This window comes from Robiginitalea sediminis (assembly GCF_002198115.1).
GTDB classification, from domain to species: Bacteria; Bacteroidota; Bacteroidia; order Flavobacteriales; family Flavobacteriaceae; genus Robiginitalea; species Robiginitalea sediminis.
On record NZ_NGNR01000001.1, the window covers coordinates 926,985 to 984,655 of the forward strand.

Genomic DNA, 57,671 nt, shown 5'->3' on the forward strand with positions numbered 1-57,671 from the left:
CAGCCCTGAAGATCAAGGAAGTGGCTTACGCATCGGGGTTCAATGACCCCAACTATTTCAACAGAGCCTTTAAGAAGCTGGAGGGCCAGACCCCTCAGGAGTACCGGGTAGACTAAGGCCAAATCCATCTCATCGGAGTAGGTTGGCAAAGCCTGCTCTTTTTTGTGGGATCTGCGGATGCCTTTTCTGTCTCGCCGCCTACGTTTATTAGGTCCCCTTATATGGTTTTAATGGTGTTGGTCTAGAGCCGGTAGCATGTTGGAAATAATTCCTTATCCCTGAAAATCCGCTTCAGGGGGTTCCCATAGTTCTATTTTATTTCCTTCCGGGTCGAGAATCCACCCGAATTTGCCGTAGGGATAGGTCTGCATTTCCCCTGCGATTTCAACCCCCTGCTTTTTTAATTCCTCCATAAGACCTTCCAGATCGGCCACCCGAAAATTCATCATAAAGGGTTTGGAACTGGGGTCGAAATAGTCGGTGTCCTCCCGGAACGGGCTCCATTGGGTGCGCCCGGGCGAACCATCCTTGTCTTGCCACAGAAAGGTCCATCCATATGCGTCTGTTGGGATGCCCAGGTGTTCTTTATACCAGGTCTTGATGTTGTCGGGGTCTTTGGCTTTGAAGAAAAAGCCTCCGAGGCCGGTTACGCGTTTTTTCATGATGGTTTGTTTCAGGGTTGACAGGTATTTTGGATTTGGGAGGGCGGTGGGGGCCCCTAAGAAAGACTCAGAATGGTGGTATGTATGTCACCCGTTATCGTTTCAAGGCCGATTCATAGGTTTGAATCCAGTCTGCAACGGACATTTTCTCGCAAAGTTCCCCAATCAGCTTATAGGGGATCCGATCCAGTTTCTTAAATCGGATACAGCTTTTACCCATATCCAGTTTGCCGGCGTCTGATGCGGCGTACCCGGCCTTGAAATATTCCATCAGGGCCGCATCGGCGTACAAGCCCATATGGTACAGGGCCACAAAGTTTTTTTGGGAAGCAATGCTGATAAAAGGCAACGGCAGTTTAGGGTTGCAATGGTAACCCGCCGGGTATCGCGAATGGGGAACCACATACCCGAGCATTCCATAGTTCATGGTTTCTTCGAAACCGTCCGGCAAGTGCTCCGTTATGACCTGCCTGAGTTTTTGAATGGCTGCCTTACGGTCTTCCGGGAGTTGGTCTAAGTACTCTTGTGGGGTCTTGGCGTCCGATGTCATAGGATTGGGGTTCAGGATGGCAGGTCCGAAGTCTTACGCCTCAGGATGAGGGCCGAAAGCAGGGTTATCACCACACCAATAATCAGGACCGTAACAGCCATAAGGATGAAATTCATGAGCGGACTGGCAAAGAGGGCCTTTTGCGCCTCTAGTTCTTCCTTGCGCTGCAGGAATTCGCTTTCCGGCAGGGTGGCCTGCAATTCGGAGAGGACATTCTGGTAATAGGTTTCCATAAAATCCGGGTTTAACCACACCACATAAATCACGTCGAGCAGACCGAAGGCAAGGGCGGTTATCAGGCTAATCCCCAAACCAATGCGGATGCCCTGGCCCAGGGTGAGTGCCCCGTTGTTGAACTGGTCGCGGAAATGGCGGATCCCGAAGTATACCAGGGAAAGGGCCACCACCATGGAGGCATAGCCGATTACTTCCTGGATTCCCATATCCAAGTCGTTCAGGGCAAACCAGGAAATCAGGAAGAGCACACAAATGGTAAGGGCTCCGTAGCCGCCGTATTTGAGGATGGTTTGTTTCATAATCGTCGGTTTAGGGTTTTTCCAAACTTCGCCATTTAATGGGGAGCGGAGGTCATACTAAAGTACCAATCCAACAAAAAAAAGCGACTTCAGAAGGGCGAAGCAATCAGGTTCAGGGCCCGGGCTTTGCCCACAAGCTGGGTGCGTCGCTTCACATCCAGCTTGGCCAGCAGGTTGGAAACATGCGTCTTTACCGTACTTTCCGATATAAAAAGCGCCTCCCCGATTTCCCGGTTAGACATGCCTTGGCAAACGGCAGTAAGCACCTCGAGTTCCCGGTTGCTCAGCCCCAGCTGTTCCTTCTTTCGGATATCCGGCCCAAGTGTCGGGGCCGGCTTTTTACCCGAACGGGTAAGGGCCATCCCCAGGATCAGGAACAAAGCGGCCACCCCGGCAAGGAGCCATTCGATTCGGAGCAGATGGCCCAGGTAGGCCATCCGGCTGAGCCGGAGCAGGATGAGGATCGCCAGGATCAGCGCCGAGAAGACCCAAATGGTACGCCACATGGTCTTAAGTTAAGAAAAATGCGCCTGAATTTTATCGGCCACGACCTGTGCCAGTTTTTCCTTGCTTTCCACGGTCCACCCGGCCACATGCGGGGTAAGCAGGACATTGGGGGCTTCTATGAGGTGTTTTAGGGGTGCAGGCATCTGCGAGGCGGAAAAGAGGGATTCAAAGGAGGCTTTTTCATATTCCAGCACATCCAGCCCGGCCCCCAGCACCTTGCCCGATTTCAGGGCGGCTACCAGGTCTTCGGTTCGAACGCATTTCCCCCTGGCGGTATTCAACAACCAGAAGGGCTTTTTAAAAGCCTCTATAAAGGAAGTGCAAACCATACCCATGGTCTGTGGGGTCTGGGGCACGTGCAGGCTTACAACGTCCGACTTTTGCTGGAATTCCAGGATGCCGACCTGCCGGGCGTTTTTATCGCCAACCCCTCCAACAATGTCGTAGCAGATCACCTCCACGTCGAACCCTGCCAGTTTCCGGGCAAAGGCCTTTCCCATATTACCATAGCCTATAATGCCGATGGTTTTTCCATCGAGCTCCCACCCCCGGTTTGCTTCCCTGCGCCAGAGGCCGCTGCGCACTTCGGTATCTGCGGTATGGAGTTTATTAAGCAGGGCCAGGAGCATCCCGAGGGTGTGTTCGCCAACGGCATTGCGGTTGCCTTCAGGGGCTGCCGCCAGGAAGATGCCCTTGTCCCGCGCATATTCCGTATCGATGTTTTCCAGCCCGGCCCCAACCCTGCCGATGAATTTCAGGCGGGGTGCAGCATCGAGGAACTCCCGGTCTATGGGGATCCGGCTACGGAGGATAAGCCCTTCGTATTGGTCAAGGGTGGTTAGGATGGCTTCTTTCGGGCTGGTATAGTCGTGGTGGTTTTCATACCCGAGGGCTTCCAGCCTCTGGGCTAGTACCGGGTGGTTTTCGTCCAGGTGTAGTACGGTCATGGGTCTCAGATTTCCGGATAGTGGGTTTGGGTCCGTTCACTTTGCACGTTTCCGGTATGTGCCGTGGTGAGGGGCTCAAATAACAGGAGGTGCACTTCTTCACCCCCCCGGGTCTCCGGGCAGTGTTCCACCCCTTTGGGCACCACGATTAGCTCCCCTTCCCGAACGGTTTCGGTGCGGTCCCGGAAGCGCATATACAGGGTCCCTTTCAAAACCTGGAAGAGTTCATCCTCTTCCGCGTGGGCATGCCAGAGGAAGGTTCCGCTTACCTTGGCCAGCAAGACCTGCATCTGGTTTACCGTCGCAATGCGGCGGAGGTGCCAGTGGTCCGAAAACCGCAGGAGTTTTTCTTTGGGGTTGATGGGTTTCACAAGCCGTCTTTTTGGGTTTCGGGTTGGCCGGGGGCGTCGTAACGGAAAACATCGGGGCGGGTGTAATGGCCATTGGGGTCGAAATCGAGTTTGTGGGCCACGGTCTGTTCCAGGTCCAGGGTTGCCATAAGGATACCAGCTTCCCCAAAGAGGGGCCCTTCCAGGATGTCCCCCGAGGGAGACACAATTACACTTCCGCCCGTGCTGAAATCTTCCCCGGAATCTCGCAACTGGTCCCGGTAGTGTTCCGGGTAGGTGGCAGCAGAGGTGACCTGGTTGCAGCCCAGTACAAAGCACCTGCCTTCCAGGGCGATATGCTGCATGGTAGCCGTCCACCCAGGGCGGGCGTCGGCCGTTGGCGCCAGGTAGATCTGCACCCCCTTCCGGTACATGGCCTGACGGGCCAGCGGCATATAATTTTCCCAACAGATAAGCCCCCCGATGCGGCCCAGGGGTGTCTCATACGTGAGCAGCCCCGAGGCGTCTCCCTCGGCCCAGACCAGGCGCTCGGTGCCCGTGGGTTTGATTTTCCGGTGGGACCCCAGAAAGCCGGAAGTAGGCGAGAAATACCAGAGCGAGCAATAAAGGCTCCCATGGGCTTGGTCTTTCTCCGTTACTCCGATGGCCAGGTAGAGGCCATGCTCCCGGGCTACCTTTTCCAGGAACGCCTTTTCCGGTCCCGAAGCGTCGAGGCTGTTGCGGTGGTATTCAGCATACTGTGCGCGCCCTTCCGGGGTGCGGCTCCCAATCCTGGCCCCGAAGGAGAATCCCCTCGGGTACCCGGGAATAAAAGATTCGGGAAACAGCACCAGGCGGCAACCCATAGCAGCGCAGCGGCCGCTGATTTCGGCCACTTGCTCCAGCCCGGCTTCCCTGTCGAAGAAGGCGGGGGATTCCTGTACGACGCCAACGGTTACTTTCATGGTATGGTTGCTAGTTGTTCCGGTTTGCCACGAGGGCAATAATGGGAAGGTAAATTACCCCAAAAGAAGCTAAATCCCAAGCACCAGGCGGGCAATCCAAAAGTAGATCAGGATGCCGAAGATATCGTTGCTGGTGGTAATAAAGGGACCTGTTGCAATGGCAGGGTCTATCCCCCGTTTGTGCAGGAAAAGCGGGATAAAGGTGCCCACGATCCCCGCTACCACAATGACCACGATCAGGGATATAGAAATAGCCAGGGCGGACGGGAAGCTCCCTTGCCAGGCCCAGGTAAACAGCAGCAATACCGCTGCCAGGATAAGGCCGTTCAGGGTAGCAAGGAGCATTTCCTTGACCAGGCGGTTGGCAATACTGCCCTTTAAATCGTCATTGGCAAGGCCCTGCACAATGATGGCGCTGGACTGCACCCCCACGTTTCCGGCCATAGCCGCGATAAGGGGTGTAAAAAAGAACAAAACGGCATGGCGGGAAATCAGGGCCTCAAAACCGCCCATAATAGCGGCCGCACCAACTCCGCCAATGAGCCCCAAAAAGAGCCAGGGCAGGCGTGCCCGGGTGAGCTCCCAAATACTGTCGTCCGCTTCCACGTCCTGGGAAATACCCGCTGCCAGCTGGTAATCCTTATCGGCTTCTTCCCGGATCACGTCTACAATGTCGTCGATGGTAATACGGCCTACGAGCCGTCCGATTTCGTCCACCACCGGAATGGCCTCCAAATCGTATTTGGACATAATCTTGGCTACCTCTTCGGGCTTCTCATTCACATTGACCGAATCCACTTTGGGGATATAAACGTCTTTGATGGCCGAACGCGTGGAGGCAGTAAGCAAATCCTTGAGCGACAGCCGTCCTTTGAGGCGGCCTTCGTCGTCCACCACGTAGATGGAGTGTACCCGGGTAACGTTTTCCGCCTGTTGCCGCATTTCCTTTACGCAGGTCAGGACGCTCCAGTTTTCATTTACCTTGACCAACTCCTTGGCCATAAGTCCCCCGGCGGAATTCTCGTCGTAGCGCAACAGGTCTACGATATCCTTGGCGTGTTCCCGGTCTGAGATTTCGGAAATAACTTCCTGGATGATCTCCTTGGGGAGTTCTGCCACGATATCGGCCGCATCGTCGGTGTCCAGGGCTTCCAGCTCCCCTGCGATCTCTTTGGAAGAGAGGTTTTTCAGGATGCCTTCCCGGATGTCCTCGTCTACCTCGGTAAGGACGTCGGAGGTTTTGTCGCTGTCCAGCAGCTTGATCAGGTAGGTGGCCTGTTCATTGCTGAGTTCATTGATGATCTCGGCTACATCGGCATAGTGCACCTCTTCCATCATGGAATGCAACTCGGCATTCTGACGGTTCTCGATCAGCTCCCGGATGGTCTCCAGCAGCTCGTCGGTAAGCTTAAACGGTGTCATGCGATAGATGCTTTGACAGTGCGATGAATTCGGAAACGGAAAGCTGTTCCGGGCGTCGGTCAAAGATAGCATCTTCTTTGATAAAATCGGGTAAAGCCAAGCTTTTTAAGCTGTTGCGCAGGGTTTTGCGGCGCTGGTTGAAGGCTGTCTTCACCACCAGCTTCAGGTCCCTGTAATCCCAGTCGGGGGCTGCTTCCAGGCGGTGAAGGTGCAGTACGCCCGAGGAGACCTTGGGAGGGGGGTCGAAGACATCCGGGGGAACGGTAAAACAGTATGCTGCCTTGTAGTAGGCCTGGATGAGGACCGAGAGGATCCCATAGGTTTTGGACCCCGGCCCGGCACATACCCGCTCGGCCACTTCTTTCTGGAACATCCCGCTGAATTCTGGGATCCTATCCCGGTAATCCAGCAACTTAAAGAGGATCTGGGAGGAAATATTGTAGGGGAAATTGCCGGTAATGGCAAAAGACCTGCCCTCAAAAACCTCCTGCAGATCCAGGCGCAGGAAGTCGGCCTCCAGTACCTCAAACCCCTGGTAAAGCAGCCCTCTTGACGCCTGCAGGGGCGTAAAGACATCCCGGAGGAAGCGGGCCGATTCCGCATCCAGTTCCACAGCCACAAGGTGGATGGGTTTTTCCAGCAGGAAAGCGGTCAGGACGCCGGTACCTGGTCCTATTTCCAACAGGCAGTTTGTTTCGGCGAGCTCCAGGGTATCGGCTATGCGTGCGGCTACGGACGCATCGGTGAGGAAGTGCTGGCCGAGGTGCTTTTTGGCGCGGACCCCGGTTTCCCGTTGTACGGACCCCTTGGAACCCTTGCTCTTTGCCTGTCTTTTTTTCCGTTTCATGTGCCTTTCTTCTCTGGGTTTGCGGCCAGGTAGACCCAGGCCTTCTTTCCGGAAGCCAGGGGCAGGACCTCCCGGACGTACAGGGCGGTTTCATAGGCGTCGGCCCGTTCCAGGTCTTCCGGAGAAACTTCCAGCCGCAGTCCGGGTACGCTGCAGTCCTTTTCATGGCATGGCCGGACTTCGGGGTAGCGACCTGCCACGGAAGCCTCCAGTTTTCGATACCCGGGAAGGGTATCCGGCTGTCCTGGGGCCTGGTGCCCGAATACCCAATGTCTCAGGGCGTCATCCAGCAGGGTGCCGTAGACGAACAGGAAGGGGCTGGCATGCTCCATCAGTGTTCGCTGAGGATTTCGAGTTCGGTTCGGAAGGCCAAGCACTTGTCCCCGAAACGTTCCACTCCATCGGCCCGAAGCCTCGGGGCATCCTCCTGGTAATACGCCATAAGTGCCTCACGGCTTTGGGCTTTGTACTGGACGGCAAAGGTGGTGCCGCCGGTCTCCTCGGCCACAACCACCCGGCATACCCGTGCATCGGAGAACTTCCCCGTTGCCAGCATCTCGGGAATATGGATTTCCCGGAGCCATTGCAGCCAGGCTTCCCGGATGGAGTCTTCCACATTAATGGTCACGTTGTAAATGTACATATGGGCTGGAGGGGTTTAAAGTTCTTCAAGGGTATCGCCCCGAAGGATCCGGAATTGCCTCCGGGCCAAAGGGAAATAATAACTGTCCTGGTGGGAATAAATGATCTCCCGGTAATGTTCCATAGCCTGGGCCGGGTCATCCAGGTGCTTGCGGTATACTTCGGCCAAGGCATAATGTGCGTCGTCGGCCAGGATTCCGTCCCCATAAAAGGCGATGATTTTGCGGTAGCTCATCAGGGCCTCCTGAAAGGCTCCCTTTTCCTCCAGCATCTGGCCATGGCGCAGCAGGGCCTCATCCTCAATGCGCTCCCCTTTGTGTTGGTCCAGGATGTCCTCCAGCACCTCCAGGGCTTCCTCCTTCTTGTTCTGATAGGCCAGCAGGTCTGCCCGGGCATATTTCCTGAGTGCCACCTGGGTGGAATCCTCAAAGGTGTTGTCCGAAATGGTGAGGCTCAGTTGCATGGCATCGTTGGCAATGAGCTGGGAGGTTGAATTCCGGAGCACTTTGAGTTGGGTAAGGGCCCAGTCGAAGTCGCCTTTGTAAAAACTGGTCTGGGCAACCTTGTAGCGGGCCTCCTGCCCCATGACATCATTTTTCAGCAGCTTCTGGACCTGGGAAAATAAAACCAGGGCCTCATTAAAGCGCTGTTCCAGGACCAGGATATCCCCAAGGTTCAGTTTGAGGTACCCCTGGGTGTAATTCGGCAAGGGAAGTTCCAGGCTGTTTTTTAAAAGGGCTATGGCTGTATCGGTATCGCCCAGGCGGAAGGCCAGGAATTTGGCATAAGCCACCTGAAGTTGCAGGGTGTTGGAGGCAAACCCATACTGGTCTACCAGTTCCTGGTAAGCCCTGCGGACCTTTTGTAGGTCTGCTTCAGGGTCTTTAATGAGCCCGATATCGATCAGGTGCAGGCGGGCATTTAGGGTCTGTACCGGGTCCTCACTTTCCTTAACCACATATTCGAAAGCCGCCTGGGCGGCATCCAGCGCCCCCTGGTCCTCGGCAATGCGGCCCAGGCCGGCGATGCGTTCCAGCCCCTCCAGACCTTCCCTGAGGTAAATGGCCTTTTCCTGGTTCAGGGCTGCCGCGTAGGCCCCCTGCTGGAGGAAGAGCCAACTGAGTAACTCATTCCAGAGCGTGTCCGGGTTTTGTTGCGCCCGCCTCAGCAGTACCCGCCTCAGCAAGACGTTGTTCTGGGCCTCGGGGTCGGTGGAGATAAACGCCTCCCAAACGCGCAACACGTTCGGCTTGGCGGAAGGGCGGATGGAAAGCAGGTCGGCATAGGCTTCGAACATGGCTTCCACCTGCCCCTGCTCCCCATAGATGCGCGCAATCTGGAAATTGAAGTCCAGTTCCGGGTTTCGTTCCATGGCGGCTCTGTAGGCCTGCAGGGCATAATCCAACAGGGAATACCGCTGGAATTTATTCCCGATCCCATATCCCAGGCTGGGGTTTTCATCGATGGTTTCCAGGGCCCGCGCATACCACTGTTCAGCCCTTTCGGGTTCCCCTTTCAGGAGGTAGGTATAGCCCAGGTCAATAAACAGGGTGGGGTAGGCCTGGCCTGCCTCCAGGGTGGTTTCCAAATACCCAATCGCCTTTTCGAACTGCTCCAGCTGTTGGTAGCACTGGATCATGCGTTCGGTGTAATCCGTTCGCCTGGGGTTTTCCGAAACCAGTTTTTCGTAAAAGACCAGGGCTTTGTCGAAATCCCCGTCTTCGAAGTACTGCTTGGCCAAAAAGTCTTCCTGCCCCCAAAGGAGCGGGCAGGCCAGCAGGAAGAGGCATGTTACGAGGGTTTTCACAGCAGTGCTTTTCACAAAGATACGAAGTTGCTGCGCCCGTTTGGCCTGTGGTGGCGGCCTATTTAGGAATCGATCCGGTCGAACCCGGTATAGGGGACCAGTACCTCCGGGATGCGGATGCCTGTTTCGTCCTGGTAGTTTTCCAGGATGCCGGCCAATACGCGCGGCAGGGCCAGGGCACTGCCGTTGAGGGTGTGGGCCAGTTGGGGCTTGTCATTTCCTTCCCGGTAGCGCAGCTTCAGGCGGTTGGCCTGGAAGGCTTCGAAATTCGATACCGAGCTCACCTCCAGCCAGCGTTCCTGGGCGGCAGACCAGACCTCAAAATCGTAGGTAAGGGCCGAGGTAAAACCCAAATCGCCCCCGCAGAGGCGCAGGATGCGGTAGGGCAGTTGCAGGGCTTCCAGCAGGCCCTTCACGTGGGCCACCATGGTTTCCAGGGCCTTGTAAGAGGCCTCTGGGTGCTCCACGCGCACAATTTCCACCTTGTCGAACTGGTGCAGGCGGTTAAGGCCGCGCACATGGGCGCCGTAACTGCCGGCCTCTCGACGGAAGCACGGGGAATAGGCGGTATAGCATACCGGGAGTTGGTCCGCACTCAGGATCACATCCCGGAACAGGTTGGTTACCGGGACCTCCGCAGTGGGGATGAGGTAGAGCCCGTCTACCTGTACTTCGTACATCTGCCCTTCCTTATCCGGGAGCTGCCCGGTGCCGTAGCCGGAGTCCGCATTTACCAGGTGGGGTACCTGGACTTCGGTATATCCGGCAGCGGTGTTGCGGTCCAGGAAAAACTGGATAAGCGCCCGTTGGAGCCTGGCCCCCTTTCCTTTGTAAACTGGGAACCCGGCCCCGGTGACCTTTACCCCGAGTTCAAAGTCTATCAGGTCGTGTTTCCCGGCCAATTCCCAGTGGGGGAGGGCGCCTTCCGGCAGCACCGGTTTGGTGCCGCCCTGCCCCACTACCTCATTGTCTGTTTCGTCCTGCCCGGCGGGAACGCTTTGGTGAGGGACGTTGGGCAGCTGATACAGGGCTTCCTGCAAGGCTTCCGCAGCCTGGTTAAGGGCTTCCCCCAGGGTTTTGGAGCGTTCCTTCAACCTTCCGGATTCCTCCTTCAATTCCTGCGCCTGGGCCGCTTTCCCTGTTTTGAAAAGTTCCCCGATTTCCTTCGATTTCCGGTTGGCTTCCGCCAGGGTTTCGTCGAGTTCGGCCTGCAGTTTGCGGCGCTCCCGGTCTAGCTCCAGGATTTCGCCGAGCATGGGACCGGCGTCCAGGCCTCGTTTGGCAAGCGCCTGCGCAATGCGTTCGGATTCGTCCCGTAAAAGCTGAAGTGGCAACATAGGTCCTTGTTAAGACTGCAAATTTAAGGCGAAAATGCCGAATCCGCCAGCCGGGAATGGGGTGCGTTTTGCTATTCCTCCCAGGGTGCCGGCAAGATCCACGGGCTGGGTCTGAAGGGGTCCCAGGGAATCGAGGCCAGGTCGGTTTCAGGGTCTACAAAAGGGTGGAAAGGCCGGGTGTTGATCCGGACCTGTCCGCGGGCATAGACGGCAACCTCCCGCCTCTGTTCCCGGTAGTGTTGTTTCAGGTATTGCGCAAATTGCCAGATAAAATCCGGGTAGGCCATTACCTTATGGATCTGGCTAGGCGTGAGGTGTTCTTTAAGATTGATTTCCCGGCTCCATTTGGTGGATTTGTCTACCACCCGGAACCTGATGGCCCCCTGTCTGGAGCGCAGCATCATCCGCCAGCTCAGGCGGTGGCCTTCTTCGGTCCACAACACATCCCCGGGGATAAAATGGTGTCGCAGTGGGAGGGTCAGTTGTACCCCCAGGTAGAGAGCCATAGCTGCTGTGGCCCACCTGTGGTACCCTGGCAATACAGGTGCATTCTTAACCACCGCCTCCCGCCCCCTCAAAAAGCGTTTTCTAATGGTCTGCCCCGGATAAAAAAACAGGATAAAGGCCAGGGAGAGGTAGGGAAAAATCCCGATCTGCAGGACAATGGAATTAAAGAGGTGGAAGAATACCGAGGCTGCCAGGGCGAAATTCCGGGTGGGGCGCCACAACAGGGCCGGAACCACCAGCAGGTCGAAAACAATCCCGAACCCCCCTATGGCCTGGTGTGCCCAGGACTCCTGGAGCAAGGGGCCAATAACGGGGTACCCCGCCCGGGATTGCATCAACAACCCGATAAAGCTGAAGTCCAGCCAGTCGGTGTAGAGCTTGGCCAGGGCGGCGTAGGTATAGACAATGCCCAGTTGGCCTATCACCAGCCACTTCACCCAGGCCGGCATGGTATCCGAGCGCCAGGTGGGATTTCGCCGCACATCGAGGGAAAGATTTCGGTGTGCCGGCATGAAGCACATCAGGGCACAGATCAGTACCAGCAGGTAATAGTGGTTGTTGTAGGCGGTCTTTTGCATGAGGTAAACCGCCGTCCACATGATCGTAAAAGCGGCCATGCTAAACCGGTACCGGTACCCTGCCATAACGGCCAGCCCCAACAGGCCCATTACCACGAAGTACACATACATCCAGGGGTGGGGCAGGGGTTGCAGCCACTCAAAGCCGATGAAGGAAAAGGTGAATTCGGGCTCCACCAGGTTGCGACGCACCCACCCGGTAGCGATGGCCCCAAAGGTTTCCAGGCTTAGCAACAGCCCGAAACAGATGCGGAAAACCACCAGGGGGCTGTTGTCTATGCGGGAATAGAGGAAGTCGCGGATCATGGCCTGCGGATGGCTGCCCGGGCTGCGGCCTCGTCGCGGGTGAGTTGCTCCCGCAGGGCATCCAGGGATTCGAACTTGCGTTCCTCCCGGAGCCGGGTGATGAGGTTTACCCGTATTTCCTTGTCGTAGAGGTCCTCTTCGAGGTCGAAGAAGTGGATCTCGATATGCCGTCCGCTACCTTCCACGGTTGGGTTGGTGCCGATGTTCATCATCCCGTAAACCTGTCGTCCCGACAAGGTGCTGCTCACCGTGTATACCCCATTTGCGGGGATCAGTTTATAGGTAGCCCCAACCTGGAGGTTGGCTGTTGGGAAGCCCAGGGTGCGCCCCAGCTGTTTCCCCGGCTTTACAATTCCAGAAAGCATGTAGGGGTAGCCCAGGTAGGCGTTGGCGGTTTCCAGGTCCCCTGTTTCCAGGGCGTTGCGAATCTTAGTAGAACTTACCGAAACATCCCTGATTTCCTGGGCAGGGATTTCCTCCACCTCAAAATCGTAGAGGTTTCCGAAGGCGATCAGGTCCTGAATGCTCGCCGTGCGGTTGCGCCCGAAGCGGTGGTCGTACCCGATGATGACCTTGCGGGCCTTGAGGGTGTCCACCAGGACATCCCGCACAAAATCGGTGGCCGTAAGTCGTGAAAAGGACGCCGTAAAGGGGTGGATCACCAGGCAGTCCAGGCCCATGGCTGCCAGGATATCCGATTTTTCCTCTATGGTATTGAGCAGCCTGATATCGCTGTCCTTTTGCAGAACCATCCGCGGGTGCGGGAAAAATGTGAGGAGGGTAGACTGTAAATCCGCACCGGAGGCGCTGGCCTGCAGGCGTTCCAGGATGGTCCGGTGCCCGATGTGGACCCCATCGAAGGTTCCGATGGTAACCACGCTGGGCCGTATGCTGTCGTAATGGGAAAGGCCTCGAACGGTTAACACGGAATCAAAATAATAAAAAAGCTTATTTTAGGTGGTCAAATCTTCCTGGATGTCGACAAAATTACGTCTGTTTCTCACAATAGCCGCATTCTTCCTCTCCTTTTCTTCCCAGGCCCAGCAAATACCTGATTTCTGGCAGCAGGACCGGGAGGGAGGTCCGGTGCGTTCTGCCTCCGGGGCGGTCCTAAGCCTTGCACAGACAGGTGTTTTCCGCCTGGAGGAAGCCCCTGTGCGGGAGGCCCTGCGCCCCCTGCAAACCGGGGAGCGCGCCGAGGTAGTCCTGTATTTTCCCGAACGCGGAGGCGGGAGGATGGCCTACCGGGTGGTGGAGCGCCCGGTTATGGCGCCGCAGTTGCAGGAGCGGTATCCTGAAATCCGGTCCTACCTGGGGGTCTCGGTAACGGACCCCTCCCGGCGGATTCGCTTCAGTATGTCCCCTGATGGGTTCCAGGCGATGGTCCGCGATGGGGAGCGAACCGTGTTTATCGAGAAGGTGCCGGATACCCCAAACCGGTATGCCCTCTTTTCCGACCAGGACAAGGAGGTCGTCCCCTCTGCCTGGAAGTGTACTACCGAGGCCCTGGCGGCAAAGGCGCCGGCTCCGGAAACAACCGCGGCCAAGCTGGCCGACGATCAGCTGCTGCGAACCTACCGTTTGGCCGTAGCGGCCTCTGGTGAGTATACGGACTACCACGGGGGTACCGTGGCCGAGGCCCTTGCGGCCATCAATGCCACCCTTACCCGGATCAACGAAGTTTTTGAGCGCGACCTGGCTATTCGCATGGAGCTAATTTCCACTACGGACCAGGTTATCTTTACCGATCCATCCACGGATCCCTTTGGGGGAAACCTCAGTGCGGAGGTTCAGAATACACTCGATACGCGTATTGGACCTGCGGCCTACGATATCGGCCACCTCTTCCATCAGGGGGGCGAGGCCGGCAATGCCGGTTCTATAGGGGCGGTTTGCGTGGATGGCCGTAAAGGCAGTGCCTATGCCGCAACCCCAACCCCCGAAGGCGACCGGTTCGACCTGGACTTTGTAGCCCACGAAATGGGACACCAGTTCGGGGCCAACCACACCTGGTCCTTCGATACCGAGGGCACCGGGGTACAGGCTGAACCTGCCAGTGGGACCACCATCATGGGCTATGCCGGGATCGTCCCCGGAGATAACGTAGCGCTCAATGGAGACGATTATTTCCACTATTACAGTGTTCAGCAGATAGGTAGTTATGTGGCCGGGGCCTCCTGTGGTTCCCAGACGGCCCTTACCAATGTGCCCCCTGTGGTTACCCCCCAGCCCGACTATCTGATCCCGCAGGGTACCGCCTTTGTGCTAGAAGCCGCGGCCACAGACCCGGATGTAACCAATGTCCTTACCTATGCATGGGAACAAATAGACAATGGGGTGGTAACTACAGGCACCTTTGGGCCGGAAAACCCTGCAGGAGCCAATTTCAGGTCCCTGCCCCCAAGCCTCTCACCAAGGAGGTACTTCCCGGCGCTCCAACAGGTGGCAGCCGGTGACCTGACCCAGACCAACCCCTCTACCGGGTCTGCCTGGGAAACCCTGTCGGAGGTGGAACGGGACTTCAACTTTGCAGTAACCGTCCGGGACAATGCCCCCGGTGGTGGCCAGACCGGGGCAGATCTGGTAAAAGTTTCGGTTCTGGCGGCAGCCGGACCGTTTCGGGTAGTATCCCAGCAAAGTGCACAAACCTACGCTGCTGGCAGTATCCAGTCTGTGACCTGGGATGTGGCCGGGACACGGGATGGCCCCATCAATGCGCAGCAGGTAGATATATTCCTGTCCCTGGATGGGGGCCAGAGCTTTACCATACCCCTGGTTTCCGGGGTGCCCAACAGCGGAAGCGCACAGGTGCAGCTCCCGGGCAATGCCACCACCCAGGGGCGGTTGATGGTAAAGGCAACGAACAATATCTTTTTTGCTGTTAACGCAGCGGATTTTACGATTACCGAAGCGCCCTTTGTGCTCGAGGCGGCGAAGTTGGAGGCTGCTTCCTGCCAGCCTTCGGATGCCGTCTTTAGCTTTAATTACCAGAGTTTTTCCGGTTTTGCGGAAACCGTGGACCTTTCGATTGCAAACCTGCCAGCGGGTCTTACCGCCGTGTTTACTCCGGCCCAGGTCCAGGCGAGCGATACGCCCGTAACCCTGACCCTGTCCGGTACCGCAGGGGTAGCACCTGGTACCTATACCCTCGCCCTGGAGGCCACGGCACCCGGCAGCAGTTTCGGCCTGCCTTTGGAGTTGCAGCTCGCTGCAGGAACCCTGCCCGCACCTTCCTTGCTGCTTCCAACCGACGGGTCAACCGGGGTAAGTTACCGTCCGCAATTGCAGTGGACGGCACCCTCAGGAGCCGATTCATATGAGATACAACTGGCCACAGACCCCGGGTTCAGCACCATTTTCTTTGAAGGGGAAGTATACGAACCCCGCTACGTGCCGGATGCTCTGGATGCCGATACAGTGTATTACTGGAGGGTGAAGGTCATCAATGCCTGTGGGGAAGGGGCCTTCGGGTCGGCATTTACGTTCAGGACTATTTCCACCGAATGCAGGACCCTCGCCGCCCAGGGCTTACCTGCGGTGATATCGACCACAGGAACCCCAACGGTAACATCCTCGGTCACCTTTGCCGATAACCTCGTGGTTTCCGATGCCCGTGTTATCCTGGATATCGACCACAGCTACCTCTCCGATTTGGTGGTGACTTTGCGTTCCCCAGCCGGGACGGAAATCACCCTTTTTGCCAATTCCTGTGCAGAGGCCAATGACGTGAACGCCACCTTTCAACAGGACGCCCCCCCATACCTGTGTGGGAACAACCCCGCCATCTCCGGAGTAGTCCGGCCCCTGGGGTCCCTGAACTCCTTTGCCGGGGAGAGTAGTTTCGGGGAGTGGGTGCTCACTATCCGGGATACCGCCCCTGCAGACGGCGGGCAGCTCAACGGGTTCAGTCTGGAGCTTTGCGTTGAAGGCGCATTCCGCCCGGATGCCGATGGGGATGGCGTTTTCGACGACGGGGATGACCTCTGCCCGGGTACCCCCCCGGGAGTGCCGGTAGATACGAATGGTTGCCAGGTTTACCGTTTCGCCCAGGACCAGTTCCAGGTGGAACTGAACTCGGAAAGCTGTATCGGGCAGGCAGACGGATCGGTGAATGTCACCGCCTCCGAAGCCCTGGCATACACCTATACCCTTACGGGCCCGGGGGTAAACCAGACAGCTGCCTTTTCGACGGATTTCAGTTTCGGAGGCCTGGCACAGGGGACCTATGCGCTCTGTATTGGTGCCACAGATGGCAGTATCGTATACGAGCAACAGTGTTTTGATGTAAATATTACAAGCCCTGACCCCTTAAGCGTGGTTACCGACCTCTCCGCCGACGGCACCCGCCTGCGCCTGCAGGTGGATGGGGCTCCCTTGTACCGGATAGAATGGAACGGTACGGTGCAGGAGGTGGTTTCGGGGTCCTACGAGTTTGCGATGGAAAGCGGTGGCAATGCGCTCAAGGTGGAAGCCCTCCCGGCGTGCAAGGGCAGCTACGAGGAATCCTTCTTTTATTCCGACCAGACCCTTGCGGCTCCAAACCCGTTTTCCGGTTACCTGCAGGTTTTTGCACCGGACCCGCAGCAGGCGCTACGATTGGAATTGTTCAACGCTTCCGGGGTGCTCGTCCTCTCCCGCGTACTGCCTGCAGGAGGCCAGACAAGGCAAGCCTACCTACCGCCCCTACCCTCCGGATTATACCTGGTACGCCTGCGTCAGGGCAACCAGGTGCAAACCCTTAAAATGTTCAGGCAATGAAAGTAAGGCTGGTTATACTGGTGGTAGCAATTATCGTATGGGGGTGCGGGAGCGACGACGGCCCAAAGGTGCCCGGGCAGGTAGTGCTTCAATTCCCGGACAATAATTCGCTCTGCATCACCGGTGTTCCTGTTACCCCCCAAACCAGCGAAGTGGTATTCAACTGGCAAGTGGCCAGCAATGCCGCCACCTACGAATTAACCGTCTCCCGGATGGGTTCCGGGCTGGTGGAACGAATCATTACCAGTGGCGTCAGTGCGCCCGTGGTAATAGACAGGGGGGCGCCCTATTCCTGGAGCGTAACCGCCCGGAATTCCAATGGTGACCCGGGTCCTGCAAGCAATACCTGGCAATTTTTTAACGCGGGTTCCGAACAAGACTATCCACCCTTTCCGGCTCAACTTGAGCTGCCGGTCTCCGGGAGCACAGTTGCCGCTAACGGGAATGGGGAAGTTACGCTGCAATGGAGTGGGGCCGATGCCGATGGTGACCTGTCCACTTTCGAGATCTACCTGGGAACGGATGCAGGAAACCTGAGCCTGCTGACAACGGTCGTAGCGGGGACCACTTCCGTTAGTGCTCCTGTTACGGGAGGCGGTACCGTGTACTACTGGGAAGTGCGGTCCCTGGACGCCCAGGGGAATGCCTCTCTTTCGGGTACGGGTTCCTTCCGGGTCCTGTAACTCAGGTGCCGTTAAACTGATTCATGGTGAGGGAAGCCCCGGCCAGGACAAAAGACCGGATGAGTTCCGAACTGCGTTCCAGGCGAGGGGGCAGGGCCTCTTCCTCTTCCCCGGACCACTGACCCAGCACATAGTCTACCTGCCTGCCTTTGCTGAACTCGGAACCGATGCCGAAGCGGAATCGCGGATATTGGGTGGTGCCCAGGACCTCCTGTATGTCCTTGAGTCCGTTATGACCGCCGTCACTCCCTTTGGTTTTGAGCCGGAGCGTCCCAAAGGGGAGGTTCAGGTCGTCCGTTACAACCAGCAGGTTGGATACCGGGATTTTTTCTTTCTCCAGCCAGTATTTCACGGCCTTGCCGCTGCGGTTCATATAGGTAGAAGGTTTCAGGCAGCAAACCTGGCGGCCCTTGATCCGGAAGGTCGCAATATCGCCCAGACGGTCTGTTTGGAAGTCGGCCTCAAGGGAACGGGCCAGGTGGTCCAGCACCTTAAACCCGATATTGTGACGGGTGTTCTCGTATTCCGGCCCGATATTGCCCAGGCCGGCTATCAGGAATTTCTTCATAGGGTCCGATTCGTCCAGCCTTCCGGCCTTACGTTTGAAAAATGGGAACCAGCGCCACACAGCGGATGTTTTCCCAAAAATACAAAAAGCACCCCGGGAAGGGGTGCTTTCTATAGGTATAGAAGGATTCCTTATTCGTTGGATTCCGCTGCAGGGGCTTCGGCTCCTTCGGCAGCAGCTTCTGCTCCTTCTTCTGTTTCTTCCTCGTCGTCCTCAACGTCTGCGATGGCCGTACGGGAAGTTTTCACCTGTACGATTACAGTGTTGTCCGGGTGGAGGATGGTAAAGTCATCGCTCTTCACGCTTTCCACGGCGATGTTATCACCAATGCGAAGCTTGGAGATATCCACGTTAAAGAAATCCGGCAGGTTGGCCGGAAGGGCGCGGATAGCGAGCTTGCGCTTGCGGAAAAGCAGGCGGCCACCGTTGCGGACACCGGGAGAATTCCCCTCCAGGCGTACCGGGATGTCCATGGTCACCGGCTTGTCTTCGAAGAGCTGGTAAAAATCCACGTGCAGGATGCTGTCCGTTACCGGGTGGAACTGGATGTCCTGCATTACGGCGGTTACTTTCTCTCCGTTTTCGAGCTCAATTACCACAGTATGCGCATTGGGAGTGTACACCAGGTCTTTGAACGACATTTCATCTGCTGAAAAGTGCAATGGCGATTCCCCCCCGTATACTACGCAAGGGACCTTTCCAGCATTACGTAGGGCCTTGGTCGACTTCTTGCCCACGCTTTCTCTTTCTGATCCTTTGATTGTAATTGATTTCATTATAATGGTTTAAATAAATCCTACATTAAAAATTTCGATGCGATGGAGGTGTTATGGTGTACCCTGTGCATCACATCTGCAAACAGGTCGGCACAACTCAGCACATGTACTTTGTCGCTCTGCTGGCGAACCGGGATGGAGTCGGTGATGATGAGCTCCTCCAAACGGGATTTCTCAATCCGGTCGAAGGCGCTGCCCGACAGCAATCCATGGGTCGTAATGGCCCTGACGCTGCGCGCGCCGCGTTCCATCATCAGGTCGGCAGCCTTGGTCAGGGTACCGGCTGTATCTACCATATCGTCTACCAGCACCACATTGCGGTCTTCCACCTCCCCGATAAGCTCCATATGCTCAATCACGTTAGCCTTGGCGCGCTGCTTGTAGCAGATCACCACATCGCTCCCCAGTGCCTTGGAGTAGGCGTATGCCCGCTTGGAACCGCCCATGTCCGGAGAGGCGATGGTCAGGTTCTCCAACTTCATTTTTTTCAGGTGGGGCAGGAAGAGGGTGGAGGCAAACAGGTGGTCCACCGGCTTCTCGAAGAAGCCCTGGATCTGGTCTGCGTGGAGGTCCATAGTGATAATCCGCGTTGCCCCGGCTGTTTCCAGCATCTTGGCTACCAATTTGGCGGCAATGGGAACGCGTGGCTTGTCCTTCCGGTCCTGGCGGGCCCAGCCAAAGTATGGCATTACGGCTGTGATGTGGCGGGCAGAGGCCCTTTTGGCAGCATCCAGCATCAACAACATCTCCATGAGGTTCTCCGGCCCGGGGTGGGTAGATCCGATGATAAAGATCCGGGCCCCGCGGATAGACTCCTCAAAAGAAGGCTGGAACTCCCCGTCGCTGTACCGGGAAAAAATCACCTTGCCCAGGTCTGCCCCATAGGCTTTGGCAATTTTTTTGCCCAGCTCCTGGCTTTGGGTGCAGGCAAAAATTTTGGGTTCCGGAACGGTGTACGACATCGGTGCTGGTTTGCGGGCCTAACTCCCTGACCCGAAAGGAGGTGCAAATTTACACATTTATTTCAGTTGCTAAAGCAGAATTCGGGCATTTTTAAAGTGCGCCAAGGAAATATTTTTTTAGCTTTGCATCCCTCCAATTGCCTCGGTGGCGGAATTGGTAGACGCGCTGGATTCAAAATCCAGTGGTAGCAATACCGTGTGGGTTCGATTCCCACCCGAGGTACGGAAAAACCCTGTAAACGTATTGATTTACAGGGTTTTGTGTTTTTCGAGTGACGGTAAAGTGACGGTTTTATCCCTTTTTCTTGCGCTGAATTGACACGTTTTGAGGCCAAATTGTATTTACCGTTTATAGCTGCCTTTATTCGTCTTTTTCAAGACCTAAATACCATTTCCAGATACCGTTTCGGGACAGAATTCTTAAACAGACCATTCCACCCTGTTGATAACTCCTTTTTGAGCCGAACCGCCCCCATTTTTTTATTGCCAAATGACCTTTTTTGCAATCAAACAAAAACCCTAAAATTCAATTTGGAATTGTTTGTTTGATTTTGGATTAGTGCCATTTTCTGTGGATAAAAAAGAGGCCTGCCCGGTTAAGGGGGCTAGCCTCTTTTTTATCTTCTTAATCAGAATTCTATCCAAACAGACAAAAGCGCTTTTGTTCATTGAATAGTCACTTAAAAACCTATTTAAATGGACACCACTACTATCCTGGATCGACTGGACCGGATTGAACAGTTATTGTCGTTTCAAAAGGAGGTGCTCTCCTTTGAAGAAGCCTGTGCATACACAGGATTTTCCCGCAGCTATTTATATAAGCTAACGGCATCAGGGGATATACCCCATTCCAAACCCAAGGGGAAGCTGATCTACTTTGAACGCGCCAAACTGAATGTCTGGTTGCTCCAAAACCCGATTAGGGGTCAATTTGAGATTGAAGAGGAAGCCTTACGACATGCATTCAAGCTTCAAAAATGAAATACTGGCCGATAAATCCAAAGGATCATTTCCTTCGTTTGAGTAGGAATTTCAAGATGTGTCATTGTCATGACAAATCTTGCTTTTGCTCCCGGAGGTCGCAAAAGGGAAAAGCGAAATGAAACGAGAATTTATTCAATTCCGGTGTTCGGTATACGAGAAGAAACTGCTGAAGGTAAAAGCCCGAAAGAGCGGATTAACCTTAAGCGAGTATTGCCGCAGGGCGGCTACTGAAGACCGGATTATTGAACGCCTATCTGAGGAACAAATTGAAGCCTATAAAATGCTGGTGAAGTACGAAAACAATTTCAAACGGATTGGCAATATGTTCCGGCAGCGAAATCCCAAATTGTCGGAGGAAGTATCAGCCTTAGCAGATGAAATCCGGAATCACCTACTCAATTTCAGAAAATGATTGGCAAAGGAAAATCCATTGCCCATACCCAGGCCTCCATGGCTTATGGGATGAAGCAGGGGAAACAATCGGAAATCGTCTTTAAGCAATACTTGGCCGGGGAAACTCCCCAGGAGATTGCCGAGGAATTCCGGCTGGTACAGCATCAGAATGACCGATGCGCCAAGAATACCCTGAGTTTTGTCTTGAGTCCGACGATTGAAGACGGCAAGAATTTGCAGGCTAAGCAACTTCAAGAGATTGTCAAGCGCTTTATAGATGAAATGAAGTTACAAGAACGGCAGGCCATTGCCTTTGTACACCGTAACCGGGAGCACACCCATATTCATTTGTATGTGAACCGGATTGACTTTACAGGGCAGGCTTATAAAGACAACTATGTCGGGAAGCGCAGCCAGCAGGCAGCTGAGAAGGTGGCCAAAGAAATGGGGCTTACCACTGTGAAGGAGATACAACAAGAAAGGCTAATTGAATTGCAGAAGGTTCGGGCTGAAATAAAACGCATCCACGATAGGGTAGTCATGGAATCCCGGCCTAAATCTTTCGAACAGTATATCGAAAAAATGCACAAGCATCAGATCGAAGTAAAACCCTACATCAATAAACAAGGACAACTTCAGGGCTTACGATTTTCCTATCAGGGTCAGGAATTGAAAGGAAGTGCCGTACACCGCTCCCTTTCGATGGGGAACATCGCACAGGGTTTGTCTTGGGATCGGGCTGCTGCTCAAAAAGTAGCCGTGGAAAAGTCAATTACCCTGGCAGGCAAAACATTGCCACTTGCTCCCAATCTAGCCGTTTCGATTGCTAAGAAGGTGTTGAAACTAAGTATAAAGCAGGTACGGGGTATTGGGATAGAAATATAATGGGCTATGGCAAAACTTGATGAAATTGCAGAATTACTCACTGAGGAGATTCACAGCTTTGAGCAGACCGTGAGAAAATTGGAAATCCTTCAAAAAAGCCTGGAGGACTACAAGTTGGAACCCGATACCTCTCTGGTTAACCAAATGCTGCATAATTACCACGAAAAACAGAAACTACGTCAGCAAATACTCCATGAATTGGTTTCAGCGATTAAAAAGTCCATCGAGAAATCCCAAATGATTCCTGGTTGGCGGATAAAATTGTTTTGGACCTTTGGTTTTCTGAATCTACTGGGCTGGGGAATAACAATTATTTTATTTCTGAAAACTTAAAAAGCAAAAAGCAGGTCGCGCCCTATTTCGATTTTACTAGCGCTTATCTATCCGAACGCTTTAAAATCGAAACAGGAACCACGCGCGAAAGTTGGGGTAAGGATTTGGGTATTGAAAAGGATCGAATTGACTTTGCAATTTGGTTGCAAGTCTAATTTCTTATTTTTGTCGTGTGAAATGGGCATCCATCATATTAACGGTGTATTTTTTATGCCTCAATGCGCTTCCTTGCAATGATGCCAGGATAGTAATCGAAGGAGATCATACCACCTTTTCGATCGATCTGTCAGCCGATCACAGTTTGGCATGTGAACTTTGCTCACCGTTCTGCCAGTGCCATTGCTGTCACGTTCACATAATTCACTTTGATATTGCTAACTTCGAACCACTTCAAGCGACAATTTCACAGGATAACTTTGCCCACTTCGAAAGGATCGGCAAGGATAATACCTTTTCTATATTCCAGCCCCCACAGGTTTAATTCAGTTTTACAGGATAGCTATATCCAGTTTTGAGGTTTTCAACTATTGAAAACCTCGAAGGTACGTTTGCACTCGCTCGTGAATGTATCACAATATTTCAACTGAATTAACTTCCACATTTTATGATCGACAGAATCATTGATTTTTCAATCAATAATAAATTTATTATTGGTCTCTTTACTTTGGTACTCCTTGCTGCCGGGATTAATAGTATGACCAAAGTTCCCATAGATGCCGTGCCGGATATTACCAACAACCAGGTGCAAATTATCACACAATCTCCCAATTTGGGGACAGAGGATATTGAGCAGTTCGTTACCTATCCGGTAGAAATAGCTATGAGCAATCTGCCCGATGTCAAAGAAATTCGTTCCGTTTCAAGATTTGGCCTGTCCGTGGTAACCGTGGTTTTTGACGATGATTTGGGAACCTATTTGCCGCGTCAGCTGGTTTCAGAGAAACTGACAGAAGTGCGTGAGCAGATTCCCGAAGAACTGGGTCAACCCTCTTTGGGGCCTATCTCAACAGGCTTGGGCGAAGTATATCAATATACCCTGAAAGTCGAACCTGAGTTTCAGAACAAATATTCCTTGTCCGATTTGCGCACGATGCAGGATTGGATCGTCCAAAGACAAATGGCAATGGTACCTGGGGTTGTTGAAATCAATGCCATTGGCGGAAAAATAAAACAATATGAGGTAGCCGTTGACCCCAATGAGCTAAAGGCTATCGGTCTTACGATCACGGATGTTTTCGAAGCCTTGGAAGCGAACAATAAAAATACGGGCGGTGCCTACATAGAAAAAAACCGCCAAGCCAACTTCATCCGTGGCGAAGGCTTGGTACGAAGCCTTGATGACATCAAAAAAATCATTATCAAAAATGAAAACGGGGTGCCTATTACCGTAAACGATGTTGCCGATGTACGCTTTGGTTCTGCCGTACGCTATGGGGCATTGACACAGGATGGCGAAGGCGAGGTCGTTGGTGGACTGGTAATGATGCTTAAAGGTGCAAACTCTAACGAGGTCATTGTTCGTGTAAAAGCTAGGATGACCGAAATCCAGAAATCACTTCCGGAAGGGGTGGTCATTCAGCCTTTGTTGGATAGAAGTAGGCTCATAAGCGAGACCACCGGAACAGTACGCAATAATCTGTTGGAAGGTGCACTCATCGTAATTTTCGTGCTGGTTTTCTTGTTAGGAAACTGGCGAGGTGGATTTATAGTAGCTTCCACCATTCCACTATCCTTATTGTTCGCCTTTATATTGATGAACGTTTTTGACGTATGGGCAAACCTGATGAGTCTGGGGGCTATCGACTTTGGTATCATCGTAGATGGAGCGGTCATTATCGTGGAAGCAAGCGTATTCCTTTTGAGTAGTTACGTTATTAAAAAGAAAGCTTTAGATAAGGAAAAGCGTGATGATATTGCCGCAAATGCCTCAAAAAAAATGATGAACGCTGCCTTCTTCGGACAATTGATAATTCTTATAGTATTCCTACCCATTTTAGCATTGGAAGGTGTTGAAGGAAAGATGTTCCGGCCAATGGCACTTACATTCATCTTTGCGATGATAGGGGCAATGTTTTTATGCCTGACCTATGTGCCAATGATGTCCGCCCTTTTTCTGAAGCCACCAAAAAACGAAAAAAAATCGTGGGGCGACCGTTTTGTTTTTTGGGTACAACGCAACTATGAACCCTTATTGACAAGCGCGTTGAAGAAAGGAAAATGGGTCGTAGGCATTGCAGTTGCCATTTTTGCCGTGGCAATCTTCACGTTTATGAAGATGGGCGGTGAATTCATTCCACAATTGGATGAGGGCGATATTGCCTTTCACGCTATTCTTAAACCCGGTAGTTCCCTCAGCGAGACGATCGCGACCACTACCAAAATAGAGCGCATCGTAAAAGCCGAATTTCCCGAAGTGGAAAAAATTGTAAGCCGTATCGGTGTCGCCGAAGTTCCTACCGACCCGATGCCGATGGACTTCGCCGATGTATTCGTCATACTTAAACCACAGGATGAATGGGTGTCCGCTGAATCAAAAGACGAACTTATCGATAAGATGAAGGATGCCATAAGTATATTGCCCGGTATCAATTATGAGTTTACCCAACCCATCGAAATGCGTTTCAATGAGCTGTTGGAAGGCATCCGTGAGGATGTGGCCATTAAAATTTATGGCGAGGATATCGATGTACTTGCAGCCAAAGCGGACGAGATTACCAAAATCATCGCAGGTACCGAAGGTATAGGTGATATGAGGGCGGAAGCCACTTCGGGCTTACCACAGATGACGATAAAGTACAATCGCGATAAACTGGCACAATACGGCGTGAGCATCGACCAACTCAATACGATGGTGCAATCGGCCTTTGCAGGCGGGTATGCCGGGGTCATTTTTGAAGGAGAGAAGCGTTTCGATTTGGTGGTCAGGCTAAATGAGCAGAATCGCACCAATATTAACGATATCCGAAATCTATTCATCAACTTACCAAACAGCTCCCAAATTCCGCTTCAAGAACTGGCAACCATCGAGTACACGCCCGGTCCAATGCAGATAAGCCGAGACAATACCAATCGAAGAACCTATGTAGGCGTGAATGTACGCGGGCGCGATGTGGAATCTTTGGTCAATGAGATTAGGGACAAACTGGATGCAAATCTGGATTTGCCCCCTGGTTATTTTATCCGCTATGGGGGCGCATTCGAGAATTTGGAAAGGGCAAGCGACCGATTGCAGACCGTTGTTCCAGTTGCGTTGTTGCTCATATTCATCCTGATTTACTTTGCCCTAAAATCCTTTCCGCAGACCTTGATGATTTATCTGGCCATTCCGATGGCCACCATAGGTGGCGTGTTTGCACTATGGCTCAGGGATATGCCCTTTAGCATTTCCGCTGGGGTAGGCTTTATCGTATTGTTCGGTGTTGCCGTACTGAACGGTTTGGTAATGATCAGCGGTCTGAATGAACTGAAGGAAGAAGGCGTGACCAACTTGAAAGACCGTATCGTGGAAGGAACAAAACGTAGGATACGCCCTATTATGCTTACGGCCTTTACCGATATTTTAGGTTTCCTTCCGATGGCCATTTCTGCATCCGCAGGGGCTGAAGTACAACGACCTTTGGCCACCGTGGTCATCGGTGGATTGATAACTTCCACGCTCTTAACCCTCTTTGTACTTCCCATCTTTTATCGATGGGTCGAGAAACGTTCGGAACGTAAGACGAAAATCAATCCTAAATTCGTAACCGCAACGGCAATGGTGTGCTTGCTGTTTACTTCGACTATCGTAAAAGCGCAAGAAATACAATCGCAAGATTCCCCACCAATTATATCATTGGAAAAAGCAGTGGAAATTTCCAAGGAAAATTATCCGCTATTGAAAACAACACAGTTGGAAATCCAAAAGCAGAACGCACTTAAAACCACAGCATATGATTTAGGGAACACACAGGTTTTCACGGGCGGCGAAGAAGTCAGCGACAGTCAGGGAATTTACACTGTGGTGGGCATGGGTCAGCAGAATATCAATCTGTTCGGCATCGGTGCAAAGAAGCGTTTGCAGAAACAGCGCATCGCCTTGGCGGAAACCGCTCTTGACCTAACCGGACTGCAAGTGGAACAAGAAGTCAAAAAGGCGTGGTCACAAGCGTATCAACAACGACGGAAATTTGAACTGTACCGCGAGTTGGATTCCATCTATTCGCAGTTTGAAAAAGCCATCGAATTGAATTATGAGGTCGAGGCCATTTCACGATTGGAATATTCATCGGCGACCAATCAGGCCTTGCAAATCAACAATAAATTGCAACAGGCCGAAAGCGACTATGCCATTGCACTTCAAAAGCTCAATCTTTGGTTGGTTTCGGATACACTTTACACCGTTCCCGCCACACTTGAAGAAAGTGAAGTGGCTGTATTGGGAATACCCGCAAGTATAGAAAACCATCCCGAACTGGAACTTTCGCAAAAGCGAATCGATGAAGCCGAAGCCAACTATAAAGCAGCCCGTTCCGATTTGTTGCCCAACCTCAACCTTCAGGGCGGATTGCAACAAGTAAACGGAAGCAGCGGGTTCTATACCTATCAGGCGGGAATATCCCTTCCCCTGTTCTCAGGCACCGAACGTGGTCAGGCCAAGGCCGCTAAAATCGACGGCGAAATTGCCAAGACCAACGCAGAATTTGTAAAACGGCAATTACAATCGGAATATCGGCAGGCCATACAAGCCCATCAAAAGTGGGAAGCATCTTGGCAATTTTACAAGAATAAAGCATTGCCGCTTGCCAAAGAGCAACGCGAAGGCGCATTGCTGGCCTATGAGGAAGGTGCCGTGGATTACGCAGCTTTTACGCAAATCATCAGGGATGCCATACAGACCGAAATGGACGCATTGGATGCACTCGACAATTATTTAAAATCAGTTTTCGAACTACAATATTTCAAGCAATAAAATGAAGGATCTATCAAAATTTACAGCTATTGGTCTGTTGATGACGCTTATGGCGTTGACCGCCTGTGGCGATGCCAAAAAGGAAAGCACTGAGAATAACAAATTCAATCCGGAAATGGAAAAAGAAAATTCCGAAGGCGAAGCCAAGGAAGTACTACTCACAGCCAAACAGTTCGATGCCCTTCAAATGGTAATAGACACCCTACAGATGCGGAATATGAGCGGGTATGTGGAAGCCAATGGTCAGTTGGAAGTACCACCACAGAACGAGGCTGCCATCACAACGGTTGTGGGTGCTAATGTAGTGTCCATCGAGGTCAATGAGGGCGATAAGGTCAACAAAGGGCAGACGGTGGCTTACCTTTCGCATCCCAACATCATCCAAAAACAGACGGATTACCTAAATGCCTACAGTAACAACCAGTTTCTTAAAAAGGAATATGAACGGCAACAAACGCTGTACGATGCAGGGGTCGGCAGCGGTGCCAATTTTCAGAAGGCGGAAGCAGAATATCAGGCATCCCGCAGTATGGCAAGCGGTCTTGAAGCGCAACTGCAACAGTTGAACATCAGTGCATCTGGTGTAAGAAACGGAACAATTTATCAGCGAGTGGCACTCAGAAGCCCCATTGAAGGGTTTGTTGAAAAGGTAGCAATCAAAACAGGCCAGTATATAGAACCCCAGACCGACCTAATGGAAATCGTGGACACACACCACGTACACGCCGACCTGATGGTTTTTGAAAAGGATGTGCACAAGGTCAAGGAAGGGCAGAAAGTCATTTTCAATGTCCAATCCATTCCCGGTAAAGAACTTACTGCGGAAATCTATTCCGTAGGAAAGACTTTTGAACAGAATCCGAAAGCGATTCACGTCCATGCAGAAATCGAGAACAAAGAAGGCAACCTGATACCGGGAATGTACATTCAAGGGCGCATCCAAACGGACAACACCAAAACATTAGCCCTTCCCGAAAGTGCAATAGCTGCCGACGGCAATAGGTTTTTTGTTTTTTCAGCTGAAAAGGAAAACGATAATTGGGCGTTTACGCCCATTGAAATTACAAAGGGTACCCAAGATGGGAAATGGATTGCAGTAAACTTTTTATCAAAAGTTGTACCGAATGTCAAATTTGCGTTTAATAATGCATATTACTTAATGGCAGAGCTGAAAAAAGGGGAATCCGAAGAAGGACATTGATAAACACTACTATAAAATGAAAGAAATAGAACAAAGACTTACCGAAAATGGCGTTCGTCCTACTGCAATGCGAATATTGATTTATAAGTATTTAGCAGAAAAAGAAGCAGCGACATCGTTAACGCATATTGAGACCGCTTTCGCGAAAGCTGACAGGACAACCTTATACCGTACCCTTAAAACCTTTGAGGATAAAGGCGTAGTACATCAAATAGACGACGGCACTGGAATACAGAAATACGCTTTGTGCGAAACTGGATGTAATTGCGAACTCGAACAGGATTTACACTTACATTTTCATTGTAACAATTGTAACGAAACCATTTGTCTGACCGAGCACAAAATCCCACATATTAATCTGCCGGATGGCTATGTGGCTGAAGATGCCAATCTAGTTTTAAAGGGGATTTGTGAAAAGTGTAGCGGCAAATAAATGCACTTCTGTTGCACACTTGTTTTAGCCATCTTACACAGAGTATGAAAAAGAAAAAAGTAAACTTACGGGATTTGAACCCGAAAGAACATCAAGGTGAGCACAGTCACGATGATGGCCATAACCATAGCAGTCCCGAAGAAGCATCTAATTTTAAGACCTACCTGCCCGCCATTTTCAGTTTTGTAATGCTGATTACCGGTATAGCCATTGATTATTTTGATGCGTTTCCATTCTTCAAGGGCTCGGTGCGGATTATTTGGTACACCGTGGCTTACATTCCTGTTGGGTTTCCTGTCATTAAGGAAGGTTGGAATAGCATTAGATATGGTGATTTTTTTACGGAATTTTTCTTGATGTCCATTGCCACCTTGGGGGCATTTGCCATAGGCGAATATCCCGAGGGTGTCGCCGTGATGCTCTTCTATGCTGTAGGCGAACTGTTCCAGAATGCTGCCGTCAATCGTGCGAAGGGAAACATCAAGGCACTTTTAGATGCCCGACCTGATGAAGCTTTGGTTTTTCGAAATGGGGATTTTGTTTCAGTCAATCCAGAAACCGTTGAGATTGGTGAAAAAATTCAGGTACGTGTGGGCGAAAAATTGCCCTTGGATGGCATTTTGCTGTCTGAAAAAGCATCGCTTAATACAGCGGCCATTACCGGTGAAAGCAAGCCAGACACCATCGCCAAGAGCGAAAAAGTGTATGCAGGAAGCATCAACTTGGATGGGGTCATCGAGGTAAAGACTATCAAGGAATTTAAGGACAGCTCCATTGCCCGGATTTTGGATATGGTGCAGAACGCCACCGCACGAAAATCGAAGACGGAACTGTTCATCAGAAAGTTCGCAATGATTTACACGCCCATCGTGGTCTTTTTAGCCATCTGCCTGACCTTTTTGCCTTATTTCTTTGTTGATGATTACGACTTTAGGGATTGGTTATATCGTGCCTTGATATTTCTGGTAATTTCCTGTCCTTGTGCCTTGGTCATATCTATTCCCTTGGGGTATTTCGGCGGTCTCGGTGCAGCATCCCGGAACGGGATACTCTTCAAAGGGGCATCCTTTCTCGATGCGATGACCAAGGTGAATACCGTGGTAATGGACAAAACGGGTACCGTTACCAAAGGGGTTTTCAAGATTAAGGAAGTGGTAAACGAATCCAATTTCTCGGAAGCGGAATTTATGCAATACCTAATGGCAATGGAAGAACAATCCACCCATCCCATCGCAAAGGCAATTCTGGAATATAAGGCCGATGGTGCAGATTTCGTAGCAAATGAAGTTTCCGAAGTTGCAGGAAAAGGACTAAAAGGATTAGTCAATGGGAAGAAAGTATTGGTGGGCAATAAAGCTTTGATGGTTTCTAACAGCATCGAAGTTACATCTGAGACCGATACCATAGTCGAATCCATAGTAATGGTAGCCATCGATAAAAAGTTTGCCGGATATGTGACGATTGCCGATGAACTGAAGGAAGATGCCCACCAAGCCATCGAACAGATACGAGAGGCTGGTATTTCCAAAATCATAATGCTCTCCGGTGATAAGGATTCCATCACTCAACAGGTTTCCGAAGAATTGAATATCGATTGGGCGAAAGGTGGTTTGCTACCAGAAGATAAACTGACCGAGGTTGAAGAACTGAAAAAACAATCTGATACGACTGTAGCATTTATGGGCGATGGCATCAATGATGCACCCGTACTTGCCGCCAGTGATGTGGGCATTGCAATGGGCGGTTTGGGTAGTGATGTTGCCATTGAAACCGCCGATGTCATCATTCAGACCGACCAACCGAGCAAGATTTCAAAGGCAGTCAAAATTGGTCGTTCTACTCGTAGGATAGTCTGGCAAAATATCGGCTTGGCATTTGGGGTGAAAGTTATCGTTCTAATACTCGGTGCCGGTGGATTGGCAACAATGTGGGAAGCGGTATTCGCCGATGTAGGGGTCGCACTATTGGCCATATTAAATGCGATAAGGCTTCAAAGAATGCAATGGCAATAAAAGGATTGCTGACATGAATTTAGGCTATCCGAAGAATAGGCAGCTTGTCGATCGCCTCATCCTGTAAACGCTGTACGTAGTTTAAATACTTCAATGTACTTTGCGTAGAACTATGCCCCATAGCATCGGCCACCGTTTTCAGATTCGCTCCATGAATCAGAAGTTGGCAGGCAAAGGTGTGCCGGGCACAATAGAAGGTAATGTGTTTATTGATCCCTGCCCGTTTTACCCAGTATTCAATGGCTTTATTAACCCCGTTGTTACTCAACTTTTGCAATTGAAAAACAATTTCATTTCGGCCTTTGGGTTCACCTAAAATGGCTTGGGCGGTTGGGTTCAGGCGGTTATTGACCAATTCCCCGGTTTTGTTTCGGTAGGTAATCAGGCGGCCTTTATTGATATTCGACCATTTCAGGAGCTTAATTTCAGCAAGACCTAGTGAGGTATAACAGGCAAAAAGGAAGGCCCGTTTCACTTCCGGGTTTCCGCAGAAGGTGTTGGCCAATTGTTGCAATTCTTCTGAGTCCAGTACTTGTTTGCGGATAGTATCGTCTTTATTCGGGTTAGTGAAGCGAATATCAGCCGTGGGCATGTCTCGTAAATAGCCCTTGATTTTAGCAGCTTTTAATACTTTCTTGAAACGTGTATAGTAATTATGTGCGGTTTCGCCGGTAAGCCCGGATTCATGGATTAAATAATCTTTAAAAGCTTCCATGACCTTTGGGTTAATCTGTGAAAAGGTCAATCTGGAATTCCCCATTGCCAATTTGAATTTTTGAACGGCATTTTGTACAATCCGAACATCCTTAAAAGGGTAGTTGCTGAGATAGTTCTCGGCAAAGACAAAAAAGTTCATGTTCGTTAGGTGGGCAGGTATATGACCGGTTGCATTGGATAAAAGTTCCAATTCCCGATTGGCCCGCATGCGTTCGGCAATTCGTTTTTTCTCGGTCCGGTCTGGATCTTTTGGAGAAAGCCGTATCTTTAAGAATTCCCTCCAACGATCGCCCTGGTGGTGAATGTCTAAATAGAGACTTCTATCTCCCGATTTCAGTTTTCGACTTCTTAATTGTACGGCCATTTTCAGGTGACGGAAAAGTGACGGTTTTGACTTAAAAATAGGAAAAAGAAAGAAAGCACCTCAAAATTTTAACATTTTAAATACCTGATAATAAGTCAAATAGACACAAATCGAATCAAATAAAATTATTTCCTAAATCCCACCCGAGGTACGAATAAGCCGAAAAAAGGTGGAAGCGAAGCGAGTTTCAAAAAATGAAGCTCGCTTCAATTTTTTGAAGGAGCTTTTAGCTTCCTTTTTCGGCTTTCAAAGCGAGCTCGAAGGGAAGCTTGCCGCGAGGCAAGCAATCCCACCCGAGAGCGAGGATTGTTGACTTCCCATAGACTGAATGCAGCGAAATGCTTCCTTATTTCGGCTTTAAAAGCGAGCTCGAAGGGAAGCTTGCCCCCAGGCAAGCAATCCCACCCGAGAGCGAGGTTTGTTGACTTCCCATAGACTGAATGCAGCGAAATGCTTCCTTATTTCGGCTTTAAAGCGAGCTCGAAGGGAAGCTTGCCCCCAGGCAAGCAATCCCACTTGAAATTACACCCTCCGGTACACCTCCTCAAAAGGAACCCGGAATCGCGATCCGTAAACCCCTTCCGGCTTGCGGATGCCACAGCCGATAACCATGGTAATTTCTGCACCTGAAGGCAGCCCCAGGGCTTTTCTGACCCGAAGGCTGTCGTGCCCTTCCATGGGGCAGGTGTCGTACCCGATGGCCGCCATGGATAGCATGAAATTCTCTGCTGCCAGGGCCGCGCTTTTGTGAGCGACGATGCGCATGTCCGATGCTCTCACCTGCCGGTACATGGGCCGGAACAGGCCGGCTATACTAAAACCAATGTATTTAACCATGCCCAGGATGCCCAGAAAATCCGTGTAAAGCGTAGGCATAATCCTGGTGTAGTAGGAGAGCACAAACTTTTCCCGCTGGGTATATTCGTTCATTGGTTTTTTCCCGAACCCTTTTTGGAGGAATTCCAGGTTAGCCTTAACGCGGGAGCGCCACTTGTCCTTGCGCGCCACTACAACAACCAACTGCCGGGCAGTTCGGGCGGCGGGCTGGTCCATGCAGGCATGTACAATTTTAGACTTTACGGCCGGGTCTGTCACCTGGTAAAATTCCCAGAGCTGGAGGTTGGAACTGGTCGGGGCCAGAACGGCATTCTCAATACAGGCCCTCACTTTTTCGGGGTCGATGGGTTCTTCCTGGTAGATCCTTACAGAACGTCTGTATTGAATGGCTTCGGTTACGGTCTTTTCCATAGCGAGGCAGGGATATTGGAAATAAGTAGATTTCAGGCGTAGTTCAAAGGTAAGACTTCTGCGAGCATTGTGGGAGTTTATCTGTCTAAAATTCAGTAAGATTGCAGGGTATGATGGTTCAAAGCAGCATGTTGGAAACCAAAGAAATCCGCTGGTTTTTCACGGAGTACCCTCCGGGCGTGTCTGCCTGGTTTTCCGCCCTGGACCCACAGGCTGTGAAACAGGAAGACCGCACGGATATATATTGGGTAACCGGGTGTGAAACAGTAGGGGTTAAGCTCAGGCAGGGCCGGCTGGAAGTAAAAGCCCGGACCTTTGGTCCTGCCGATTACCTTCCCGGAGGAGGTGTGGCTTGCCGCCTGGAGGGCTGGGCAAAACAGGTTTTTGAATTGGCACCCGGTCAGGTCATGGATACCCTTAGCTCCCACCTCTTACATGTGCGAAAGCAACGGCAGGCAACAATCCTGACGTGGCCGGGCCCCAGATTCCATCTGCCAGTACCTGCCGCACCCCGTGGGTGCCAGATAGAGTTTACCCGCGTACTCATCGGTTCGAATACCTGGTACACCCTGGGCCTGGAATGGGGATCGGAGCCGTCTTGCGAACCTTCGGAGTCTTTTTTAAGCGCACTGCCCTCTCCACATTTGCTTACCCTTGAAAATGCCATGGGGTATCCGGAATTCCTTTTTCGGCATTACCCACCTGTTACGCACCAGGGGTAATCCAGGGTTTTACCCCCCTCGCATGATGTGTCCGACCAGCGGTTCAGTGCTTCAGCCAGGAGGCATTCGGAAGTTGTTTATCGATGATTTAAGGCCTTTATCGCATGGATGCGGTTTGTCGATGGCTCTATTAAATACAGGGCTTGATCGATGAACGGCACTGCTGTTGCTTTTGGTCGGGGCATCTGGTGCGGTAATCGAAGTATGCAACGGTGTTGCTGGTAGGGGAGGTACTTTTACCCCGAACGTAAAACGAAACCCGTGAATACACTTCTACTCATTAAAGAAATTTATCTCAATGGCTTCCGCAACCTGGGTCATTTCCTGGTAAAGCGGTATTTCAAAATTTTTGCCTGGTTCAGCTTTGCGATGTTCCTGGTGGTGCTCTACGCCTTCACCTACAGGCTGGCTACTGGGTTCCCTTTCGACTAGGAATACCAATTGCACCCTTTCCCAAACGATTATAATACATGAGAAAGGCCTTTATGAGATTTATGGAAAAGTACCTCAGCCGGTTGGAGATCATTCTGATCATCGCCATATCGGCATATATGATAGGGATGGGGATTATTCTCTTTATGTACTTTTTATAAAAGCCCGTTTCGGGCTTTTTTTATGCCTTGATTTTAGGGGAGCGCATAGGGGCCCACCCACCCACCCGGCTTCAAGATACCCCCCAGCCCTGCACCTTCATTGCATTCGAAAAATCCTGCCCTTGTGGCGGATCCCAGTTGCAGAATTCTCATTTCATTTAAACTTTTTGTAAAAACTATTCAGGAATAATCCGTCTGAAGTTGTTTAATCTTCGAAACACTTCAGAAAATGGAATCTCCCGAGAACAGCGACTGCCGCAATTCCCCAAATTACTTTTCAAGTCTTGCAGCGCGCTTCGGGATGTTGCCAATCCTGGCTGTTCTGCTGATTGGCCCATCTTTGGTTTTTGGTCAGGCGGAAGAATCCGACCCTGAAATGACATGGGCCACTTTTGGAATCAACAAAAGGATTTCTGAGGATTGGCGGTTTTCATATTCCCAGCTGAATTCCTATAGCATCACCGAGTCACGCCTGAATTTTGTCCAGTCTAACCTGACTTTTAATTACCGGATTAACGGCCGTTGGCAAGCACAGGTTTCTTACGTCCCTACCTTTTCGATAGACGATGACCCCCAAAATCAGTTGGTTTTTCACAGGCTCAGGGGCGGGATCAGGTATTACACCCCATTGGGGAGGTATTTCAGAATGTACCATGCCCTAAATGCCGAGCACCATTTCACCCAGCGCTCCAAGTTTAGCCAGAGGTATTTCTATCGGCTGAACTTCTATTACCGAAACCGGGATTGGCCCTGGAGGCTTCGTCCTTTCATAGACCAGCGCCTGTTTTGGTATCAGGGTGGGCGGGACTTGCAGTATTATGACACCCTGGGCAACCGGACCGAAAGGGTTCCGCCCAATGGGTTGCACGCCTATCGACTCCAGGTTGGTTTTAAAATCTACCCGGCCAAAAGATTCAACCTGACATTTTTTTTCATGAAGCAAAAGGAATTCAACACCTCGTTGTTTGGCAGCCGAGATATCAACAGCATAAACCCCAATAGCGGTTCCCTGCGCCGTTCGTTTTACGATTTTTCGGTCTTTGGGGTATCCGCAGCATATAGAATTTAACATCAAACCCCTTGAATTATGGAAAACATTAAAAAAAGTGCCATTTCAAAAGGCATAGACTGCAGCCGAATAGATACCACCCTGGTCCACGATTATGTGCCCAAGCTTGGCGACATGGCCGTTTTTGAGGTGCTGGAACTGGGAAAACACAAGACAATCCAATCCGGCAATGGCAGGCATATCTATATTTTCCCCGGAGACCGAATTTTAATGGCTTTTGGAAACCGTTACGCCACCAACCAGTTTGAGGGTTATGTCCCGAAAACTGCGGGAACCTTCTTCCAGATTATAGGGCAGGGCGGTGTAGTTGGTGTTCTTAAGAGCATGCATTCCAGATATGAGGATATCGGAGCTACCCAGGTACGCCTTTTGGGATACGCCGTGGATGCTGAAGGCAGGGTGCAGAACTCGAGATATAAGTTGCGCAGTCGGAAGCCCTTTAAAGAATCCGAACTACCACAATTGCCAATATATCTGTCACTGGGGGCAAGCATGGACAGTGGAAAGACAACCACAGCGGCTTTTTTCTGCAGGAGTCTGAAACTGGAGGGGAAACGGGTGGCTTATATAAAATTAACCGGGACTGTGCATTCCAAAGACCGTTGCCTGGTTAAGGATTGTGGTGCAGCCATTTCGGTAGACTTTTCCCTTTGTGGCTACCCAGCCACCTATCTCTGCAGCACTTCGGAAATCCTGGACATCTATGCAACGCTCCTGCACGAGGTTATGCAGGCTTCCCCGGATGCTGTAGTTGTGGAAATTGCGGATGGTCTGGTGCAGAAGGAGACGCATGCCCTGCTGAATCACAGGGGTTTTATGAACTCTGTCAGCGGTGTGGTCCTTTCATGCCCGGACAGTCTTTCGGTTAAGGGCGGGCTGCAGTCGCTGCATGAAGCGAGCATTACTCCCATGTTCCTCAGCGGGCTTTTTACGGCCAGCCCCCTGATGGCAGACGAGGTTCGCAGCCTTACGCCAATCCCGGTATTCGGAATTGAGGATTTTACCGAAAACCACGCCATGGTAATGGCGCAGACCAGCAACTTCCTTACCACTAAATCCATTGCCATTTGAAAGCGGGGTATTCCAAATATATCCTGGGCTTTGTCGCAGAGCGTTGGGGGAGGAGTATCCTTATCTTTTTCCTGGGTTTTCTGAGCCAGTTTCTGACGATCCTCATTCCGGTGAGTCTGGGCAAGTATTATGAGCTTGCATTCGACCTGCATTCCCAACGACTGCATTTCCTCACCGTCATACCAGACGGATTGTGGAATACCATACCCCGCTATCTCGGGTTCCTGGTTGTCCTGATATCCATCCGGTTTGTTGCCCATGCCGCCTACCAATACGTATTGAGGATGGAAGCAGAGGAGCTGGTAAAGTCATTGAAGGACAGGTTGTTTACCAGGCAGGTACACATAAGGCCGGAGGTCTACAGGAACCTGGGGACCGGAAAATTCCTCTTGCGTTACAGTGGCGATATCCGGTCGGTAAAGAACCTGTATCTGAAGGGGGGGATTCCTTTGCTGATCAACATTCTGGTAATGGGCTGTGCCATTGCCTGGATGTTTGCCCTTAGCCCCCTAGGGTTTACCGTACTGCTCGCAGGGGGCTTGGTGTCACTCGGGGTGCTGTACCTTCTGAACCGCAAGATAGAGGCCTATTCCCTGGAATACCGGAACCTCAATTCCGGCCAGCTTTCCTATGTAAGCCGGGTTTTAAGGGCAATTACCGATGTAGCCACCAGAAACCAACAGCCTGTAGCCATAAAGCGATATGGGAAAAGGACGGAAAAAATACGGGCCGTGGCTACTCTTTTGGGCTATTGGAAATCCCTGAACTCTGGTTTTATTTCTTTCGCGCAATACAGTGTCCTCACAGGTGTCTTACTGGCATTTTACACCTTGGGAGTTCAGGGTATGGGGTCTGCCAACCTGATCAGCTTTGTCCTTCTCTTTATTACTGTAAGGCCCGTTTTGAGGACACTCATGCGCTGGCCTACAGTCTTGAAAATGGGACGTATCTCCCTTGGGAAACTCGAACGGGTCTTTGAACTGGAAATGGAAGAACTTGATAAGGGCAAGGTACTCCGGGTGCGAAACCCCCGTCTTTCTATAGAGGGTTTTGCCGTTGGCGGTGGTTTGGAATTCACTTTCCGCACCCGCAAGAGGGCGTATAATGCCATTTTCCTTCCCACCTATACCAGTAGCCTCTCACTGGTCCGTGCCCTGCTTCGTCTGGACGACACCTATGGTGGCGCCCTTATGCTTAACGGGCGGGACATTCGGGAATACTCCCCCCGTTCACTCCGCGATACTATTGGCGTGGCTAGCGGAGATCACCCCCTTACCGGGCGTACCGTTTATGAGGCAGTAGTGGTTTCCCGTTCCCCCAGGAGCCGGGAATTAGCCGAAAGGGCTATTCAACAGGTAAAGCAGTGCTATCTTTTGCCTGAAGGCTTTGGTTTGGACAGCAGGATCGGGGAAAACGGGGCACTTCTTACCCCCTTGGAAAAGGAAGCGGTTTCCCTGGCTCGCGGTATTTGTGAAATGCGTCCGATATTGGTGTTCCAGGGCTTTCGCTACCTGGATCCTGAGTCCCTGATTCAGCAGGGGCGACTTAGCGAAAAAGCATTGGTTTTGCATTTTCAGGATGTTTCATCTCCGGTTTTATGGCAGGCAGATCCGGCGCCTGGGGACATGGCCCTGGAAGCAGTTGGCTAAGCAGGATGTACATGTAGGGTGTATCTTTGTGGATGCTTTATTTGGGCATTTGATGGTATGTGCGTTTGGGCTATAGGGCCCCACCCACCCACCCGGCTTCAAGATACCCCCCAGCCCTGCACCTTCCTTTCAGCGCCCCCTTCTTCCTAACGGCTACTACCTCTTTTCTATCCTGATTACCCCCTTTTATCAGCCGGTTTGCCCGGCCTTTATTTTTAACATAAATGCATTAGGAAATATTCCATAAAAACGGAAAATATCCATAAATTAGCTTCCCTCTTTTTTAAGAAGCGAGATGCAAAAGACAATTCTGCACCTGGATCTGGATACTTTTTTCGTTTCCGTGGAGCGCAAGCTGGACAACCGCCTGAAAGGCAAGCCCATTTTGGTGGGAGGCTTAAGCGACAGGGGGGTGGTGGCTGCCTGCAGCTATGAGACCCGTGGGTATGGGGTGCATTCCGGTATGCCTATGCGCATGGCCCGGGAGCTTTGCCCTGAGGCTGTGGTTATCCGGGGCAATGCCGGTACGTACAGCAAGCATTCGGATGAGGTTACGGAGATTATCCGGGAGCAGGTGCCGCTTTTTGAGAAATCCAGCATAGACGAGTTTTATGCAGACCTTTCGGGGATGGACCGGTTTTTCGGTTGTTACCGCTATGCCACCGAACTGCGGCAGCGCATCATCCGGGAGGCGGGCCTGCCCATATCCTTTGGGCTTTCCGTCAACAAGGTAGTCTCCAAAGTGGCCACGGGGGAGGCCAAGCCCAACAGCCAGCTGAAGATCGACTTTGGCTATGAAAAGCCCTTCCTGGCCCCGCTGTCTATCAAGAAAATCCCCATGGTGGGCGATAAGACCTATCAGACCCTCCGCAACCTGGGGCTGCGCCAGATCCGGACCATACAGGAAATGCCGGTGGAGGTCATGCAGCAGGTGCTGGGAGCCAACGGGAAGGTGATCTGGAAACGGGCCAACGGGATAGACAACAGCCCCGTGGTACCTTTTTGCGAACGCAAGTCCATTTCCACCGAGCGCACCTTCGACCGGGATACCATAGATGTGGTCCGCCTGCGCGGCATCCTCATCGCCATGACGGAGAACCTGGCCTTCCAGCTGCGCAGGGGTGGCAAGCTCACGGCCTGTATCGCGGTAAAAATCCGCTATTCGGATTTCAACACCTACTCCAGGCAATTGCGCATCCCCTATACCTCAGCAGACCATAAACTCATCCCCCAGGTACTGGAGCTTTTTGACAAGCTCTACGATAAACGGCTGCTGGTACGCCTTATCGGGGTGCGGTTCAGCCACCTGGTGCCGGGGAGTTACCAGATCAACCTCTTTGAAGATACCGAGGAAGCCCTCAACCTGTATGCGGCCATGGACCGCATCCGGGAGCGCTTTGGAGACAAGAGCGTCATCCGCGCCTCGGGGATGGGGGCGCGGACCATAGGGAGGATGCACAACCCTTTCGACGGCCGCCCACCCATAGTGCTGGCACATAGAAAACAATAATGAAATTCCAAATTCCAAATTCCAAATTCCAAAACCCAAGAGATTATGAGTAAAGAAAAAGTATACAATCTGGAAGAAAGAACCTATCAATTCGCTAGAGATTGTCGCTATTTAGCAGGTCTTCTTCCGAGAACCATTAGCAATATCGAGGACCTAAAACAGCTCATTAAGTCATCCGGTTCGGTAGGCGCCAATTATATAGAAGCCAATGAGAAATTGGGGGTTAAAGATTTGATTATGCGGCTTAAGATTGCGCGCAAAGAAGTTAAAGAAGCTGGGTATTGGCTCAGGCTGTTAAAGAACACTAATGAAAAGCATGCAGAGCGTATTGATAGGCTGATTGGTGAAGCGGCTGAACTCAGAAAAATAATTTCTGCCATTGTGAATCGCGTTGAAATACGGGAAGGCAGGCAATCCCCAATGGCAAATTAGACCCCCATGGAATTTGGAATTTGGAATTTGGAATTTGAGTCCATATGTATTTAAACTGCCATACATATTATAGCCTGCGCTACGGGACCTTTTCGGAAGTAGACCTGCTGCAGCTCGCCCGGGAGATGGGGGTGCGCTGCCTGGCCCTGACCGATATCAACAACACCTCTGCCGGGCTCAATTTTGTCCGAAGGGCCCCGGAGTTCGACGTGCGCCCCCTTTTGGGGGTCGACTTCCGAAACGGGGTAGACCCCTGCTTTGTGGGCATTGCCCGAAGCAATGAAGGGTATATGGAGCTCAACCGGTTTTTGTCCTTCCACCTGCACCAGGGCCGCCCCTTTCCGGAGCGCCCCCCCGGTTTTTCGGAGGCCTGTGTGGTGTACCCTTTCGAGAAGGTCCTGCTGGCCGAGATGGAAGATTTCGGCCCCGGGGAGTTTATCGGGGTTTCCGTGCGCGACCTCAGGCGCCTGCCGTTTTCCCACCTGGTGGAATACCGCGACCGGCTGGTGGTCCTGCAGCCGGTAACGTTCCGCAGCAAGCGGGATTACAATGCTCACCGGCTTTTGCGGGCCATAGACAACAATGTCCTGCTGAGTAAACTGCCCGAAGCGGAGCAGGCCCACCCGGAGGACCATATGTTTCCCCTGCCCAACCTGGCCGAGGCCTTTTCCGAGTACCGTTTTATCCTGGAGAACACCCGGGCCCTGATGGAGTCCTGTTCCATCCATTTCGACTTTTCCGACCAGCGCCGCCCGCAAAACTTGCAAACCTATACCGGCAGCCGGGATGAGGACGAGGCCCTGCTGGAGCGGCTTTGCCAGGAGGGGATGCCGTACCGCTACCCGGACCCCGGCCCGCAGATCCATACCCGCCTGGAAAAGGAACTCGAACTGATCCGGGCCAAGGGTTTTGTCTCCTATTTCCTGATCAACTGGGATATTGTGAGCGAAGCCCGCAGGCGGGGCTTTTTCTATGTGGGGCGGGGCAGTGGCGCCAACAGCATTGTCGCCTACCTGCTGCGCATTACCGATGTGGACCCCATAGAGCTGGACCTCTACTTTGAGCGTTTTATCAACCTGTTCCGGGCCAACCCCCCGGATTTCGACATCGACTTTTCCTGGAAAGACCGGGAGGCGATTACCCGTTATATCTTCGATCGCTTCCAGCACGTGGCCCTGCTGGGGACTTATGTGACCTTCCGCGAGCGGGGTATTATCCGGGAGCTGGGCAAGGTTTTTGGCCTGCCCAAGGCGGAAATCGACCAACTCTGCGACGGGCAGTACGAGTCTTCCCGCCTGGATGAGGTAGCCCGCCTGGTGGTGCGCTACGGCAGCCTCATAAAGGGGATGCCCAACTACCTGAGCGTGCACGCGGGGGGCATCCTGATTGCCGACAAGCCGTTGCACTGGTTCTCGGCCACCCACCTCCCCCCCAAGGGATTTGCCACCACCCAGTTCGATATGGTCATTGCCGAGGATGTGGGCCTGTACAAGTTTGATATCCTCGGCCAGCGCGGTCTGGCCAAGATTAAGGAAGCCCTCCAGATTATCCATTATAACCGCCCGGAGGAATTCGACCGTATCGACATCCACAATATGGGCCGCATCAAAACCGATACCCGGGTAAACCACCTTATTAAAACGGCCCAGTGTATGGGGTGTTTTTATGTGGAATCCCCCGCCATGCGGATGCTGCTGCGCAAACTGGAGGTAGACAACTACCTGGGCCTGGTTGCGGCCAGCTCCATTATCAGGCCCGGGGTTGCCAAAAGCGGGATGATGCGGGAATATATCCTCCGCCACCGCGATCCTGAACGGGTGAAACAGGCCCACCCGGTCTTGCTGGATATCATGCCGGAGACCTATGGGGTAATGGTCTATCAGGAAGACGTCATCAAGGTGGCGCATTACTTTGCGGGCCTCAGTCTGGGCGAAGCCGATGTGCTCCGCCGCGGGATGAGCGGCAAGTTCCGATCCCGGGACGAGTTTGAGCGCATCCGTTCGGTGTTTATCGAGAACTGCCACAGAAAGGGGTACCCGGAAGCCCTGGTTTCGGAAATCTGGAACCAGGTGGCCAGTTTTGCCGGGTATGCCTTTGCCAAGGGGCATTCCGCGTCCTATGCCGTGGAGAGTTACCAAACGCTTTTCCTCAGGGCGTATTTCCCCCTGGAATACCTGGTGGCTGTCCTGAACAACGGGGGCGGGTTCTACCGGCCGGAACATTATGTGCATGAAGCCCGTATGATGGGGGCCCGCATCCATCCGCCCTGTGTGAACCGTTCCGATGTGGGCAACCGCATTGAGGGAAAGGACATCTACCTGGGCCTGATGTACCTGAAGGAGCTGGAGGGAAGGGTCATGGACCGTATTGTTCGCCAGCGGCAGGCGGGGGGAAGTTTCAGCAGCCTGGAAGACTTCCTGGACCGGGTTCCGCTGTCCATAGAGCAGCTGAGCATCCTGATCCGCATCGATGCGTTTCGCAGTACGGGGGCGGAAAAGCACCACCTGCTGTGGAAGGCCCATATGTTGCTTGCCAGGGGGAAACCCAGGGAGCACCCCCGCCTCTTCCCACCCCAGAAACGCGATTTTAGCATCCCCCGTCTGCAGGCCACCGACCTGGAAACGGCCTTTACCCAGATCGAACTCCTCGGGTTTTCCCTGGGCAGCCCGTTTGAACTCCTCACGGACCCGGTAACCAACCGCAACGGCAGCCGCCACCTGCCCGATTTCCTGGGAAGGCATATCGATATCTACGGCTATCTGGTAACGGTAAAAAACACCCGTACCCACCGGGGAGACCGCATGCATTTTGCCACGTTTATCGACCAGTACGGGGAGGTCTTCGATACCGTCCTTTTTCCGCCGGTAGCGGCCCGATACCGGTTCCGGGGGCGCGGCATATACCGTTCGTACGGGAAAGTGGTAAGCGAGTTCGGGTTCCTCAGCATAGAAGTGGAACGGATGGAAAAACTGGATTTTATCCCGGATCCCCGTTATGCCGATATGAAGACCAGCCAAAGGATCCGCCTCTCCAAGGGCCGGGAAGCACTCCCGGAAGCCGGGGCTTCGGAATAAGCCCATCCCGCAAACCGCCCATTGGCATCCTCCAAAATTTGGTCCTCCAAAATTGTGAGATTGGTAAAAACAGAGGACTCCTTTACACAGCCCCGTAAAAATGAGGTTGATTTTCGCCCCTGCCATAATTTTTATGGAACTTCAGGGGAAACGGTACACCAACATCCAACACCCAACCTTATGAAAGATATATCCAGAACCCTGAACCGCCGGCAGTGGATGCGCACCACGGCCCTTGCCGCGGGCAGCCTTGGCCTGGTCCCGGTATCCGGCCTTTGTGAAACCCCACGTGTCCTTCCGCAACTCAGTCCTCAAGGGGATTTGAGGCTCAGTCCGTTTTTCAGTGAATACGTTTCGGGTAGGGCCTTTGCCGCGGCCCCTTCCGCAAAGCTCAACGCCAATGAGAACCCCTATGGTCCCTCGGCAAAGGCCATGGAGGCCCTGCGCGAGGCGGCACCTGGCGGCAACCGGTACGCCTGGCGGGAACTCCTCTCCCTTATGGAACAGATTGCCGAAAAGGAAGGTTTGGGAACAGACCACCTCATTATGGGCCCGGGTTCTTCCGACCTGTTGGAGAAAACGGCCATGGTCCTCTTCCAGCACGGGGGGAATATCGTTTCTGCCGACCCTTCTTACATGTCCATGATCCAGGTGGCCCAGGCCTGTGGGGCCCAGTGGAAGCCCATCCCGCTGAAACCGGATTGGTCCCACGATTTGGACGCCATGGAAGCTGCTGTGGATTCGGATACCAAACTGGTATACATATGTAACCCGAACAACCCGACAGGCACCCTGACCGATGCAAACGCCCTTTTGGATTTCTGCTCCCGCGTTTCCGAAAACGTACCGGTCTTTGTGGACGAGGCCTATCTGGATTTCCTGGAGCCCGATGCCCAGCATTCCATGGTCTCGCTGATCCGGGAGGGTAAAAACGTAATCGTGGCTCGGACGTTTTCCAAAATACACGGCTTGGCCGGCCTCCGAATAGGCTATGCCCTGGGCCTTCCCGGGACCCTGGAAGCCCTGCAGGCTATTACGCGGGCCGGGATGGGGATTTCCGGGACCTCCATCGCCGCGGCAGCGGCAAGCATGGCAGACCTCCCTTTTTTGGAGCAATCCAGGATAGGCAACCGGGAGGTTCGCCAGCAGGTATTCGAAGGGCTTAAATCCATGGGGCTGGATCCGGTCCCATCCTATTCTAGTTTTATGATTTTCCCCATCGAGATGGAGGGGAAGGCGTTTTTGGAAAAGATGGCCGGGTACGAAGTAGGGGTCCGCGCCTTCCGGTTTTTTGACCGGAACTGGTGCCGTGTAAGTATGGGAACCGAAGCCGAAATGGTACTTTTCCTGGAAGCCCTTGGCAAAACGCTGATATAAACCCCTCCCTACCCTATGAACCCTGCCCTCCAACGCACCCTGGAACTGCTGCTTATTATCGGTATCGGGTTGTTGCTGCAACGCAAGCTTTCCGGGAAACAGCACCTGGAGGGGTTAAAACTGATTATCCTGAATGTAGCCCTCCCGGCTACAATTTTTCTGGCCCTTTTGCGGGTGGAACTGGAGGCGTCGCTCCTCTTTTTACCGGGCCTGGCGCTGGCCTTCAATGTATTTATGCTCCTGATGACCCTGGGTTTTCTTCCCCTGATGCACCCAGGGGCTTCAGCGCAGCGCAGAAGGACCTGGACCCTGTTATTGCCCTCCCTGGCACCCGGGCTCTCCTGTTTTCCATTTGTTATGGCCTATTTGGATGACGCCATGGTGGCCCTAGCGGCACTGGCCGATGTTGGGAATAAATTTTTCGGGTTAATCCTGCTTTACTTACTGGCTATGCACTGGTACAGAGGCGTAGCTGTAAGGCCGGACCAGGGGAGCTCTCTGGGTAAAAAGGTGAAGGAGTTGTGCCTGGCCCTTTTTCGGGAGCCCATTAACATGGTTATCGTTGCGGCTATCCTGTTGCTGGTGGCAGGGGTGAGCCTGGAAAGCCTCCCGGGCTTCGTAACCGCTACCATCGGCCGGTTCAGTACAATGATGGTGGCCCTGGTTTTGCTGTTTATCGGGATGGCTATGCGGGTAAGCCGCTCCGATCTGGGCACCTTGCTGCAATTGCTTTCCTGGAGGTCCGGGGTGGCATTCCTGTTTTCTGCGGTGTGCCTGTTTGCCATACCAGGTCTGACACCGGCCTTTATGCTGTTGCTGGTCGTGTTCCCTCAGAGTTCCTGCAGCTTCTGGCCCTTTTCCCATATGCATGTGGTTAGCCGCCTGGAAAAGGATTCCGGGCGGGACCCTGCCACCTTCGACCTGGACCATGCGGTAAATGTCCTGGCCTGTTCCCTCCCGTTTTCGAGCCTGCTGATACTGATGGTTTTCAATTTTGGCACCTTTTTCACGGACCCGTGGAAGGTGCTGTTGGCAGGTGCCGGCCTCACCCTGCTCTCCCTGTTTTCCCGCCTCTGGAAGTGGCTTATGGCCCGGAGCAGGGGTGAGGTGGCAGAGAACGCCCTATCGTAGACTTCCCAACCGGGTTTCACAACCTCGGAATTTCCGGACGCCAAAATTGATGGGTTCACAAAAAGCCAAAGGGCCAGGAGTCGACCCCGTAAAAATGGGGGTCGGAACCTAAACTCAGCCCAATATTTTCCGATCTTGAAGGAAGGGCGGCGGCACCGAAAACCGTTGGCCTTTTATTGTTGATCGCAGGGCCGTCTCCCACGGGAACTTCCAAGAAAAACCCCGGGCATATCAGTGCCCGGGGGTTGGGTTTTACGGGACGGCCCTGTAGCGATCACCGGGCCAGGATTCAGAAAACCCTTAGGTATACTGGTTCAGGATGTTTTCGTATAATTCCTGTTGCCCGCTTATCCTCTGAATGTCCGGGTTCGCAGTGGCATGGGCGTGCAAATCCTCCAGCCGGAGCTTCCCTTCTTCGAAATCCTTCCCGGCCCCGCTGTCGAAGGAGGCGTAACGGGCTTTGCGCATTTTTGGGATAGCCGATTCGGTAAGCACAGCATGGGCAGCCAGCAGGGCACGCGCAAAGGCATCCATCCCGCCAATATGGGCATGGAAAATATCGTCCAGGTCGGTGGAATTTCTGCGGATTTTGGCGTCGAAGTTGACCCCTCCGCCCTGGAAGCCGCCGGCCCTTAGGATAACCATCATGGCCTGCGTAAGCTCGTAGACATCCACCGGGAACTGGTCGGTGTCCCAGCCGTTTTGGTAATCGCCCCTGTTGGCGTCTATACTGCCCAGCAGCCCATTGTCTGCTGCCACCTGGAGTTCATGCTCGAAGGTGTGCTGGGCCAGCGTGGCATGGTTCACTTCCACATTGAGTTTGAAATCGTCCAGCAAATCGTATTTGGTCAGGAACCCGAGTACGGTAGCCGCGTCGAAATCGTACTGGTGCTTGGAGGGTTCCATGGGCTTGGGCTCAATAAAGAAAGTGCCTTTGAATCCTTGCTTTCGGGCGTAATCCCGGGCCATGTGCAGGAAACGGGCCATGTGGTCCAGTTCGCGGCCCATATCGGTGTTGAGCAGGGACATGTATCCCTCGCGACCTCCCCAGAAAACGTAGTTTTCGCCCCCCAGCTTTATGGTGGCATCCAGGGCGTTTTTGACCTGTGACCCTGCAGCGGCCACCACGTTGAAATCCGGGTTGGTAGCGGCCCCGTTCATATACCGCGGGTTACTGAAGCAATTGGCCGTGCCCCAGAGCAGTTTTACGCCGGAGGCCGCCATTTTTTCCTTGGCGTAATCCGTAATCAGGTCCAGGCGCTTTTCGGATTCTGCCAGGGTACTGCCCTCGGCAATAAGGTCGAAATCGTGGAAGCAGAAATACGGGGCGCCTATCTTGGTGATAAACTCAAAGGCGGCATCCATTTTATCCCTGGCCTGTCCTATGGGGTCCTGGCTGGCGAGCCAGGGAAAATCCTGGGTGGGTGCCCCGAAGGGATCCCCACCGGTTCCGGTAAAGGTATGCCAGTAACAAATGGCAAAACGAAAGTGTTCTGCCATGGTTTTGCCACCCACTTTCCTTTCTGCATCGTAGTATTTAAAAGCCAGGGGGTTGTCGGACCCCTTGCCCTCGAAGGTAATTTTACCAATGCCTTTAAAGTATTCCTTGTCTCCTGTGGTAATCATGTCTGATGTGTTTTAAGCAATGTTTCAAGTTTGTTTTTCCAATCGGTATAGGCTTCGCGGTAAGGCCCGCTTTCGCTTAAGGGTTCATAGCGCAGCTGCACCGCATCGGTGGCGGTTGCAGCCTCCATATCCGGGAAGGCCCCTGCCGCTACTGCCGCGGCCCTCGCAGCCCCTGCGGCACCTGTTGTCGCCACCATTTCAATGGAGGCCCCGGTTAAGGTGGTAATGGTCTCGGCAAAAGGCCGGGCCCTGAACAGGTTGTCATTGCCGGCCCGGATGCGTTGCAGGTTTACCCCGTCTTCCGCCATGAGTTCCATGCCGTAGACAAAGGAAAAGGCAATGCCTTCCAGGGCGGCCCGATACAGGTGTGGTTGTTTGTGGATATTAAAATCCAGGTTCTGGATGCTGGCCCCTGGGTGGACATTGCGAAGCATGCGTTCCGCCCCATTTCCGAACGGAAAAATGCGGAGTCCTTCGGCCCCCGGGGCAACCGATGCTGCCAGCTCGTTCATCTGCGGGTACCCGAGGCTTCCGGGGGTATTTTGCTGCATCCAGCTGTACTGGATCCCGGTGCCGTTTATACACAACAGTTTCCCAATTCGCGGGGCACCTGCACTGTGGTTTACGTGGGCAAAATGGTTAACCCGGTGCAACTCACGGGTGTCCAATCGGTCGGAGATGGCATATACCACGCCGCTGGTCCCGCCGGTAGCGGCAACCTCCCCCGGTTGCATGACATTCAGGGAGAGGGCATTGTTGGGTTGGTCCCCGGCCCGGTACAAAATGGGAGTACCCTCCCGGAGCCCTGTCTCGGCGGCCCCTTGCGCTCCTATTTCTGCCTGCGCCCCAAAGGTGGGCACTACCCTGGGCAAGAGACCGGGATCAATTCCCGCAGCCTCCATCAACCAGGTGGCCGGGGCCTCTTCCCTGTAGTCCCACAGGATGCCTTCGGAAAGGCCCGAGGCGGTTGTGGTACAGGTCCCGGAAAACTTCATGGCGATATAGTCCCCAGGAAGCATGACCTGGTGAATTCTGACATAGCGCTCCGGTTCGTGTTCTTTTACCCAGGCCAGTTTGGAGAGGGTGAAATTGCCCGGGGCGTTTAACAACCGATCCCGGCAACGGTTTTCCCCAACAGCTTCCATGAGCCGATCACCCACGCCCACAGCCCGGCTGTCGCACCAGATAATGGAGGGCCGGACCACCTTCAGGTCACGGTCTACGGCAACCAGGCCGTGCATTTGGTAGGAAATACCGATCCCCAGGATACTTTCGGCTTTGGTGTCAGTGGTCCGGAGGAGTTCCGAGGTGGCCTTTTTCACGTGTTCCCACCAGAGCCCCGGGGGTTGTTCCCCCCATCCCGGCTGGTCCGAAGTAATGGGCATTTCCCGCTCCGGGCTTTGGACCCGTGCCACTTCCCTCCCGGTGGCCGATTCCACCAGGGCAGCTTTAACCGAAGAGCTGCCGATGTCGTATCCGATCCAGTACATAAATTTGGTGATGCAGGGCGGGGCCGCCATTCGGGCGGCCCTGGTGATTCAGCCCCTTAAAGTCCGTATATATTCGGAATTCCGCAAGCCTGTAAGCCGAAAAATAAGGGATTCACCCGGTTTGGCGGGCAGATTCGTGTGATTTTCACACCTGACCCCGGAAATTTTGCTAATTTTCACAAAAACACCAGTAGAACCTATCCGATGCATCATGGGGCTAATTAAGAGTAAATGGGGCTGGGTATGCGTATGGGTGGCTATGGTAAACCTTATGACCGCCCAGGTGTCTGAAGCTACCGGCGGCTACGGCCTTTGGCTGGACTACCGCCAAGTGGCCCGCCCGGAGCTGTTGGAACACTACCGGGAATCCTTGGGGTCGGTTTGGATGCCCGCGAACCGGGCTACTATCGGGGTTGGCCGGAAGGAACTCCTGGCCGGCCTGGATGCGTTGCTGGGAGGCGGGGTTCAGGAAGTGATGGATCCGGATAAGGCCGCCTTGCTGGTGGCGCGATGGGACGAACTGCCCCCCGGCATCACAGAACAGACCTCCTGGGAGCCTATCGGGCCAGAGGGGTTCCTGATAAAGGAAATCAAGACGGACACAGGGTCTCGCACTGTCCTTACCGCTACCGAGGACATCGGCATCCTCTACGGGGTCTTCCGGCTCTTGCGGGAGCTGCAGACCAACCGGGAATTGGATGGGCTGCACATTGCCGATTTCCCCAGGATCGCCCTGCGCATGCTCAATCACTGGGATAACCTGGACCGTACGGTAGAACGCGGGTATGCCGGGTTTTCCATCTGGAACTGGCATACCCTGCCGGGTTATATCGATCCGCGGTACCGCGATTACGCCCGGGCCAATGCCTCCATCGGGATCAATGGTACGGTCCTGACCAATGTCAATGCCAATGCCCAGGCCCTTACCCCCGCCTTCCTGAAGAAGGTACAGGCCCTGGCAGACTTGTTCCGGCCTTATGGGATAAAGGTCTACCTGACAGCCCGGTTTTCTGCGCCTATGGAACTCGGAGGCCTCGATACGGCAGACCCGCTGGACCCCCGGGTGGAAGCCTGGTGGCAAGGCAAAGCCCGCGAAATCTATGGGCTAATCCCGGATTTTGGCGGGTTGCTGGTCAAGGCAAATTCCGAAGGTCAACCCGGTCCTCAGAACTACGGGCGCACCCACCTGGAAGGAGCAAACATGCTGGCTCGGGCCCTGGAGCCCTTTGGGGGTCTGGTGATCTGGCGCGCCTTTGTGTATTCGGAAGCGGATCCCACAGACCGCGCAAAACAAGCCTTTACGGAGTTTGTCCCCTTTAATGGGGAATTCCACCCCAATGTGCGGTTGCAGGTCAAAAACGGCCCCATCGATTTTCAGCCCAGGGAGCCCATCCACCCGCTTTTCGGGGCCATGCCGGACACCCCAATGCTGGTGGAGTTCCAGATCACCAAGGAATACCTGGGGTTTGCCACCCACCTTGCCTACCTCCCCAAGCTCTTCGAAGAGGCCCTGGATACGAATACCCACTGGGGCCAGGGGCTAACCCTTGGTGCGATTGCAGAAGGTGCGCCAACAGGGAAACGCGCCGGGGGACTGGCAGGGGTATCCAATATCGGAACCGATCTGAACTGGACCGGACACCCCTTCGGGCAGGCAGACTGGTATGGTTTCGGCCGCCTGGCCTGGAACCCTTCCCTCAGCAGTCGCGATATTGGGGAAGAATGGGTCCGGATGACCATAGGCAACGACCCGCAGGTCCTGGGCCCATTGCTGGAGATAATGCTCCGCTCCAGGGAGGCGGTTGTACATTATATGATGCCCCTGGGGCTCCACCACCTTTTCGATACGGGCCACCATTACGGGCCGGGCCCCTGGGTTAGCGACCTGTCCAGGCCGGAATGGAACCCGGTATATTACCATCAGGCCGATTCCCTGAGCATCGGCTTTGACCGAACAGCTACAGGGAGCAATGCCCTGTCTCAATATGCTCCCGGCTTTGCCCGGACCTACAGCGACCCGGAAACCTGCCCGGAGGAGTACCTGCTCTGGTTCCACCACCTGCCCTGGGATTTTCGGATGCCATCGGGCCATACCCTCTGGGAAGCCCTGGGACTGAAATACCAGGAAGGAGTGGATGCCGTCCGTGGGATGCTCCGTACCTGGGAAGGGTTGGAGGGAAGCCTCCCGAAGGGCCTTTACCAGGATGTCGGGATGCGCCTTCAGATCCAGCTGAAAGAAGCCATTTGGTGGAAGGATGCCTGCATGGCCTATTTCCAGAGCCATTCCCGGCTGCCCTACCCGGAGGGGATGGAACCCCCATTGCATTCCCTCGATTATTATATGTCCCTTGAATTTCCCAATGCCCCGGGTATCCGGCCGCGCTGGGATTGATTACCTTGCAGGTATGGAAGAAAAAGCATGTATAGTTACGGGCGGCACATCCGGACTGGGCTATGCCACAGCCCGAACGTTCTGCGCAGCAGGGTATCGCTGCTATGTCATTGGCCGCAACCCGGAAAAAACCCGGAAGAGTTGTGAGGAAATGGGCCCGATGGCGGTGCCTGTGGTCCTGGACCTCTCCGACCTCGAGTCGATTCCCGGGGTTGTATCGGATATTGTTTCAAAAAGCGGCAGGATCGATGTGCTGGTAAACAATGCCGGCATTAATATGAAGAAGCCCCTGCTGGAAGTTACCGATGCGGATTTCCAATCCATTATCCAAACCAACCTGCTCAGCGTGTTCAGCATAAGCCGGGAAGTGGGCCGGGTCATGCAACAGGCGGGAAGCGGGTCCATCATCAATATAAGTTCTATGGCCGCCCAGTATGGCTTGCCATATGTGGTGGCCTATTCGGCCAGTAAAACGGCAATAGAGGGAATGACCCGCGCCATGGCCGTGGAATTGTCGCCCATGGGGATCCGGGTGAACTGCGTGGCCCCGGGATTCATAAAAACCCCAATGACGGCTAAGGCGCTGGACAGCGACCCCGACCGTAAAAACCGGGTGTTCGCCAGGACCCCCATGGGAGAAATGGGCGTCCCACAGGACATTGCGGACGCCGTTTTGTTCCTGGCCTCGGAGAAGGCGCGTTTTATTACCGGGGCCGTCCTTCCGGTAGACGGGGGCAACAGCATTGGCTTCTGATGGAAGGGGGTAAAACACAACCCAGGATGCTCGGGTGTATGCGGTGGTATGGCCCCCACGACGGGGTTTCCCTGGAAAGCATCCGGCAGGCGGGGGCAGAAGGCATCGTTACCGCCCTGCACCAGATCCCGGTTGGGCACGTTTGGACGGTACATGCCATCCGGGAGCGGCAGGCCCAGGTGCGGGAATATGGGATGGAGTGGGAAGTGGTCGAGAGCCTTCCGGTTTCCGAGTCCATCAAGCAGCGGAAAGGGCCATTCCGGCAACATATCGAAAACTACAAAACAAGCCTGGTAAACCTCGCCTCCTGCGGCATCCGGGTTGTCACCTATAATTTTATGCCGGTCCTGGACTGGGTGCGCACCGAGCTGTATGCCCCCAACGCGGATGGCACCAAAACCCTGCGCTTCGACCGGGTGGATTTTGCCTGTTTCGACCTGTTTATGTTGGAACGCCCCGGGGCAGAAGCCGATTACGATGCAGACGCATTGCAGCAGGCCGAACTACGGTTCGGGCAATTGGCCCCGGCGCGGAAGGAGGAACTCCGGCGGGCTGTCCTCCAGGGCTTGCCTGGGAGTGATGAATCCTTTACCGAGGCGGGGTTGCGCTCCCTTCTGGCCCAGTATGAGAGAATTCCCAAAGCCGTGCTGCGGGAGCATCTGGTGGCTTTTTTGGAGGAAGTTGTACCGGTGGCCCGTGCGAACGGGCTGGTCCTGGCCGTACATCCGGACGACCCACCCTACCCGCTGCTCGGGCTGCCCCGCGTGGTATCTACCCGGGAGGACCTGGAATACATCTTTGGGGCGGTTGCCGATACCGCCAACGGCCTGTGCTATTGCACAGGGGCACTGGGCGCAGGCCCCGGGAATGACCTGTTGGGAATCCTGGGAGCCTTCGGGACCAGGGTGCACTTCCTCCACCTGAGGAATATCCGCTATGAAGGCGCTGGTGTTTTCAGGGAATCGGAGCACCTGGTGGGGCATGTGCCCATGGGAGCAGTAGTTGCCCGGGTTCTGAAGCTGATGCGCGAGCGGGGCGGGCCCATCCCCATGCGCCCCGACCATGGGTTTTTGCACGCCTCGGAGGCAGGTACCCGCCATTACCCGGGGTATTCCCTGACTGGCCGGATGAAGGGCCTTTCGGAGCTACGGGGCCTTGAAGAGGGGCTTCTGTGGGGCGGGTAATTGGTTTGGGACAGATATTCCGAAAAGATTTTTTCATACCTTAAGCAGGCTTCTGCAGCACCAGAACCAACCAAAAGGACCATCGCATGAACATCGACGAGTATATGGCCGAGCGGGTAGACGACCAGATCCGCTGGTACTGTAAAAAAAGCGCTATTAACAAAAAGCTGCATATTCGGTTCAACAGTTCGGTTATTGTGTTCAGCTCCATGATCCCATTTGTATCGGGCTTTGAGCTATCGGAATTCCTTCCCTTTATTACGTTGTCTTCCGCAGAACTTGCCGGCCTTTTTGGGGTGATCACCGCATCGCTCACGGGGATTATCGCCCTGATGAAATTCCAGGAGAAATGGACGGTGTACCGGGTAACGGGCGAGGCCCTGCAGCGGGAGAAATTGTTCTTTAAAACGGGCGCTGCTCCGTATCATGGGAGGGATTCCTACCCTCGTTTTGTCCAGAATATCGAACAAATCCTGGGCAGCGAAAACACCCAATGGTCCGCCACCGTAGGCCCTTCCGAAGGGGGGTCGGCCGAAACGGCCTGAGGACGGTTACTCTTCCCCTTCCTCGGTAAGGAGCTGGTAGGTAGCTTCAAAGATTTCCCGGTCTATGGGGTACATCTCCCCATGTATGCCCACCATTAGCCAATCGCCCGCTTTGCCATCGAGGGTGCCTTCCATAGTTTCCACGCGGAACGGTTCCTCTATTTGGAAACATCTTACGGGAATTGGCCGCTTTACCGCCTGGCGGAACGGCAGGTTGGGAATCTGGTTTTTTTTAAAGGTTTTCATGGATCGTTTCAGGTGAGGAGTTTCTCCTTCAGGAAGGTTGTAAAGTCGTCTGTCCCTCCAGGGGGGTGGTAAAGGGCCAGGTAGGCGGCATGGGCGTTGAGGTGCATGGATATTTTCTGGCGGATTTCGGCTAGTGCTGCAGCCTTCTCATAGAACTCCCGGGAGGCGTACAGGTTCCCGATATACAAATGGGCTTCTGCAAGGGTGGCATAGGTCCACAAGGAGTCGTCGCATTTTTCTGCGGCTTCCAGGGCCTCGGTGGCATACTCTTTCATAGCGGGTTTGTTCTCCTCCATTACCAAGCTCAGGAAGGCCAGGTTAATGGCGTGGTAATACACCTGTTCCAGGTCTGCAGCCTCCCGGGCCATATCCAGGGCAATGCTGTAATACACCTGGGCGGTTTCCCCGGTTTTCCGGTTGGGTTTTTTCAGGTATTCCCGCTTGTGCCGGCCGCCTATTATCCCCATAAGGTCTGTCGATTTGGAAGCGACGGGGTGGTCTTCCAGAAGTTTCATGGCGGCATCGTGCCGGTCCAGGCCTTCCAGGGCAAAAATCAGTTGGCGCAACCCCTTGATGTCCAGGGAATCTGCCATGGGCAGGAGTTCCTTAACCACGGCATCATACCTGCCCAGGGCCAGGTTGCGCTCCCGGGCATCCCCGAAGGCGCCCAGGGAATCGGAATGGGTGAGCGCCTGCTTTACCATTTTGCAGACGGCATCCTCCCCGGATCTGGGTTTAACGATGGAAAAGTGGTTCCCCTCCAGGGTAAGGCAGGAGCCTTCGTCAAAGTCCGCAAAGCAGGATTCCGCACTTACAAACGGGTCATCTGTGGCCGCAGCTGCCAGGAGGGTAAACGGAAGGCCCGATGCAAATTGCGCCTCCCATTCGCGCCGCAACCACGAGATAAACGCCCCTTTCCCGCTCATTTCCGCATAGGGCTTGTTCCACTCCGCCTGCAGTTCCGCTTCGGATAGACCGTTACTGGGGCATGCCAGCAGCAAGAGGTGGGAAACCTTGTCCCGGTGCTCCTGGGGCATGTCCAGAAGGGCGCGCTGGGCAATGAGCCCGCCCATCCCATGGGCAACGATGGCGATGCGGTCGTAACCTTCGTATTTGTATTTCATGGAGGTGCGCAGATATTCCGTTATCCGGCCGATATCCGTGATCCCGCCCCAGACGTGTTTTCCGTTTTCGGGTTGGATAAACTGGGAGTACCCGAAAGGCTTCATATCCCACCCGTCGAATTCCGGGTCTTCCATAAGCATGTCTGGAAGGGCCCCGAAGGTCTCGGAAGATTCCCCGGATAATCCGTGGATAAAGAGGATCAGGTTGTTGGCGCCTTTGGTTTCCCGGTAGACCTGGCGCATTTCCTTGGCTTTAGGTCCTGTGGCCGTTTCCGCTTCGGGCAGGGATGCGGGCTCCAGTTTCCGGCGCATCTCTTCCGGGATATAGCTCAGGATAAAGTTGTCGTACATCTCCAGGTTTACATAGGGCTCCTGTCGGATATCCAGGGGAGGGTCGCAATCGCGGGCTACTTGTTCTATGGTTTCGGGAATCACTTTCAGCAGGTACCCGGCCACCTCCAGGATGCGCACATACGGATCTTTGAAATCGGTCATGTGCTGCCCGCGCAGGGCCATGAGCAGGTGTTTGGTGAAAAGGCTGTTCCGGTCATCCTCCAACTGGTAGGATTGCTGCTCCTCCTTGCAGGATGCGATGACGGAGATGCCCCGCTCGTTGTCCACTTTCTGGGCCAGTCCTTCCAATTTGCCGAAGGTTTCCGCCTGGGATTCCTTTTTGTGGAGGCGGGGGCTGAAGCCGCCGGCTGCCATCCCGGTGGCGTGGCAACAGTCCATGAAAAAAATGAGCCTTCGGGTTTTCAGGCTGTCGATCTTTTCCCGGATCTCGGCTGCCGTGACCCAGGCTGCAGTATAGTCGTCGTACTCCATCCCCTCTCCGATCCCATGGGGGACAAAGTGGAAGGTCCCATCCAGGACGTCCCCGTGGCCGGAATAATACAGGAAGACAGAAGAATCCGGGTCGGTTTTTCGGATGAGGGTGTCGAAGGCGCCCAGGATCCCTTTGCGATCGGCGTTCTCCCCGGTTAACAGCAGGACATTCTCTTCAGGATACCCGCAAAGGGCGGGGTCAATAAGGAGTTCCGCTACGTCCTGGGCATCGCCAATGGTGTCCAAGCCATCCTCGTATGAAATGCCGATCAGGAGGGCATAAGCGTTTCTAAGTGGGCTCATAGGTTTGGTTTTTATTGCCAGTAGCGCATGATGCGCCCGAAGGCCTCCCGGTCGTAATACATCCTGAGGAGGGGGTCGTTGTGGAACGCCCCGGTTTCATACCAGTGCCCTTCGGCAATGGCCTTCAGGAGGTTGTCCAGACAGGCCTTCTCCTGGCCTGTCCCGGCATAGAATTGGGCCAGGGAATAAAAGACTTCCCCATACTGGTAGGGGCCCCTTTGGTTTTCCATAGCCCCGATAAGGGCTTCTGCCTCCTCAATTTTGCCCTTTTTGTAGAGGGTTATGGCCAGCAGCGCACCGTAGTTGAAGTTGGTGCTGTCCCGCTGGTACCCCTCTTTCAGATACGGTTCTGCGGTGTCGTGCCTGTCCCTGTAAAAAAGCAATTCCCCCAGCAAGGGGCCGTCGGCATCCCTTTGGGAATCCATCAGCGGCAGAGCCTGGTCCAAGTAGGCATGGGCATCCTCGGTCCTGCCTTCTCTGAGGCATTCCTTCGCCCCGAAAAGCAGGAAGTCCGCCTTCAGGTTTCGGTCCGAAACCACTTGCAGGTTCTCCATCATATCTTCCACGGCTTCCCACCGACCCGCGCGGACATATGCCCTTAGGAGGATCTTTTTCAGGGTCCAGAACCCGGATTGGCGGGAAAAGGGCTCCAGCAATGCAATGGCCTGCTGGTAGTTGCCCATGTCGATCTCCGACATGGCCTTTATCTTGTATCGCTCCACACAGAAATCGCATTTGTTGAGGTCCATTTCGGACATGTCAATCTCCTGGAAAATACTGTCTACCGCCCCGGGCCGGTTGGTTAGCTGGAGGGAGAAAAGCATCATGTTGGAATTGGTTTCCAGGTGCATGGGGGTAATATTGTATTCCCCTTGCTGGTATCGGTAGACGTTCCTGTGGTTGCCCCTAAGGAGGGCATCGTAGAGGTTCAGCAGTACCTGCTGGCGGTCGTATAGCCCGGTTTCCCTCCGCATCAGTTGCAACAGGGAATCCGACGTGCGGTACATCCCCTGGTTAAAATAGTACATGAACCGGAACGCCTTGGGTTCAAAAAAATCGGGATCGGCGTCTATGGAAGCATTGAGCAAGTCCAGGTATTGCCGGTCATCCTCGTTGCGCCAGGACTTGGCCTTGCTGAAAAGCTCGTAGGCCTCGTACCGGGGCGGGTGCTCTTCCAGGCTCTCCGCTGCCCGTTCCTCTTCTATAAAATACCCCAGGATACGCTGGTTTATGGCCTCAATACAGTCCAACGGACTCTCGGCATCGCAACTCACCGGGTCGAAGGAGACCAGGGTGCGGTTCATGGCCTCATCGGTGATGGAGCACTGAAAGAGCATCCTGCCATCC

52 protein-coding genes and 1 tRNA gene (2 of these 53 cut by a window edge) are annotated in these 57,671 nt (G+C 53.4%); 28 read left to right on the plus strand and 25 right to left on the minus strand.

The genetic code is table 11. The features are described from left to right. Nucleotides 1–116, plus strand: the 3' portion of a protein-coding gene (locus CA832_RS04160) for a helix-turn-helix domain-containing protein (RefSeq protein WP_158211878.1). 742 nt of this gene lie to the left of the window's left edge; 116 of the gene's 858 nt are visible here — the last part of the coding sequence; its start codon lies beyond the left edge, outside the window; the stop codon is at nucleotides 114–116. A 156-nt stretch (nucleotides 117–272) separates the two neighbouring features. Here CA832_RS04160 and CA832_RS04165 read toward each other — a convergent pair whose 3' ends face one another. The 15 genes from CA832_RS04165 to CA832_RS04235 form a co-directional block, all read right to left on the minus strand. Next, on the minus strand, nucleotides 273–662 hold the full coding sequence (locus tag CA832_RS04165) for a VOC family protein (protein ID WP_088340285.1): 390 nt from the start codon (nucleotides 660–662) through the stop codon (nucleotides 273–275). Between the two features lie 94 nt (nucleotides 663–756). Beyond that, nucleotides 757–1,212, minus strand: a complete 456-nt coding sequence (locus CA832_RS04170) for a DUF1801 domain-containing protein (protein WP_088340286.1) — start codon at nucleotides 1,210–1,212, stop codon at nucleotides 757–759. A gap of 11 nt (nucleotides 1,213–1,223) precedes the next feature. Then, nucleotides 1,224–1,748, minus strand: a complete 525-nt coding sequence (locus CA832_RS04175; RefSeq protein ID WP_088340287.1) for a DUF4199 domain-containing protein — start codon at nucleotides 1,746–1,748, stop codon at nucleotides 1,224–1,226. Between the two features lie 89 nt (nucleotides 1,749–1,837). After that, nucleotides 1,838–2,254: a response regulator transcription factor gene (locus CA832_RS15280; RefSeq protein ID WP_088340288.1), complete on the minus strand. Its 417-nt coding sequence runs from the start codon at nucleotides 2,252–2,254 to the stop codon at nucleotides 1,838–1,840. 9 nt (nucleotides 2,255–2,263) lie between these two features. Then, nucleotides 2,264–3,202, minus strand: a complete 939-nt coding sequence (locus CA832_RS04185) for a 2-hydroxyacid dehydrogenase (protein ID WP_088340289.1) — start codon at nucleotides 3,200–3,202, stop codon at nucleotides 2,264–2,266. 5 nt (nucleotides 3,203–3,207) lie between these two features. Continuing rightward, the gene (locus CA832_RS04190) at nucleotides 3,208–3,573 is read right to left on the minus strand and encodes a cupin domain-containing protein (protein WP_088340290.1); all 366 of its coding nucleotides are present in this window, start codon (nucleotides 3,571–3,573) and stop codon (nucleotides 3,208–3,210) included. Then, nucleotides 3,570–4,496 (minus strand): carbon-nitrogen hydrolase family protein, encoded by a 927-nt coding sequence (locus CA832_RS04195; RefSeq protein WP_088340750.1) that lies wholly within the window; start codon nucleotides 4,494–4,496, stop codon nucleotides 3,570–3,572. Before CA832_RS04195 ends, CA832_RS04190 begins: the two co-directional genes overlap by 4 nt. 69 nt (nucleotides 4,497–4,565) lie before the next feature. Then, a complete protein-coding gene (mgtE, locus tag CA832_RS04200; RefSeq protein WP_088340291.1) occupies nucleotides 4,566–5,918 on the minus strand; it encodes a magnesium transporter in 1,353 nt (450 codons plus the stop codon). Beyond that, nucleotides 5,905–6,765: a 16S rRNA (adenine(1518)-N(6)/adenine(1519)-N(6))-dimethyltransferase RsmA gene (gene rsmA / locus CA832_RS04205; RefSeq protein WP_088340292.1), complete on the minus strand. Its 861-nt coding sequence runs from the start codon at nucleotides 6,763–6,765 to the stop codon at nucleotides 5,905–5,907. The genes mgtE and rsmA overlap by 14 nt, the downstream gene beginning before the upstream one ends. Continuing rightward, nucleotides 6,762–7,097, minus strand: a complete 336-nt coding sequence (locus CA832_RS04210) for a gamma-glutamylcyclotransferase family protein (protein WP_088340293.1) — start codon at nucleotides 7,095–7,097, stop codon at nucleotides 6,762–6,764. Before CA832_RS04210 ends, rsmA begins: the two co-directional genes overlap by 4 nt. Further along, complete coding sequence (locus tag CA832_RS04215; protein WP_088340294.1) at nucleotides 7,097–7,408, minus strand: DUF4286 family protein; 312 nt, start codon at nucleotides 7,406–7,408, stop codon at nucleotides 7,097–7,099. The genes CA832_RS04210 and CA832_RS04215 overlap by 1 nt, the downstream gene beginning before the upstream one ends. Nucleotides 7,409–7,423: 15 nt before the next feature. Then, nucleotides 7,424–9,214, minus strand: coding sequence for a tetratricopeptide repeat protein (locus tag CA832_RS04220; RefSeq protein ID WP_088340295.1), 1,791 nt, complete (start codon nucleotides 9,212–9,214; stop codon nucleotides 7,424–7,426). A gap of 62 nt (nucleotides 9,215–9,276) precedes the next feature. Then, nucleotides 9,277–10,551 (minus strand): serine--tRNA ligase, encoded by a 1,275-nt coding sequence (gene serS / locus CA832_RS04225; protein WP_088340296.1) that lies wholly within the window; start codon nucleotides 10,549–10,551, stop codon nucleotides 9,277–9,279. A 71-nt stretch (nucleotides 10,552–10,622) separates the two neighbouring features. Next, nucleotides 10,623–11,942 (minus strand): HTTM domain-containing protein, encoded by a 1,320-nt coding sequence (locus tag CA832_RS04230; RefSeq protein ID WP_088340297.1) that lies wholly within the window; start codon nucleotides 11,940–11,942, stop codon nucleotides 10,623–10,625. Then, complete coding sequence (locus tag CA832_RS04235; protein ID WP_088340298.1) at nucleotides 11,939–12,868, minus strand: bifunctional riboflavin kinase/FAD synthetase; 930 nt, start codon at nucleotides 12,866–12,868, stop codon at nucleotides 11,939–11,941. Before CA832_RS04235 ends, CA832_RS04230 begins: the two co-directional genes overlap by 4 nt. A 49-nt stretch (nucleotides 12,869–12,917) precedes the next feature. On the opposite strand from CA832_RS04235, the gene CA832_RS04240 reads away from it, so the two are divergent. Together CA832_RS04240 and CA832_RS04245 are read left to right on the plus strand one after the other, a co-directional pair. Then, nucleotides 12,918–16,700 (plus strand): reprolysin-like metallopeptidase, encoded by a 3,783-nt coding sequence (locus CA832_RS04240; protein ID WP_088340299.1) that lies wholly within the window; start codon nucleotides 12,918–12,920, stop codon nucleotides 16,698–16,700. Continuing rightward, nucleotides 16,697–17,383 (plus strand): hypothetical protein, encoded by a 687-nt coding sequence (locus tag CA832_RS04245; protein WP_088340300.1) that lies wholly within the window; start codon nucleotides 16,697–16,699, stop codon nucleotides 17,381–17,383. The genes CA832_RS04240 and CA832_RS04245 overlap by 4 nt, the downstream gene beginning before the upstream one ends. A 1-nt stretch (nucleotide 17,384) precedes the next feature. On the opposite strand, the gene pth is transcribed toward CA832_RS04245, so the two are convergent. The 3 genes from pth to CA832_RS04260 all read right to left on the minus strand — a co-directional run bounded on the left by pth (nucleotide 17,385) and on the right by CA832_RS04260 (nucleotide 19,689). Continuing rightward, the gene (pth, locus tag CA832_RS04250) at nucleotides 17,385–17,951 is read right to left on the minus strand and encodes an aminoacyl-tRNA hydrolase (RefSeq protein WP_088340751.1); all 567 of its coding nucleotides are present in this window, start codon (nucleotides 17,949–17,951) and stop codon (nucleotides 17,385–17,387) included. A gap of 131 nt (nucleotides 17,952–18,082) precedes the next feature. After that, on the minus strand, nucleotides 18,083–18,727 hold the full coding sequence (locus CA832_RS04255; protein ID WP_088340301.1) for a 50S ribosomal protein L25/general stress protein Ctc: 645 nt from the start codon (nucleotides 18,725–18,727) through the stop codon (nucleotides 18,083–18,085). A 20-nt stretch (nucleotides 18,728–18,747) separates the two neighbouring features. Further along, nucleotides 18,748–19,689, minus strand: a complete 942-nt coding sequence (locus CA832_RS04260) for a ribose-phosphate pyrophosphokinase (protein WP_088340302.1) — start codon at nucleotides 19,687–19,689, stop codon at nucleotides 18,748–18,750. Nucleotides 19,690–19,828: 139 nt separating this feature from the next. Here CA832_RS04260 and CA832_RS04265 point away from each other — a divergent pair. From CA832_RS04265 to CA832_RS04310, 10 genes are all read left to right on the plus strand, one after another. Next, nucleotides 19,829–19,912: transfer RNA gene (locus CA832_RS04265), tRNA-Leu, on the plus strand. Nucleotides 19,913–20,385: 473 nt separating this feature from the next. Continuing rightward, the gene (locus tag CA832_RS04270) at nucleotides 20,386–20,670 is read left to right on the plus strand and encodes a helix-turn-helix domain-containing protein (RefSeq protein WP_088340303.1); all 285 of its coding nucleotides are present in this window, start codon (nucleotides 20,386–20,388) and stop codon (nucleotides 20,668–20,670) included. A gap of 118 nt (nucleotides 20,671–20,788) precedes the next feature. Next, nucleotides 20,789–21,085, plus strand: a complete 297-nt coding sequence (mbpA, locus tag CA832_RS04275) for a mobilization protein MbpA (RefSeq protein ID WP_088340304.1) — start codon at nucleotides 20,789–20,791, stop codon at nucleotides 21,083–21,085. After that, nucleotides 21,082–21,951, plus strand: a complete 870-nt coding sequence (locus CA832_RS04280; protein WP_088340305.1) for a relaxase/mobilization nuclease domain-containing protein — start codon at nucleotides 21,082–21,084, stop codon at nucleotides 21,949–21,951. Before mbpA ends, CA832_RS04280 begins: the two co-directional genes overlap by 4 nt. Before the next feature lie 6 nt (nucleotides 21,952–21,957). Continuing rightward, nucleotides 21,958–22,284: a DUF6730 family protein gene (locus CA832_RS04285; protein ID WP_088340306.1), complete on the plus strand. Its 327-nt coding sequence runs from the start codon at nucleotides 21,958–21,960 to the stop codon at nucleotides 22,282–22,284. Nucleotides 22,285–22,456: 172 nt separating this feature from the next. Continuing rightward, nucleotides 22,457–22,765: a DUF6660 family protein gene (locus tag CA832_RS15285; protein ID WP_088340307.1), complete on the plus strand. Its 309-nt coding sequence runs from the start codon at nucleotides 22,457–22,459 to the stop codon at nucleotides 22,763–22,765. Between the two features lie 123 nt (nucleotides 22,766–22,888). Then, nucleotides 22,889–27,232: a CusA/CzcA family heavy metal efflux RND transporter gene (locus tag CA832_RS04295; RefSeq protein WP_088340308.1), complete on the plus strand. Its 4,344-nt coding sequence runs from the start codon at nucleotides 22,889–22,891 to the stop codon at nucleotides 27,230–27,232. Nucleotide 27,233: 1 nt separating this feature from the next. Continuing rightward, the gene (locus CA832_RS04300; RefSeq protein WP_088340309.1) at nucleotides 27,234–28,433 is read left to right on the plus strand and encodes an efflux RND transporter periplasmic adaptor subunit; all 1,200 of its coding nucleotides are present in this window, start codon (nucleotides 27,234–27,236) and stop codon (nucleotides 28,431–28,433) included. A gap of 16 nt (nucleotides 28,434–28,449) precedes the next feature. Continuing rightward, nucleotides 28,450–28,866: a Fur family transcriptional regulator gene (locus CA832_RS04305; RefSeq protein WP_088340310.1), complete on the plus strand. Its 417-nt coding sequence runs from the start codon at nucleotides 28,450–28,452 to the stop codon at nucleotides 28,864–28,866. Between the two features lie 44 nt (nucleotides 28,867–28,910). After that, entirely contained in the window at nucleotides 28,911–30,878 is a 1,968-nt protein-coding gene (locus tag CA832_RS04310) for a heavy metal translocating P-type ATPase (protein WP_088340311.1), read from the plus strand. Between the two features lie 19 nt (nucleotides 30,879–30,897). Here the strand turns inward: CA832_RS04310 and CA832_RS04315 are convergent, their stop codons facing one another. Next, nucleotides 30,898–31,959: a site-specific integrase gene (locus tag CA832_RS04315; RefSeq protein WP_088340312.1), complete on the minus strand. Its 1,062-nt coding sequence runs from the start codon at nucleotides 31,957–31,959 to the stop codon at nucleotides 30,898–30,900. Between the two features lie 522 nt (nucleotides 31,960–32,481). Further along, complete coding sequence (locus CA832_RS04320; RefSeq protein ID WP_088340313.1) at nucleotides 32,482–33,207, minus strand: nitroreductase family protein; 726 nt, start codon at nucleotides 33,205–33,207, stop codon at nucleotides 32,482–32,484. A gap of 110 nt (nucleotides 33,208–33,317) precedes the next feature. On the opposite strand from CA832_RS04320, the gene CA832_RS04325 reads away from it, so the two are divergent. The 11 genes from CA832_RS04325 to CA832_RS04365 all read left to right on the plus strand — a co-directional run bounded on the left by CA832_RS04325 (nucleotide 33,318) and on the right by CA832_RS04365 (nucleotide 45,835). Continuing rightward, the gene (locus CA832_RS04325) at nucleotides 33,318–33,929 is read left to right on the plus strand and encodes a hypothetical protein (protein WP_088340314.1); all 612 of its coding nucleotides are present in this window, start codon (nucleotides 33,318–33,320) and stop codon (nucleotides 33,927–33,929) included. A gap of 261 nt (nucleotides 33,930–34,190) precedes the next feature. After that, entirely contained in the window at nucleotides 34,191–34,361 is a 171-nt protein-coding gene (locus CA832_RS15105) for a DUF6747 family protein (protein ID WP_198944438.1), read from the plus strand. 38 nt (nucleotides 34,362–34,399) lie between these two features. Beyond that, nucleotides 34,400–34,522 carry a hypothetical protein gene (locus CA832_RS15255; RefSeq protein ID WP_262502079.1) on the plus strand — a complete coding sequence of 41 codons (123 nt, stop codon included), beginning with the start codon at nucleotides 34,400–34,402 and terminating at the stop codon, nucleotides 34,520–34,522. 229 nt (nucleotides 34,523–34,751) lie between these two features. Next, on the plus strand, nucleotides 34,752–35,591 hold the full coding sequence (locus CA832_RS04330) for a porin family protein (RefSeq protein ID WP_143542330.1): 840 nt from the start codon (nucleotides 34,752–34,754) through the stop codon (nucleotides 35,589–35,591). Nucleotides 35,592–35,609: 18 nt separating this feature from the next. Further along, the gene (locus CA832_RS04335) at nucleotides 35,610–36,662 is read left to right on the plus strand and encodes a P-loop NTPase family protein (RefSeq protein ID WP_088340316.1); all 1,053 of its coding nucleotides are present in this window, start codon (nucleotides 35,610–35,612) and stop codon (nucleotides 36,660–36,662) included. Next, nucleotides 36,659–38,311, plus strand: coding sequence for an ABC transporter transmembrane domain-containing protein (locus CA832_RS04340; protein WP_158211879.1), 1,653 nt, complete (start codon nucleotides 36,659–36,661; stop codon nucleotides 38,309–38,311). The genes CA832_RS04335 and CA832_RS04340 overlap by 4 nt, the downstream gene beginning before the upstream one ends. Before the next feature lie 295 nt (nucleotides 38,312–38,606). Further along, nucleotides 38,607–39,821: a DNA polymerase IV gene (gene dinB, locus CA832_RS04345; protein WP_088340318.1), complete on the plus strand. Its 1,215-nt coding sequence runs from the start codon at nucleotides 38,607–38,609 to the stop codon at nucleotides 39,819–39,821. A gap of 45 nt (nucleotides 39,822–39,866) precedes the next feature. Beyond that, nucleotides 39,867–40,253 (plus strand): four helix bundle protein, encoded by a 387-nt coding sequence (locus tag CA832_RS04350; RefSeq protein WP_088340319.1) that lies wholly within the window; start codon nucleotides 39,867–39,869, stop codon nucleotides 40,251–40,253. Nucleotides 40,254–40,297: 44 nt separating this feature from the next. Beyond that, nucleotides 40,298–43,327 carry a DNA polymerase III subunit alpha gene (locus CA832_RS04355; protein ID WP_088340320.1) on the plus strand — a complete coding sequence of 1,010 codons (3,030 nt, stop codon included), beginning with the start codon at nucleotides 40,298–40,300 and terminating at the stop codon, nucleotides 43,325–43,327. A 180-nt stretch (nucleotides 43,328–43,507) separates the two neighbouring features. After that, nucleotides 43,508–44,704 carry a pyridoxal phosphate-dependent aminotransferase gene (locus CA832_RS04360; protein ID WP_088340752.1) on the plus strand — a complete coding sequence of 399 codons (1,197 nt, stop codon included), beginning with the start codon at nucleotides 43,508–43,510 and terminating at the stop codon, nucleotides 44,702–44,704. Between the two features lie 15 nt (nucleotides 44,705–44,719). Further along, nucleotides 44,720–45,835 carry an AEC family transporter gene (locus CA832_RS04365; protein ID WP_088340321.1) on the plus strand — a complete coding sequence of 372 codons (1,116 nt, stop codon included), beginning with the start codon at nucleotides 44,720–44,722 and terminating at the stop codon, nucleotides 45,833–45,835. Nucleotides 45,836–46,135: 300 nt separating this feature from the next. Here the strand turns inward: CA832_RS04365 and xylA are convergent, their stop codons facing one another. Beyond that, nucleotides 46,136–47,461, minus strand: a complete 1,326-nt coding sequence (gene xylA, locus CA832_RS04370; protein WP_088340322.1) for a xylose isomerase — start codon at nucleotides 47,459–47,461, stop codon at nucleotides 46,136–46,138. After that, nucleotides 47,458–48,951, minus strand: coding sequence for a xylulokinase (locus CA832_RS04375; protein ID WP_088340753.1), 1,494 nt, complete (start codon nucleotides 48,949–48,951; stop codon nucleotides 47,458–47,460). Before CA832_RS04375 ends, xylA begins: the two co-directional genes overlap by 4 nt. 211 nt (nucleotides 48,952–49,162) lie before the next feature. On the opposite strand from CA832_RS04375, the gene CA832_RS04380 reads away from it, so the two are divergent. From CA832_RS04380 to CA832_RS04395, 4 genes are all read left to right on the plus strand, one after another. After that, nucleotides 49,163–51,343, plus strand: coding sequence for an alpha-glucuronidase family glycosyl hydrolase (locus tag CA832_RS04380; protein WP_088340323.1), 2,181 nt, complete (start codon nucleotides 49,163–49,165; stop codon nucleotides 51,341–51,343). Nucleotides 51,344–51,356: 13 nt separating this feature from the next. Beyond that, entirely contained in the window at nucleotides 51,357–52,097 is a 741-nt protein-coding gene (locus tag CA832_RS04385; protein ID WP_088340754.1) for an SDR family NAD(P)-dependent oxidoreductase, read from the plus strand. A 26-nt stretch (nucleotides 52,098–52,123) separates the two neighbouring features. Beyond that, a complete protein-coding gene (gene uxuA, locus CA832_RS04390; protein WP_088340755.1) occupies nucleotides 52,124–53,281 on the plus strand; it encodes a mannonate dehydratase in 1,158 nt (385 codons plus the stop codon). An 86-nt stretch (nucleotides 53,282–53,367) separates the two neighbouring features. Beyond that, the gene (locus tag CA832_RS04395) at nucleotides 53,368–53,826 is read left to right on the plus strand and encodes a DUF4231 domain-containing protein (RefSeq protein WP_088340324.1); all 459 of its coding nucleotides are present in this window, start codon (nucleotides 53,368–53,370) and stop codon (nucleotides 53,824–53,826) included. 6 nt (nucleotides 53,827–53,832) lie between these two features. On the opposite strand, the gene CA832_RS04400 is transcribed toward CA832_RS04395, so the two are convergent. The 3 genes in view from CA832_RS04400 to CA832_RS04410 are tightly spaced (at most 11 nt apart) and all read right to left on the minus strand, a layout consistent with a single transcriptional unit that may run on beyond the window. Next, a complete protein-coding gene (locus tag CA832_RS04400) occupies nucleotides 53,833–54,072 on the minus strand; it encodes a hypothetical protein (protein ID WP_088340325.1) in 240 nt (79 codons plus the stop codon). 8 nt (nucleotides 54,073–54,080) lie between these two features. After that, complete coding sequence (locus tag CA832_RS04405) at nucleotides 54,081–56,324, minus strand: caspase family protein (RefSeq protein ID WP_088340326.1); 2,244 nt, start codon at nucleotides 56,322–56,324, stop codon at nucleotides 54,081–54,083. An 11-nt stretch (nucleotides 56,325–56,335) separates the two neighbouring features. Further along, nucleotides 56,336–57,671: the 3' portion of a tetratricopeptide repeat protein gene (locus CA832_RS04410; RefSeq protein ID WP_088340327.1), read on the minus strand. It continues 668 nt past the right edge of the window; 1,336 of the gene's 2,004 nt are visible here — the last part of the coding sequence; the start codon falls outside the window, past its right edge; its stop codon occupies nucleotides 56,336–56,338.

Bases quoted from the DNA above. Each gene is read 5' to 3' on its own strand.
- CA832_RS04245 (WP_088340300.1), top strand. From the start codon at position 16,697: ATGAAAGTAAGGCTGGTTATACTGGTGGTAGCAATTATCGTATGGGGG.
- CA832_RS04240 (WP_088340299.1), top strand. From the start codon at position 12,918: ATGTCGACAAAATTACGTCTGTTTCTCACAATAGCCGCATTCTTCCTC.
- CA832_RS04215 (WP_088340294.1), bottom strand. From the start codon at position 7,408: ATGTACATTTACAACGTGACCATTAATGTGGAAGACTCCATCCGGGAA.
- uxuA (WP_088340755.1), top strand. From the start codon at position 52,124: ATGCTCGGGTGTATGCGGTGGTATGGCCCCCACGACGGGGTTTCCCTG.
- CA832_RS04315 (WP_088340312.1), bottom strand. From the start codon at position 31,959: ATGGCCGTACAATTAAGAAGTCGAAAACTGAAATCGGGAGATAGAAGT.
- CA832_RS04320 (WP_088340313.1), bottom strand. From the start codon at position 33,207: ATGGAAAAGACCGTAACCGAAGCCATTCAATACAGACGTTCTGTAAGG.
- pth (WP_088340751.1), bottom strand. From the start codon at position 17,951: ATGAAGAAATTCCTGATAGCCGGCCTGGGCAATATCGGGCCGGAATAC.
- CA832_RS04295 (WP_088340308.1), top strand. From the start codon at position 22,889: ATGATCGACAGAATCATTGATTTTTCAATCAATAATAAATTTATTATT.
- CA832_RS04170 (WP_088340286.1), bottom strand. From the start codon at position 1,212: ATGACATCGGACGCCAAGACCCCACAAGAGTACTTAGACCAACTCCCG.
- CA832_RS04395 (WP_088340324.1), top strand. From the start codon at position 53,368: ATGAACATCGACGAGTATATGGCCGAGCGGGTAGACGACCAGATCCGC.
- CA832_RS04365 (WP_088340321.1), top strand. From the start codon at position 44,720: ATGAACCCTGCCCTCCAACGCACCCTGGAACTGCTGCTTATTATCGGT.
- CA832_RS04385 (WP_088340754.1), top strand. From the start codon at position 51,357: ATGGAAGAAAAAGCATGTATAGTTACGGGCGGCACATCCGGACTGGGC.
- CA832_RS04355 (WP_088340320.1), top strand. From the start codon at position 40,298: ATGTATTTAAACTGCCATACATATTATAGCCTGCGCTACGGGACCTTT.
- CA832_RS04380 (WP_088340323.1), top strand. From the start codon at position 49,163: ATGGGGCTAATTAAGAGTAAATGGGGCTGGGTATGCGTATGGGTGGCT.
- CA832_RS04210 (WP_088340293.1), bottom strand. From the start codon at position 7,097: ATGGAGCATGCCAGCCCCTTCCTGTTCGTCTACGGCACCCTGCTGGAT.
- xylA (WP_088340322.1), bottom strand. From the start codon at position 47,461: ATGATTACCACAGGAGACAAGGAATACTTTAAAGGCATTGGTAAAATT.
- CA832_RS04405 (WP_088340326.1), bottom strand. From the start codon at position 56,324: ATGAGCCCACTTAGAAACGCTTATGCCCTCCTGATCGGCATTTCATAC.
- CA832_RS15255 (WP_262502079.1), top strand. From the start codon at position 34,400: ATGAGAAAGGCCTTTATGAGATTTATGGAAAAGTACCTCAGCCGGTTG.
- CA832_RS04310 (WP_088340311.1), top strand. From the start codon at position 28,911: ATGAAAAAGAAAAAAGTAAACTTACGGGATTTGAACCCGAAAGAACAT.
- serS (WP_088340296.1), bottom strand. From the start codon at position 10,551: ATGTTGCCACTTCAGCTTTTACGGGACGAATCCGAACGCATTGCGCAG.
- CA832_RS04285 (WP_088340306.1), top strand. From the start codon at position 21,958: ATGGCAAAACTTGATGAAATTGCAGAATTACTCACTGAGGAGATTCAC.
- CA832_RS04165 (WP_088340285.1), bottom strand. From the start codon at position 662: ATGAAAAAACGCGTAACCGGCCTCGGAGGCTTTTTCTTCAAAGCCAAA.
- mbpA (WP_088340304.1), top strand. From the start codon at position 20,789: ATGAAACGAGAATTTATTCAATTCCGGTGTTCGGTATACGAGAAGAAA.
- CA832_RS04195 (WP_088340750.1), bottom strand. From the start codon at position 4,496: ATGAAAGTAACCGTTGGCGTCGTACAGGAATCCCCCGCCTTCTTCGAC.
- CA832_RS04300 (WP_088340309.1), top strand. From the start codon at position 27,234: ATGAAGGATCTATCAAAATTTACAGCTATTGGTCTGTTGATGACGCTT.
- CA832_RS04255 (WP_088340301.1), bottom strand. From the start codon at position 18,727: ATGAAATCAATTACAATCAAAGGATCAGAAAGAGAAAGCGTGGGCAAG.
- CA832_RS04260 (WP_088340302.1), bottom strand. From the start codon at position 19,689: ATGTCGTACACCGTTCCGGAACCCAAAATTTTTGCCTGCACCCAAAGC.
- CA832_RS04230 (WP_088340297.1), bottom strand. From the start codon at position 11,942: ATGATCCGCGACTTCCTCTATTCCCGCATAGACAACAGCCCCCTGGTG.
- mgtE (WP_088340291.1), bottom strand. From the start codon at position 5,918: ATGACACCGTTTAAGCTTACCGACGAGCTGCTGGAGACCATCCGGGAG.
- CA832_RS04400 (WP_088340325.1), bottom strand. From the start codon at position 54,072: ATGAAAACCTTTAAAAAAAACCAGATTCCCAACCTGCCGTTCCGCCAG.
- dinB (WP_088340318.1), top strand. From the start codon at position 38,607: ATGCAAAAGACAATTCTGCACCTGGATCTGGATACTTTTTTCGTTTCC.
- CA832_RS04175 (WP_088340287.1), bottom strand. From the start codon at position 1,748: ATGAAACAAACCATCCTCAAATACGGCGGCTACGGAGCCCTTACCATT.
- CA832_RS04280 (WP_088340305.1), top strand. From the start codon at position 21,082: ATGATTGGCAAAGGAAAATCCATTGCCCATACCCAGGCCTCCATGGCT.
- CA832_RS04305 (WP_088340310.1), top strand. From the start codon at position 28,450: ATGAAAGAAATAGAACAAAGACTTACCGAAAATGGCGTTCGTCCTACT.
- CA832_RS04185 (WP_088340289.1), bottom strand. From the start codon at position 3,202: ATGACCGTACTACACCTGGACGAAAACCACCCGGTACTAGCCCAGAGG.
- CA832_RS04350 (WP_088340319.1), top strand. From the start codon at position 39,867: ATGAGTAAAGAAAAAGTATACAATCTGGAAGAAAGAACCTATCAATTC.
- rsmA (WP_088340292.1), bottom strand. From the start codon at position 6,765: ATGAAACGGAAAAAAAGACAGGCAAAGAGCAAGGGTTCCAAGGGGTCC.
- CA832_RS04325 (WP_088340314.1), top strand. From the start codon at position 33,318: ATGATGGTTCAAAGCAGCATGTTGGAAACCAAAGAAATCCGCTGGTTT.
- CA832_RS04335 (WP_088340316.1), top strand. From the start codon at position 35,610: ATGGAAAACATTAAAAAAAGTGCCATTTCAAAAGGCATAGACTGCAGC.
- CA832_RS04375 (WP_088340753.1), bottom strand. From the start codon at position 48,951: ATGTACTGGATCGGATACGACATCGGCAGCTCTTCGGTTAAAGCTGCC.
- CA832_RS04360 (WP_088340752.1), top strand. From the start codon at position 43,508: ATGAAAGATATATCCAGAACCCTGAACCGCCGGCAGTGGATGCGCACC.
- CA832_RS04270 (WP_088340303.1), top strand. From the start codon at position 20,386: ATGGACACCACTACTATCCTGGATCGACTGGACCGGATTGAACAGTTA.
- CA832_RS15280 (WP_088340288.1), bottom strand. From the start codon at position 2,254: ATGTGGCGTACCATTTGGGTCTTCTCGGCGCTGATCCTGGCGATCCTC.
- CA832_RS04330 (WP_143542330.1), top strand. From the start codon at position 34,752: ATGGAATCTCCCGAGAACAGCGACTGCCGCAATTCCCCAAATTACTTT.